General features: G+C 42.5%; 52 protein-coding genes, 2 tRNA genes and 1 pseudogene (1 of these 55 running past the window's edge). 4 read left to right on the forward strand and 51 right to left on the reverse strand.

The window, feature by feature from the left end:
- Nucleotides 1–122: 122 nt before the first annotated feature.
- The 7 genes from HMPREF9378_RS03715 to HMPREF9378_RS03685 form a co-directional block, all read right to left on the reverse strand.
- Nucleotides 123–1,049: an ATP-binding cassette domain-containing protein gene (locus HMPREF9378_RS03715; protein WP_002901220.1), complete on the reverse strand. Its 927-nt coding sequence runs from the start codon at nt 1,047–1,049 to the stop codon at nt 123–125.
- Between the two features lie 10 nt (nt 1,050–1,059).
- On the reverse strand, nt 1,060–2,127 hold the full coding sequence (locus HMPREF9378_RS03710) for an ABC transporter ATP-binding protein (protein ID WP_002902455.1): 1,068 nt from the start codon (nt 2,125–2,127) through the stop codon (nt 1,060–1,062).
- A gap of 8 nt (nt 2,128–2,135) precedes the next feature.
- Nucleotides 2,136–3,062, reverse strand: a complete 927-nt coding sequence (gene oppC / locus HMPREF9378_RS03705) for an oligopeptide ABC transporter permease OppC (protein WP_002898857.1) — start codon at nt 3,060–3,062, stop codon at nt 2,136–2,138.
- A complete protein-coding gene (locus tag HMPREF9378_RS03700) occupies nt 3,062–4,558 on the reverse strand; it encodes an ABC transporter permease (protein ID WP_002913957.1) in 1,497 nt (498 codons plus the stop codon). The genes oppC and HMPREF9378_RS03700 overlap by 1 nt, the downstream gene beginning before the upstream one ends.
- Nucleotides 4,559–4,622: 64 nt before the next feature.
- Nucleotides 4,623–6,608: a peptide ABC transporter substrate-binding protein gene (locus HMPREF9378_RS03695; RefSeq protein ID WP_002908884.1), complete on the reverse strand. Its 1,986-nt coding sequence runs from the start codon at nt 6,606–6,608 to the stop codon at nt 4,623–4,625.
- A gap of 232 nt (nt 6,609–6,840) precedes the next feature.
- Entirely contained in the window at nt 6,841–8,811 is a 1,971-nt protein-coding gene (locus tag HMPREF9378_RS03690; RefSeq protein ID WP_002913958.1) for a peptide ABC transporter substrate-binding protein, read from the reverse strand.
- A 175-nt stretch (nt 8,812–8,986) separates the two neighbouring features.
- Nucleotides 8,987–10,942, reverse strand: a complete 1,956-nt coding sequence (locus HMPREF9378_RS03685) for a peptide ABC transporter substrate-binding protein (protein WP_032908236.1) — start codon at nt 10,940–10,942, stop codon at nt 8,987–8,989.
- Between the two features lie 292 nt (nt 10,943–11,234).
- Here HMPREF9378_RS03685 and pbp3 point away from each other — a divergent pair, with 292 nt between their 5' ends.
- Nucleotides 11,235–12,503: a D-alanyl-D-alanine carboxypeptidase PBP3 gene (pbp3, locus tag HMPREF9378_RS03680; protein WP_002913960.1), complete on the forward strand. Its 1,269-nt coding sequence runs from the start codon at nt 11,235–11,237 to the stop codon at nt 12,501–12,503.
- Nucleotides 12,504–12,642: 139 nt separating this feature from the next.
- On the opposite strand, the gene sufB is transcribed toward pbp3, so the two are convergent.
- From sufB to HMPREF9378_RS03635, 9 genes are all read right to left on the reverse strand, one after another.
- Nucleotides 12,643–14,055 carry a Fe-S cluster assembly protein SufB gene (gene sufB / locus HMPREF9378_RS03675; RefSeq protein WP_002893631.1) on the reverse strand — a complete coding sequence of 471 codons (1,413 nt, stop codon included), beginning with the start codon at nt 14,053–14,055 and terminating at the stop codon, nt 12,643–12,645.
- A gap of 17 nt (nt 14,056–14,072) precedes the next feature.
- Nucleotides 14,073–14,510, reverse strand: a complete 438-nt coding sequence (sufU, locus tag HMPREF9378_RS03670; RefSeq protein ID WP_002902442.1) for a Fe-S cluster assembly sulfur transfer protein SufU — start codon at nt 14,508–14,510, stop codon at nt 14,073–14,075.
- Nucleotides 14,497–15,729 (reverse strand): cysteine desulfurase, encoded by a 1,233-nt coding sequence (locus HMPREF9378_RS03665; RefSeq protein ID WP_002902440.1) that lies wholly within the window; start codon nt 15,727–15,729, stop codon nt 14,497–14,499. The genes sufU and HMPREF9378_RS03665 overlap by 14 nt, the downstream gene beginning before the upstream one ends.
- Before the next feature lie 40 nt (nt 15,730–15,769).
- Entirely contained in the window at nt 15,770–17,032 is a 1,263-nt protein-coding gene (gene sufD / locus HMPREF9378_RS03660; RefSeq protein ID WP_002902438.1) for a Fe-S cluster assembly protein SufD, read from the reverse strand.
- Between the two features lie 41 nt (nt 17,033–17,073).
- On the reverse strand, nt 17,074–17,844 hold the full coding sequence (sufC, locus tag HMPREF9378_RS03655) for a Fe-S cluster assembly ATPase SufC (RefSeq protein ID WP_002893635.1): 771 nt from the start codon (nt 17,842–17,844) through the stop codon (nt 17,074–17,076).
- An 89-nt stretch (nt 17,845–17,933) separates the two neighbouring features.
- Entirely contained in the window at nt 17,934–19,100 is a 1,167-nt protein-coding gene (locus HMPREF9378_RS03650; RefSeq protein WP_002913961.1) for a glycosyltransferase family 4 protein, read from the reverse strand.
- A complete protein-coding gene (mecA, locus tag HMPREF9378_RS03645) occupies nt 19,091–19,843 on the reverse strand; it encodes an adaptor protein MecA (RefSeq protein WP_002913962.1) in 753 nt (250 codons plus the stop codon). Before mecA ends, HMPREF9378_RS03650 begins: the two co-directional genes overlap by 10 nt.
- A gap of 175 nt (nt 19,844–20,018) precedes the next feature.
- The gene (locus HMPREF9378_RS03640) at nt 20,019–20,861 is read right to left on the reverse strand and encodes an undecaprenyl-diphosphate phosphatase (RefSeq protein WP_002913963.1); all 843 of its coding nucleotides are present in this window, start codon (nt 20,859–20,861) and stop codon (nt 20,019–20,021) included.
- Nucleotides 20,862–21,000: 139 nt separating this feature from the next.
- Nucleotides 21,001–22,896 (reverse strand): DUF2207 domain-containing protein, encoded by a 1,896-nt coding sequence (locus HMPREF9378_RS03635; protein WP_002902427.1) that lies wholly within the window; start codon nt 22,894–22,896, stop codon nt 21,001–21,003.
- Nucleotides 22,897–23,027: 131 nt separating this feature from the next.
- Here HMPREF9378_RS03635 and HMPREF9378_RS03630 point away from each other — a divergent pair, with 131 nt between their 5' ends.
- Entirely contained in the window at nt 23,028–24,593 is a 1,566-nt protein-coding gene (locus tag HMPREF9378_RS03630) for an ABC transporter substrate-binding protein/permease (protein ID WP_002902426.1), read from the forward strand.
- The gene (locus tag HMPREF9378_RS03625; RefSeq protein ID WP_002893646.1) at nt 24,590–25,330 is read left to right on the forward strand and encodes an amino acid ABC transporter ATP-binding protein; all 741 of its coding nucleotides are present in this window, start codon (nt 24,590–24,592) and stop codon (nt 25,328–25,330) included. Before HMPREF9378_RS03630 ends, HMPREF9378_RS03625 begins: the two co-directional genes overlap by 4 nt.
- A gap of 95 nt (nt 25,331–25,425) precedes the next feature.
- Here HMPREF9378_RS03625 and HMPREF9378_RS03620 read toward each other — a convergent pair whose 3' ends face one another.
- The 16 genes from HMPREF9378_RS03620 to HMPREF9378_RS03545 all read right to left on the reverse strand — a co-directional run bounded on the left by HMPREF9378_RS03620 (nt 25,426) and on the right by HMPREF9378_RS03545 (nt 39,668).
- A complete protein-coding gene (locus HMPREF9378_RS03620; protein ID WP_002893653.1) occupies nt 25,426–25,641 on the reverse strand; it encodes a capsule biosynthesis transcriptional regulator in 216 nt (71 codons plus the stop codon).
- 108 nt (nt 25,642–25,749) lie between these two features.
- Nucleotides 25,750–26,682, reverse strand: a complete 933-nt coding sequence (locus tag HMPREF9378_RS03615; protein WP_002908065.1) for an SPFH domain-containing protein — start codon at nt 26,680–26,682, stop codon at nt 25,750–25,752.
- A gap of 56 nt (nt 26,683–26,738) precedes the next feature.
- Nucleotides 26,739–27,989: a threonine ammonia-lyase IlvA gene (ilvA, locus tag HMPREF9378_RS03610; protein ID WP_002902420.1), complete on the reverse strand. Its 1,251-nt coding sequence runs from the start codon at nt 27,987–27,989 to the stop codon at nt 26,739–26,741.
- A gap of 99 nt (nt 27,990–28,088) precedes the next feature.
- Nucleotides 28,089–29,111 carry a ketol-acid reductoisomerase gene (gene ilvC, locus HMPREF9378_RS03605; RefSeq protein WP_002902418.1) on the reverse strand — a complete coding sequence of 341 codons (1,023 nt, stop codon included), beginning with the start codon at nt 29,109–29,111 and terminating at the stop codon, nt 28,089–28,091.
- A gap of 64 nt (nt 29,112–29,175) precedes the next feature.
- The gene (gene ilvN, locus HMPREF9378_RS03600; protein WP_002898887.1) at nt 29,176–29,652 is read right to left on the reverse strand and encodes an acetolactate synthase small subunit; all 477 of its coding nucleotides are present in this window, start codon (nt 29,650–29,652) and stop codon (nt 29,176–29,178) included.
- Nucleotides 29,645–31,342 carry an acetolactate synthase large subunit gene (locus tag HMPREF9378_RS03595; protein ID WP_002913964.1) on the reverse strand — a complete coding sequence of 566 codons (1,698 nt, stop codon included), beginning with the start codon at nt 31,340–31,342 and terminating at the stop codon, nt 29,645–29,647. The genes ilvN and HMPREF9378_RS03595 overlap by 8 nt, the downstream gene beginning before the upstream one ends.
- A 262-nt stretch (nt 31,343–31,604) precedes the next feature.
- Complete coding sequence (locus tag HMPREF9378_RS03590) at nt 31,605–32,204, reverse strand: response regulator transcription factor (protein ID WP_002902412.1); 600 nt, start codon at nt 32,202–32,204, stop codon at nt 31,605–31,607.
- Nucleotides 32,201–33,301 (reverse strand): sensor histidine kinase, encoded by a 1,101-nt coding sequence (locus HMPREF9378_RS03585; protein ID WP_002902409.1) that lies wholly within the window; start codon nt 33,299–33,301, stop codon nt 32,201–32,203. Before HMPREF9378_RS03585 ends, HMPREF9378_RS03590 begins: the two co-directional genes overlap by 4 nt.
- A gap of 4 nt (nt 33,302–33,305) precedes the next feature.
- Nucleotides 33,306–34,040 (reverse strand): ABC transporter permease, encoded by a 735-nt coding sequence (locus HMPREF9378_RS03580; protein ID WP_002902406.1) that lies wholly within the window; start codon nt 34,038–34,040, stop codon nt 33,306–33,308.
- Between the two features lie 10 nt (nt 34,041–34,050).
- A complete protein-coding gene (locus HMPREF9378_RS03575) occupies nt 34,051–34,926 on the reverse strand; it encodes an ABC transporter ATP-binding protein (RefSeq protein ID WP_002913966.1) in 876 nt (291 codons plus the stop codon).
- Between the two features lie 418 nt (nt 34,927–35,344).
- Entirely contained in the window at nt 35,345–35,953 is a 609-nt protein-coding gene (locus HMPREF9378_RS03570) for an SP0191 family lipoprotein (RefSeq protein ID WP_002902401.1), read from the reverse strand.
- A gap of 109 nt (nt 35,954–36,062) precedes the next feature.
- Nucleotides 36,063–37,727, reverse strand: a complete 1,665-nt coding sequence (locus HMPREF9378_RS03565; RefSeq protein ID WP_002913968.1) for a DAK2 domain-containing protein — start codon at nt 37,725–37,727, stop codon at nt 36,063–36,065.
- A gap of 2 nt (nt 37,728–37,729) precedes the next feature.
- On the reverse strand, nt 37,730–38,095 hold the full coding sequence (locus HMPREF9378_RS03560; protein WP_002893676.1) for an Asp23/Gls24 family envelope stress response protein: 366 nt from the start codon (nt 38,093–38,095) through the stop codon (nt 37,730–37,732).
- 143 nt (nt 38,096–38,238) lie between these two features.
- Nucleotides 38,239–38,427 carry a 50S ribosomal protein L28 gene (gene rpmB, locus HMPREF9378_RS03555; protein WP_001140948.1) on the reverse strand — a complete coding sequence of 63 codons (189 nt, stop codon included), beginning with the start codon at nt 38,425–38,427 and terminating at the stop codon, nt 38,239–38,241.
- A 126-nt stretch (nt 38,428–38,553) separates the two neighbouring features.
- The gene (locus tag HMPREF9378_RS03550) at nt 38,554–39,216 is read right to left on the reverse strand and encodes a LiaF transmembrane domain-containing protein (RefSeq protein WP_002905297.1); all 663 of its coding nucleotides are present in this window, start codon (nt 39,214–39,216) and stop codon (nt 38,554–38,556) included.
- Between the two features lie 5 nt (nt 39,217–39,221).
- Nucleotides 39,222–39,668: a LytTR family DNA-binding domain-containing protein gene (locus HMPREF9378_RS03545; protein ID WP_023917202.1), complete on the reverse strand. Its 447-nt coding sequence runs from the start codon at nt 39,666–39,668 to the stop codon at nt 39,222–39,224.
- Nucleotides 39,669–39,940: 272 nt separating this feature from the next.
- Between HMPREF9378_RS03545 and HMPREF9378_RS03540 the strand changes: the two genes are divergently transcribed.
- Nucleotides 39,941–40,204, forward strand: a complete 264-nt coding sequence (locus HMPREF9378_RS03540; protein WP_002902394.1) for a SemiSWEET family transporter — start codon at nt 39,941–39,943, stop codon at nt 40,202–40,204.
- Between the two features lie 52 nt (nt 40,205–40,256).
- Here the strand turns inward: HMPREF9378_RS03540 and HMPREF9378_RS03535 are convergent.
- From HMPREF9378_RS03535 to HMPREF9378_RS03450, 19 genes and pseudogenes are all read right to left on the reverse strand, one after another.
- Nucleotides 40,257–40,329 (reverse strand) — tRNA-Thr (locus tag HMPREF9378_RS03535).
- Between the two features lie 51 nt (nt 40,330–40,380).
- On the reverse strand, nt 40,381–40,839 hold the full coding sequence (locus HMPREF9378_RS03530; protein WP_002902392.1) for a GNAT family N-acetyltransferase: 459 nt from the start codon (nt 40,837–40,839) through the stop codon (nt 40,381–40,383).
- 50 nt (nt 40,840–40,889) lie between these two features.
- Nucleotides 40,890–41,675 (reverse strand): ABC transporter permease, encoded by a 786-nt coding sequence (locus HMPREF9378_RS03525; protein ID WP_002905302.1) that lies wholly within the window; start codon nt 41,673–41,675, stop codon nt 40,890–40,892.
- 1 nt (nt 41,676) lies between these two features.
- Nucleotides 41,677–42,495 (reverse strand): ABC transporter permease, encoded by an 819-nt coding sequence (locus tag HMPREF9378_RS03520; protein ID WP_002913971.1) that lies wholly within the window; start codon nt 42,493–42,495, stop codon nt 41,677–41,679.
- Between the two features lies 1 nt (nt 42,496).
- Nucleotides 42,497–43,489, reverse strand: a complete 993-nt coding sequence (locus tag HMPREF9378_RS03515) for an ABC transporter ATP-binding protein (protein ID WP_002913973.1) — start codon at nt 43,487–43,489, stop codon at nt 42,497–42,499.
- Between the two features lie 302 nt (nt 43,490–43,791).
- Complete coding sequence (locus HMPREF9378_RS03510) at nt 43,792–44,709, reverse strand: metal ABC transporter solute-binding protein, Zn/Mn family (RefSeq protein ID WP_002913975.1); 918 nt, start codon at nt 44,707–44,709, stop codon at nt 43,792–43,794.
- A 20-nt stretch (nt 44,710–44,729) separates the two neighbouring features.
- Nucleotides 44,730–47,162 carry a pneumococcal-type histidine triad protein gene (locus HMPREF9378_RS03505; protein ID WP_002913976.1) on the reverse strand — a complete coding sequence of 811 codons (2,433 nt, stop codon included), beginning with the start codon at nt 47,160–47,162 and terminating at the stop codon, nt 44,730–44,732.
- A gap of 319 nt (nt 47,163–47,481) precedes the next feature.
- Nucleotides 47,482–48,363 carry a class II fructose-bisphosphate aldolase gene (locus HMPREF9378_RS03500; RefSeq protein WP_002893690.1) on the reverse strand — a complete coding sequence of 294 codons (882 nt, stop codon included), beginning with the start codon at nt 48,361–48,363 and terminating at the stop codon, nt 47,482–47,484.
- Nucleotides 48,364–48,540: 177 nt separating this feature from the next.
- A tRNA-Leu gene (locus HMPREF9378_RS03495) sits at nt 48,541–48,626 on the reverse strand.
- A 144-nt stretch (nt 48,627–48,770) separates the two neighbouring features.
- Nucleotides 48,771–49,181 (reverse strand): GyrI-like domain-containing protein, encoded by a 411-nt coding sequence (locus HMPREF9378_RS03490; RefSeq protein WP_002913977.1) that lies wholly within the window; start codon nt 49,179–49,181, stop codon nt 48,771–48,773.
- Between the two features lie 70 nt (nt 49,182–49,251).
- Complete coding sequence (locus HMPREF9378_RS03485) at nt 49,252–50,865, reverse strand: CTP synthase (protein ID WP_002913980.1); 1,614 nt, start codon at nt 50,863–50,865, stop codon at nt 49,252–49,254.
- A 198-nt stretch (nt 50,866–51,063) separates the two neighbouring features.
- A pseudogene (locus HMPREF9378_RS11920) lies at nt 51,064–51,150 on the reverse strand (B3/B4 domain-containing protein); the annotation flags it as partial.
- Nucleotides 51,151–51,190: 40 nt separating this feature from the next.
- Complete coding sequence (locus tag HMPREF9378_RS03480) at nt 51,191–52,897, reverse strand: FtsX-like permease family protein (RefSeq protein ID WP_002913984.1); 1,707 nt, start codon at nt 52,895–52,897, stop codon at nt 51,191–51,193.
- A 1-nt stretch (nt 52,898) separates the two neighbouring features.
- Nucleotides 52,899–53,600: an ABC transporter ATP-binding protein gene (locus HMPREF9378_RS03475; RefSeq protein WP_023917205.1), complete on the reverse strand. Its 702-nt coding sequence runs from the start codon at nt 53,598–53,600 to the stop codon at nt 52,899–52,901.
- A 195-nt stretch (nt 53,601–53,795) separates the two neighbouring features.
- On the reverse strand, nt 53,796–54,479 hold the full coding sequence (locus HMPREF9378_RS03470; RefSeq protein WP_002913989.1) for a B3/B4 domain-containing protein: 684 nt from the start codon (nt 54,477–54,479) through the stop codon (nt 53,796–53,798).
- A gap of 120 nt (nt 54,480–54,599) precedes the next feature.
- On the reverse strand, nt 54,600–55,190 hold the full coding sequence (rpoE, locus tag HMPREF9378_RS03465; RefSeq protein ID WP_002898937.1) for a DNA-directed RNA polymerase subunit delta: 591 nt from the start codon (nt 55,188–55,190) through the stop codon (nt 54,600–54,602).
- A 184-nt stretch (nt 55,191–55,374) separates the two neighbouring features.
- Nucleotides 55,375–56,658, reverse strand: a complete 1,284-nt coding sequence (gene tig / locus HMPREF9378_RS03460; RefSeq protein WP_002913990.1) for a trigger factor — start codon at nt 56,656–56,658, stop codon at nt 55,375–55,377.
- A 79-nt stretch (nt 56,659–56,737) separates the two neighbouring features.
- Complete coding sequence (locus HMPREF9378_RS03455; protein WP_023917207.1) at nt 56,738–57,301, reverse strand: TIGR01440 family protein; 564 nt, start codon at nt 57,299–57,301, stop codon at nt 56,738–56,740.
- A gap of 12 nt (nt 57,302–57,313) precedes the next feature.
- Nucleotides 57,314–57,671 carry the 3' portion of an ECF transporter S component gene (locus HMPREF9378_RS03450; RefSeq protein ID WP_002898943.1) on the reverse strand. The gene runs 125 nt beyond the window's last position, so the window shows 358 of its 483 coding nt (coding positions 126–483); its start codon lies beyond the right edge, outside the window; its stop codon occupies nt 57,314–57,316.

Here is a 57,671-nt window from a genome sequence, read left to right on the forward strand (position 1 = left end):
GAAAAAAATTTAAAAAATTATTATTTTTAAATTGGTGGATAGTTTTACATACCTTTGAGGCTGGTAATTGACCTACATTCTTTCTTTTAAAGGCGCAAAAAATGCCCTTTCGGACATTTTTTCTATTCTTGTTCTTGTTTATACTTTTCGAGTTCAGCTTTATTAGCCCAGACATAATGTCCTGGACGAATCTCTGCCATTTCTGGTTTATCAACTGAATAATCGTGCTGGTCAGGATCATAGACCTTCAACACTTTTTTACGCTCCAAGATTGGGTCTGGAATTGGAACAGCTGAGAGCAAAGATTGTGTATAAGGGTGGACAGGATGGTTGAACAGCTCCTCTGTCTCTGCCACTTCTACAATGACACCTTTGTAAATCACGGCGATACGATCAGAAATAAAACGAACTACCGAAAGGTCATGGGCAATAAACAGGTAGGTCAAGCCAAGCTCTTTTTGAAATTTTTTCAAAAGATTCAAAACCTGAGCCCGAACAGATACGTCCAAGGCAGAAATCGGCTCATCTGCAATTACGAAGTCTGGTTGCATGACCAGAGCACGAGCAATCCCAATCCGCTGACGCTGTCCACCAGAGAATTCGTGAGGATAGCGAGTTAAATGCTCAGCCAACAAACCAACTTCATTGATGATATTTTTGACTTTTCTTTGGCGGTCTTCTTCACTATCAAACAAATGGTAATTATAGAGCCCCTCAGATATGATATAGTCAACCGTTGCACGTTCATTCAGACTGGCAGCCGGATCTTGGAAAATCATCTGAATCTTGCGAATCAAGTCTGCTTCTTCTGCTTTTGACTTTTTACCATTAATCTTTTTGCCTTCGTAGAAGATATCACCTGCACTGGTATCATTAAGGCCGATAATAGCTCGACCAATAGTAGTCTTACCAGAGCCTGATTCTCCTACAAGAGAGAAAGTTTCCCCCTTGTTGATGAAGAAATTTGCGTTTTTTACTGCTACAAATTTCTTACTTCCTTCGCCGAAGGAAATTTCTAAATCTTTAATTTCAACTAATTTTTCAGTCATTTCCTTCCTCCTAAGCTTCTAATTGATTGAAGCCCATTTTCGAACGAATTTTTTCATGTAGGTTTTCGATAATCTCTGGTTTATCAACTTTAGGCGCATCTTCGTGCAGCAACCAAGTCTTAGCCCAATGAGTATCTGAGACCTTGAAAGCCGGTGCTTCTTCTTCAAAGTCAATTGACATGGCATAGTCAGAACGCAAAGCAAAGGCATCCCCTTTGATCGGTGAATAGAGAGACGGCGGAGTACCAGGAATCGAGTAGAGGGCACCATTCGCATCTGCCAACTGAGGTAAGCTGGATAGCAAACTCCATGTATAAGGATGTTTTGGCTCGTAGAAGATTTCTTCAACTGTACCGTATTCTACAATTTCACCGGCATACATGACCGCAACCTTATCTGCAATACTAGCCACAACACCAAGGTCGTGCGTAATAAAGATGGTTGTGAAATGATATTCTTGCTGCAAGGATTTGAGCAAGTCAATAATCTGCGCTTGAATCGTTACATCGAGGGCCGTTGTTGGCTCATCACAGATAAGAATATCAGGACGGCAAGCTAAGGCAATAGCAATAACAATCCGCTGACGCATACCACCTGAGTATTGGAAAGGATATTCTTCGAAACGTTTTTCCGCATCTGGAATTCCGACCTTGCTCATATAATCGATGGCCATTTTTTTAGCTTCTTTGGCTGATTTTCCTTGGTGCTTGATTATGACTTCTGTAATTTGGCTTCCAATCGTATTAATGGGATCCAAGCTCGTCATCGGATCTTGGAAGATAGTCGCAATTTTTGCACCGCGAATCGGCTCCCAATCCTTATTACTACGAAGAGTTGTCAAATCTTTGCCACGGTAGTCAATAGTTCCTTGAGCTACACGGCCGTTTTCTTCTAACATGCCAGTAAAAGTCTTAGTCAATACAGACTTTCCTGAGCCTGATTCACCAACAATAGCCAGTACTTCACCTTCAATCAAGTCCAGAGAGACTCCGCGAATGGCTGTTAAAACTCGGTCGCGGACATCAAATTCCACGACAATATCGCGAGCAGTCAATATTACATTTTCATTCTTTGTCATATTTACTCCTATCTATGTGTACGTGGATCGCTGGCGTCGGCTAAGTTTTGACCAACTACGAAGAAAGTAAGGGATACCAAAATCAGAGTTGTTAGTGGAATCCAAAAGAGGTAGGCATTGGTCGTCACGTTTTGTGAATAATCTGAAATCAAGCGTCCCAAACTTGGCACTGTTACAGGAAGCCCTAAGCCAAAGAAGGACAGAAAGGCTTCGTAAGAGATAAAGCTTGGCAGCATCTGTGAAGTGGTAGTCACGATAACAGATACCAACTGCGGCATAATGTTCTTCGTTACAATCTTGAGAGTTGGTGTACCAAGAGTACGAGAGGCAAGGTTGTACTCCAAATCCCGATAGCGCATAATCTGCACACGGATAGTGTAGGCAATACCGACCCAACCAGTAATCGTCATGGCAAAAATAAGATTCCAGAAACCAGCACCGATAGAGTAGGTCAAGACGATGACAATCAAGAGGGCTGGGATATTTGAAATGATATTGTAGATTTCCATCATGACACGGTCAACTGTTTTGGAAATTCCCCAGATACCGCCAATGATAACTCCGATAGCCAGATTAATAACCGTCGCAATAATCGAAATAAGAATAGAGTTACGGGCACCAAACCAAACACCGTCAAAGAGAGACTTACCATTACTGTCCGTTCCAAACCAGTATTGAGCACTTGGCTTGATATAACGCATGCTAAAGTCATTTACCTTGCTCACGTCATTAAAGTCGAAGTTTGAAAACATAGGATAAATGAAGCTCATGAGAATAATGGCAATCAGAATCCCCAGCATGGTAATGGTTGATTTCTTTTTCAGAAATTGACGCATGACTGATTTCCAGTAAGAATAGGCTGGAGCATCAATCGTTTCAGAGGCAAAATCGTCACGTTTGACAAATTGGAATTTGCTTTTATCAATTGTAGCCATTATTTACCTCCTTTTGATGTTAACTTAATACGTGGATCCAGTACTGTCATCAGAATGTCACCCAGCAAGAGAGCAAAGATAGACAGACATGTGAAGATGAATACAAGACCAACAACCATAGAGTTATTGGATGCCTTAACAGAATCAATCAGCATCTTACCCATACCAGGAAAGGCAAAGACAGTTTCTGTCAGAGTCGCACCTGCAATAACACCAACGATAGAAGCTGGGATACTAGATACCAGCGGCACCATAGCGTTTTTAAAGATGTGCTTGTTAGAAATTTCTTTTTCAGAGAGACCCTTAGCACGTGCAAAGCGGACAAAGTCCTGAGACTGCAGGTCAATCATATAACGACGAATCCAAACAGCTGTCCAAGGAGCACTCAAAAGCCCTAAAATAACAGCTGGAAGGACATAAGAACGCCAATCTCCTGCTCCCAAGATTGGGAAGGAGTCTGGAAGACCAACAGCAGACCCCGCCAAACGAACGATGTAGACCAAGGCGATGGTTGGCAGTGACATCATGAAGGTCAAACCTGCTGTGGAAATGCTATCAAACCATGTATTCTTAAGTCGAGCCATGTAGGAACCGAGCGGAATAGCAATCAGATAAGACAGAGCCACACCAATCAAACCAATAATGGCTGAGCTGGTAATCATGGATGGATTTTGATAGTTGCTTTGAGTCGCTGTATAGGCATCTCCCTTACCAAACTTAGCAATGTCCTGTGAATCGGCTTTGCTTGGCGTCTTGTAAGTACGAGAATAAATATTAACAGACGATGTCTTTTTACCTGTTGGGAATTGAACTTCAGAAGACTTAGTTTGCCCTTGTCCCTGTGTAATAACCTGCAGAACAGGGATATTAGCATAGGTTGGATAAGAATTACCTAAATTAAAGGTAATAAAGTTCTGGTGGACAAATGGGAACTGACCATTAAAGTACAGCAGATACTTATGCTTGGTACCAGAACCCACAAGAGACCAGCCAACAGAAGGATCATTTTCAAACCGGATATAACGCTCTAGGTTTGGATTTTCCTCATCTTGAATAACATTTGGATGGTCAATTTGAATCAAATTAGCATAGAACTCAAAGACACGCTCATAAACAGGCCCTTCACGTACAGCATAGAACTCACCACTTAGTGGGAATTTCTGCAATTTCCAGCCATTGCCAAGTTTATTAATATACTTCTGATAAATCTTCTTGTTTGCTTCTGTAGCTTCTGTTGTAACAGAGGAATCTTCCTTGCTGGCCTTCTCCTGCAGTTCCTTAGTATCATAATAGTCAATGTAACCCATCCGCTCAAAGATGGTGTTTTCATAGTTAGTCTTTTTATCTTTATTTGTCGCTATCTTATTATAGTTAGGATCCTGCTTGAAAATCAACCTTCTTGGCACCATAGTATAGATAATGGCATAAGTCAGGGTCGTCACCAAGAAAATCGACACAATTGAGCGTAAGATACGCATAAAAATATATTTTTTCATTTATCGTTTCCTTTAAATTCCAAAAGAACTTTCTCCTCTATTAGAGAAAGTTCTCTTAGCAAGCTTATTTCACGTGGTCTGCTAATTCTTCTTGAGCTTTTTTATTAGATTCCGCACGTTCTTTATTCCATTTTTCCTGAGCGCTATTATAATCTTTTGTCGTTACAGGCTCATCCTGCAATTTCATGTACTTATAACTTGCTGCTTCACGCGCCTTAGCACCAGACCAAGCAAACGGTGCTGAGAAAGGCACTACCTTAGTCAAGGTTGGACGGCCTGTTCTAGAAGTTACCGGAATCAACAAAGCACTATCAGTCAGCCAAGCCTGAGCAGCCGCATATTTTTCATAACGCTTGTTCAAATCTTGCTTTTCTGCACCCGCTTCGTCAACCAGCTTGGTATATTCATCCAAACCAACTTGTTTCGCTGCTGCATTATCTGTGCCATCAAATCCTAAGAAGGTCTTGGTGTTTTCACCACCAGGTTTGATAACATCAAGATAGGTAGATGGATCTTGATAGTCTGGAGACCAGCCGACATTATCTGAAATATCCCAGTCCTCTTCAGCAGCAGAAGGTGCAAATAAGGTAATGTTAGTCACTTCATCCTTAGACAACTGGTGAACATCAATCACAACATTATCTGTTCCCAAAGTCTTTTCGATAGACTGCTTGAGGGATTGAACACGCTGTACTTTAGAAGTAGCTGTTTGATCAACCGGAATGTCCAGATGGATTGGGAATTCTACTCCATCGGCTTTCAAAGCTTCTTTTGCTTTAGCAAATTCAGCCTTTGCTTTGTTCTCGTTATAGAGACCATCTTGGCCATCTGAGAAGTCCACATCTTTCCACTCGTCGCCATAAGTTACTACTTTTTCCTTAACTAAGTCACCGAAGGATTTGTCACCAGCTTGCACAAATGTAGGTGGGATGTAAAGGTTACGAAGAAGTTTGTCCGCTCCGTCCTTACCATTAATCTGAGATGCATAAGACTCACGATTGAAGGCAAAGGTCAAAGCCTGACGAAAGTCCTTGTTAAGTAAGGCTTTCTTAGTTGAATTCTTTTGAGCTTCTGATGTCTTAGCAGTATGGTTGTAAGACTGGCGATCAATGTTAGTACCTACTAAGAAAGTTGAGGCATCCTGAGGTGTATAGACGATATTATCTTTAAAGTCTTTTTCAACCTTTTCATAAGTCGCACTAGTTGGGAAGAGTCTGGCTGTTGTCAGAGCTCCTTGACTGAACTGATCAGCTAGTTTCCCTTGATCTTGTCCATCATAGAAAGAGAGTTTAACTGCATCTACGTGAACATTTTCTTTGTCCCAATAATTAGGATTCTTTTCAAACTGGATTTCAGATTTTGAAGTCAATGATTTAAGCAAGAAAGGTCCGTTGTAAAGCAAACTTGTTGGATCCGTTGCTTGAGCGAACTTATCGCCTTGGTTTTTCAAAAAGTCTTTGTTTACTGGGTAGAGAATTCCCATTGTAGTCTTAGAGTTCCAGAAGCTTTCTGGCTCATTAAGAGTATACTCAACGGTATGATCATCGACTGCTTTAATCCCTACTTCTGAGAAATCAATCTTCCCAGAAATATAGTCCTTAAGCCCTTTGACAGAATCCTGAACCAAGTAGATTGTTTCAGATTTATTGTCTGCCGCATACTTAAGACCTGTAACAAAGTCTTCTGCTGTCACATCTGCGTACTCTTCACCTTCGGAAGTATACCACTTAGCGTCTTTGCGAAGCTTATAAGTATAGGTTTTCCCATCTGGGGATACAGTCCATTCCTCTGCCATTGAAGGAACTAAGTTTCCATATTGGTCGTTTTCTAAAAGACCGTCAATGACATTGGCAGTCAAGTCTGTTGTAGCAGCTTTACTTGAAGTGAGATAGTTCAAGTTTTCAGGATCTGTCTCGTAGATATAATTAAAGGTGTTTGAAGAGTCTGAGCTGCCTGACTTTGTGTTTGGCTTAGAGCCAGAGCAAGCAGCAAGAAAGCCAGCTGCAAGAAGAGTGACTCCTGCTAGCGCAAGGACTTTGCTTTGTTTCATATGGGTTTCTCCATCTTTTAGATTTTTAGATTTAATTAAGATTATAGCATAGATAGTACTAAAAGTAAAATAAATTTTCAGAATATTAAGTTAGCTCACTAACACCCTAAGATGTTTATGCAATTGGTTTTCTCGGATGTTGATTATCTAGGACTAGACAAGCTCAACCTCGTCCATTTCGTCTTCAAAATCATCAAAAATCCCACTGTAGCTACAATGGGATTTTCTTGCTTTATTTGATATGTTCTGCGAGTTCTTTTTGAGCTTTTTTATTGGATTCTTCCTTTTCTTTTGCCCATTTTTCACGCGCTTTTTCATATTCTTTAGTCGTTATTGGTTTATCTTGGATTTCAACATATTTAAAGCTGTATTCACCCTTGTTTCCAGTCCAAGCAAATGGTCCTGAGAATGGAACAACCTTACGGACACTTGGTGTTGCACCAGATGACCATGCCGGCATCAACAGGGCACTGTCTGTCAGCCAAGCCTGAGCTGCAGCATATTTTTCGTAACGTTTGTTAATATCCTCGTTTTCTGAAGCAGCGTCTTCCAAGAGTTTATCATACTCTTCAAAGCCAGCCTCTTTAGCTGCTGCATTATCTGTTCCAGGGTCAAAACCAAAGTAGCTGTCAACATTCTCACCAGTCTTAGAGCCAGTGATTTCCAGATAAGAAGATGGATCGTTATAATCTGGACTCCAGCCAAGATTATTATTCAAATCCCAGTCTTCTTGGGATGCAGAGGTAGCAAAGTAGGTGATATTATTCAACTCATCATCTGTCATTTGCTGAATATCAATCACTACATTGTCAGAGCCAAGATTAGCTTCAATAGACTGCTTCAGTGACTGAACACTCTTAACGCCATTGGTATCTGCTGAGCTGACCGGAATATCCAGATGAATAGGGAATTCCACTCCTTCTGCCTGCAGCGCTTCCTTAGCTTTGGCAAATTCTGCCTTAGCTTTTTCTGGATTATAAAAGCCATCCTGAGCGTCGTCTAATTTGACTCCCTTCCACTCATCACCGTAACTAGCTAGATTTTCTTCTACAATGCTGCCGAACTCTTTCCCATTAGCTTGAACAAAGGTTGGCGGAACAAAGGTATTACGAAGCTGCTTGTCTGCTGCTTCTTCGCCATTGGTTTGTGCAGAATAGGCAGTCCGGTCAAAGGCAAAAAGCAGAGCCTGACGGAAATCTTTATTGAGCAGTGCTTTCTTAGTGGAAGACTTCTGTGCATCCGTTGTCTTAGAAGTATGCTCGTAAGACTGACGATCAATATTAGTTGTAACAAAGAAGGTTCCTGAACCTTGAGGAGTGTAGACGATATTATCGCCATACTGTTTCTTCACACTGGCAAAGTTGGAGCTATTTGGGAAAAGACGAGCAATGGTGTAGTTGCCATCAGAAAAGCCACGCACCAGAGATTCTGTATCTTGACCATCATAGTAAGAGAATTTGACTGTATCAATTTTTACCTTTTCCTTATCCCAATAGTTTGGGTTCTTCTCTAAGCTAATTTGAGATTTCGAAGTTATAGATTTCAAGATAAACGGACCGTTGTAGAGGACACTGGTCGGATCCGTTCCCTGAGCAAACTTGTCACCTTTTGATTTCAGAAATTCTTCGTTAATTGGGAAAAGAATTCCCATGGTTGTCTTAGAATTCCAGAAACTTTCTGGCTGATTCAAAGTGTATTGAACAGTAGAATCATCCACCGCCTTGACACCAACTTGGGAGAAGTCAGTTATTTTACCATTGACATAGTCGTCCAAGCCTTTAACAGATTTTTGAACGATATAGAGACCATCAGACTTGCTGTCAGCAGCATGCTTCAGACTGGTCACAAAGTCCTTAGCAGTCACATCTGCATACTCTTCACCATCAGAAGTATACCACTTCACTCCCTTACGAAGCTTATAAGTATAGGTCAGACCATCCTTTGAAACGGTCCAATCTTCCGCTAGAGAAGGCACTAAGTTACCATACTTATCGCTTTCTAGCAAACCATCCACTACATTAGCCATAATCTCATTGGTTGCCCGCTTATTGGACACAGTGTAATCCAGCGTATCTGGATCTGCCGTATAAACATAGCTATAGTTTTTCCCAGATGAATTGGAGCCACCAAACGAACATGCAGCCAAAACACCTGCAGAGAGAATGACAAGCCCAGCAGCTGCAGCTAACTTAGATGTTTTCATAAACTTCCTCCAGTTTTCATTAAGATTACTTTCATTATAGCACTTCTGCGACAGGATGTAAACGCTTCAATGTAATGGAGGCCGATATAAAAAAGAGAGAACAAAAATGTTCTCTCAACTTAACAACTTGATTCAAGACAGCTAATAAAGTGTCAAACTTTTGCTGTTCAGAATCTTATTTGATATGTTTTTCTAGCTCTTCTTGGGCTTTTTTATTGGATGCTTCCTTTTCTTTTTCCCATTTCTTAAGAGCAGCTTCGTAGTCTTTGGCCGTCACAATATCATTTTGGAGTTCCATGTTCTTAAAGACATAGACATCTCCTTTGATTCCGACATAAGAGTAAGACTTGGTAAATGGCACGACCTTTTGAACAACTGGTGAACCACCGCCAGAAACACCGGGAATAACAATGGAGCTATCTGTCAGCCAAGCCTGAGCTGCTGCGTATTTAGTATAACGAGCATTGGTATCTTGTTTTTCCTTATCAGCCTCATCCAATAACTCTTTGTATTCGTTCAAGCCAACTTTATTTGCAACATCAGCATTTTTCCCTTTTTCTAAACCAATATTATCTGTAGCGTCACCCGTTTCTGGGTTGAAAATATTCAGATAAGTTGATGGATCTTGGTAGTCTGCTGACCAACCAGACATGTTGAGGTCGTAGTCCTTCTGAGCTGCTGTTTCTGCAAAGTAGGCAGAGTTATCAAAGTCATCTGTAGACATTTGCTGAACATCAATGACGACATTGTCCTGACCGAGTGCTGCTTCAACAGACTGTTTGAAAGAGTTAGTCCGCTGCACTAAGACTTTGTCAGTCTGATCCACAGGGATATCGATATGAATCGGGAATTCAACACCTTCTGCTTGCAAGGCTTCCTTAGCCTTAGCAAACTCAGCCTTGGCCTTGTCAGCATTGTAGATGCTGTCTTGGGCATCTGTCAGTTTGACACCGCTCCACTCATCACCGTATGTAGGAAGTTTGCTCTCTACTACATCTGAAAAGTCTTTGCCATCAACCTGCACGAAGCTAGGAGGAACAAGTAAGCTACGGATGAGTTTAGTCGCCCCATCTTTACCATTCATCTGAGCTCCAAAAGATGTCCGGTCAAAGGCAAAGTTGATTGCCTGACGGAAGTCTTTATTTTGAATAGCAGCTGTAGTTGATGCCTTTTGAGCATCTGATGTCTTAGACGAATGATTATAAGTCTTACGATTCAGATTGAAAGCAAAATAGAAACTAGTTGAATTCTGCGGTGAGAAGATAATATTATCTTTGTATTGTTTTTCTACAGAAGCGTAGTTAGAACTTGTCGGATAAAGTCGCGCTTGAGAGTAGGCTCCATCTGAGAAGTTACGAATCAAAGCTTCTTGGTCAGAACCATCATAGTAAGTCAGCTTCACATTTTCAATCTTGACATTGTCCTTATCCCAGTAGTTCTGGTTTTTAGCATATTCAATGACAGACTTAGAAGTGAATGCTTTCAGAACATAAGGGCCATTATAAAGAATAGAGGAAGGTTTTACAGTACCAAAATCTTTGCCTTGTGACTTTAAGAAATCCTCATTGATTGGGAACAGAATCCCCATAGTAGTTTTAGAGTTCCAATAACTTTCTGGCTGGTTAAGAGTATACTCAACCGTATAGTCATCGACAGCCTTGACACCGACGGTTGAAAAGTCATTTGACTCACCCTTGACATAGGCATCCAAGCCTTTGATAGAGCTTTGGACAATTGGAAGAGCTTCTGATTTTTCATCTGCTGCATGCTTCAAACCAGTTACAAAGTCTTGAGCTTTAACCTCTGAGTATTCTTCACCGTCTGATGTATACCATTTAGCATCTTTGCGAAGCTTATAGGTATAGGTCAGACCGTCCTTTGAAACAGTCCAGTCTTCCGCAATAGATGGAACCAGATTGCCATATTCATCATTTTCTAAAAGGCCATCCACCAAGTTTGCAATAACATCAGAAGTAGTAGCTCGATTTGAATTGACATAGTCCAAAGTATCAGGGTCATTCGAATAGACATAAGAATAGGTATTGCTTGCGTTGGAATTTCCACAAGCAGCTAAGATTAGTGTTGACACGACTGTTAGTCCAGCAATGGCCAACCATTTTGATTTTTTCATGAGCATTCTCCTTCTCAATTTATATTGTATTATTATACAATATTTTTTTATAAAAACAAATGCTTTATGTAGAAAAATAATAATTTTCTATTTTTCAGCTTGTATATCTGTATTATTTCAAATATTTTTCTATTTTGTGAGTTTTTCCGAAAGATGCTTTTATAAAAAATCTCTTAAAGGAGATTGCTCTACTTTTCTCTACATTTATCTTGTAATCTTTTATTATCCTTGATTTATAAAAGAAAAGAGAATTTTATGATACAATGGTTATATCTTGTTTTAGGGGAAAGAAATGAAACGATTATTCCTATGTTTACTAGTTTTGGTCGGAATGACCGCCAGCAAGGTTGCAGCAGATGATTTCAACATTGCCGCTAAGAGTGCAATGGCTGTGGACGCTACTTCTGGAAAGATTCTCTACGAAAAAGATGCTAATACTCCAATCGAAGTCGGCTCCATCACCAATCTTTTGACCGTCTATCTGGTCTACGAAGCCATTGACAGAGGAGACTTGACTGCCGATACTTATGTTGATATTTCAGACTATGCTTACAATCTGACATCTAATCCAAATATCAGCAATGTCCCTTTGGAAGCCAAACGTTACAAAGTCAAGGACTTGATTGCCGCTTCCTTGATGTCCAGCTCCAACAGTGCCACGATTGCTTTGGCTGAGAAGGTTGGGGGCAGCGAAGAAAATTTCGTCCAAATGATGAAGGCTAAGCTTAAAGAATGGGGAATCAAAGATGCTACTATTGTGAACTCCACAGGGCTGAATACTCTTCTTCTAGAATACGCAACTGAAGAAACAGAGTATAGCGCCTCAGCTAGCACATTTAAAAAAAGCAAGGACACTGAAAATAAATTCAGTGCCTACGACTTGGCTGTTATCAGCCGGCATCTGATTATGGACTTCCCTCAAGTGACAGAGATCACTTCCAAGTCCACAGCCAAAATTGCGGGGACGAGTCTGGAAAATTATAACTTCATGCTGGAAAACCAGTCCAACTTCCGCTCAGGTGTAGACGGACTTAAAGCCGGCAGTTCGGATAAGGGAGGATCTTCCTTTGTTGCGACGACTACTGAAAATGGCATCCGCATGATTACTGTTGTGCTGGACGTTGATCAAACTGACGGCGACCCCTACGCACGCTTTGTAGCCACAGCATCTTTGATGAACTATGTTTCGCAAAACTTCACCCAGACGACCATTGTGGCTGAGGGGGAGGCCTACAATAAAAGCAAGTCAACCGTTATTGACGGCAAGCAAAAGACCGTTCCAGCCGTTGCCAGCAAGGATTTCACCATCATTGAGCGCATCGCCAATCAGGCTGAGCACAAGGTAGAATTTTCAACCAACGAAAAAGGCTTCCAAGCTCCGCTGAAAAAAAATACTGAACTTGGTACCCTGACCTATACCGACCCTGAACCGATCGGCCAAGGCTATCTAGAAAATAAAGCACCTTCTGTCACGATGGTGGCAGGTCAAGAGGTAGAAAAAAGTATCTTCTTCAAGGTCTGGTGGAATGACTTCGTCCGCTATGTCAACGAGAAATTATAAAGAAAAGCCGCGAATCAAATGATTCGCGGTTGTTTTGTATGTTTTCTAAATGTTGGACTAGAGCTAGCAAACATCTTTGAATATTAACTCACAATGCGTGTCTTCAAGCAGTGATTCAAAATTTCGCTTAGACGAAGCTTTACCCAACTGATCCTTCCATTTCGTAGCTGATCAAGCGGTTAAGCTCAACAGCATACTCCATAGGCAGTTCTTTGGTGAAAGGTTCGACAAAGCCCATGACAATCATTTCGGTGGCTTCGGATTCGGACAAGCCACGGCTCATGAGATAGTAGAGTTGTTCTTCTGAAATCTTAGAAACCTTAGCCTCATGCTCCAGAGCCACCTGAGAGTTATGAATTTCATTAAAGGGAATGGTATCTGACGCTGAAATATCGTCCATGATAATCGTATCGCACTCAATATGGCTGACGGATTTCTGTGAATTCTTTCCAAAGGTCACTTGACCGCGGTAATCCACCTTACCACCGCCCTTAGCAATAGACTTAGACACGATAGATGAGCTGGTATGAGGAGCATTGTGAATCATCTTAGCACCTGTATCTTGGTGCTGATTGGTATTGGCAAAGGCAATAGAAAGCATGGTTCCACGCGCTCCAGGTCCGTCCAGATAGACAGACGGATACTTCATAGTTGTTTTTGCACCAAGGTTCCCGTCAATCCACTCAACCGTCGCATCTTTCATGGCCCGCGCCCGCTTGGTCACGAGGTTGTAGACATTATCGGACCAGTTTTGAATAGTGGTGTAGCGCATATAGGCACCATCAAGGGCAAAAATTTCAACAATCGCAGCATGCAAGCTATTGCTGGAATAAGTCGGAGCTGTACATCCTTCAACATAATGGACGCTAGCGCCCTCATCGACGATGATCAAAGTCCGCTCAAACTGACCAGAATTTTCATTGTTAATCCGGAAATAAGTCTGCAAGGGAACATCTACCTTGACACCTTTTGGCACATAGATGAAGGTACCACCAGACCAGACGGCGGAGTTAAGAGCTGCTAGCTTATTATCTGTCGGAGGAACCAGCTTAGCAAAATACTGTTTGAAGAGCTCTGGGTATTCCTTAAGGGCTGAGTCGGTATCCGTAAAGACGATTCCTAGCTTTTGGAACTCTTCCTTCATATTGTGGTAGACCACTTCTGACTCATACTGGGCAGCCGCACCAGCCAGGTAGGCCCGCTCCGCTTCTGGAATCCCAATTTTCTCAAAGGTTTCCTTAATCTTCTCAGGCACTTCATCCCAGCTTCTAGCAGGCTTATCAGAGGCCTTTTGGTAATAAATCAAGTCATCAAAATTAATTTCCGACAAATCCGGCCCCCAAGTCTGCATCGGCATCTTTTTGAAAGCCTCGTAGGATTTGAGGCGGAAATCCAGCATCCATTCTGGTTCATCCTTGGCTGCAGAAAGCTCACGAATGACCGCTTCATTCAGCCCTTTCCCTGTTGAGAGGACAGGTTCAACATCGTCATGGAAACCAAACTTGTATTCACCGAGATCAATCGGTTTTGGTTCTACTCTTTCTTCTGACATAATTTCCTTTCACATTCTTACTTTTTATCTTCTTCAATTGCTCGCTTGAGGGCATTCCAACCCAAGGTCGCACACTTAATTCGCTGCGGGAATTTGGCAACACCTGCTAAAAAGGCGCCATCGCCCAATTCTTTCTGGCGACTGTCTTCCTGGCCCTGAACCATCTGCGAGAAAACTTCTGCTAATTCCAGCGCCTGCTCTTTTGTCTTGCCTAGAACCGCATCAGTCATCATGCTGGCCGAAGCCGTTGAGATGGTACAGCCGGAATTAACAAAGGCAATATCTTCAATCTGATTTTCAGCATTAAACTTCACAGACAAGCTGATAACATCACCACATGTCGGATTATTGAGAACTACCTGCTCCACATCTTCCAGTTTCCCATGATGATGGGGGTGAGCCGAGTGGTCGGTCACAACCGCCTTGTAAAGACTGTCTAACTTAGAAAGCGCCATTGAAAAACTCCTTTGTCTTTTCTAAAGCATCTACCAGCTTGTCACAATCTGCATATGTATTATAGATATAGAAGCTAGCCCGCACAGTCGCTGGCACCTGCAGATAGGTGAGCAAAGGCTGGGCACAATGGTGCCCCGCCCGAACAGCCACTCCTTCGTAGTCCAGAGCCGTCGCGACATCATGCGGATGAAGCCCCTCCAGATTAAAGGCAATCACACCTGATCGCTGGGCCAAATCCTGAGAGCCATAAATGGTCAAACCTTCCACTGCCTGCAGCTTAGGAAATACGTAGGCAATCAGGTCCTGCTCATGCTGGGCAATGGCATCCATACCCAAGTCTTCCAAATAATCAATAGCCGCCGCAAGACCGATTGCTCCTGCCATATTTGGAGTGCCGGCCTCAAACTTCCAAGGAAGCTCCTTCCAGGTCGCTTCCTGTTCATAGACGAAATCAATCATTTCGCCGCCGAACTCAACTGGCGACATCTGCTCTAGCAGCTCTTCCTTGCCATAGAGAACCCCGATACCAGTCGGCCCAGCCATCTTATGTCCCGAAAAGGCGAAAAAGTCCGCATCCAAATCCTGCACATCAATCTTCATGTGCGGAATGGATTGAGCTCCATCCACCACCAAAAGTGCTCCTCGCTGATGAACCAGTTGGGCAATCTCCTTGATGGGATTGATAACTCCAAGGACGTTAGAAGCATGAGCCAGAGAGACAAACTTGGTTCGCTCATTGAGTTTGGCACGGAAATCTTCCATATCCAGAGCACCGTCTTTGAGATAGACATAGACCAACTTGGCTCCAGTCTTCCTACAAGCTTCCTGCCAAGGAATGATATTGGAATGGTGCTCCATGATAGAAATCAGCACTTCATCACCAGGCTGCAACCTTTCAGTCGCAAACTGAGCCACCCAGTTAAGTCCCGTCGTGGTTCCTCGCGTAAAGAGGACTTCTCTACTAGAAGCCGCATTGATAAAAGAACAAACTCTTTCCCTGGCTGCTTCATAGGCTGCTGTCGCCCGCTCGGCTAGCGTATGCACACCGCGGTGGACATTGGCATTGTCTCTAAGATAGTAGTTTTCAATCGCTGCCAGCACCTGCTTGGGTTTCTGGGTTGTCGCCGCATTGTCCAAATAAACCAAAGGCTCATCATTGACAATTTGGTCCAAAATGGGAAAATCTTGCTTGATTGCTTCTGCATTAAACATGGACATGAAGACTCCTATCTACTTATACGGGACAAGGCCCAGCTTTTTATCTTTTTGCGAGAATAATATCGATATTTTCAATCATTTCATCACGAACTTCTTTAACAGGGATTTCCACAATCACTGAGCCCAAGAAGCCGCGCACGACCAAGCGTTCAGCCGTCGCCTTATCAAGACCCCGACTCATGAGATAATACATATCTTCTGGATCTACCTGACCGATAGAAGCTGCGTGACCAGCTGTCACATCGTTTTCATCAATCAAGAGGATTGGATTAGCATCTGAGCGCGCTTGATCAGACAGCATGAGAACTCGGCTTTCCTGCTGGGCATCTGCTCCCTTAGCCCCTTTGATAATATGTCCGATACCATTGAAGGTCAAGGTTCCTTTTTCTAGGATAACCCCGTGCTGCAGGATATTTCCAATAGAATTGCAGCCATAGTTAGTTACGCGGGTATCAATCCCTTGAACCTGCTTACCGCTTGAGAGAGCCACCACCTTCATATCCGCATGGCTCCCCTTGCCATAGAGGTCACTATCAAAGTCCGCTACGACATTGCCTTCGTTCATAACGCCGATAGCCCAGTCAATCATAGCATCATTATCCAGCTTACCACGGCGACTGATATAAGCCGTTACATTTTCGCCCAAACGATCAATAGCTGAAAACTTAATCTGAGCTCCAGCCTGAGCAATAACTTCGACAGTGATATTGGCTGTTACGGGAACAGAGCCCTCGCCGTAAGTTTCCAAGCGTTCCAAGTAGTTAACCTTGGAATGTTTGCCCGCGATAATCAAAATATGCTTGTTAAAAGGAACATCGCTTTCGCTGTCCTGATAAAAAATTCCTTCAATTGGCTGGTCAATCTCAACATTGTCCGGCACATAAAGAACTGCACCGCTGTTGAAATAGGCAGTGTGGTAAGCTGCCAATTTATCCTCGTCATACTTAACTGCGGACATAAAATGCTTCTCTACCAGCTCTGGTATCTCTTCCAAAGCTGTGTGGAAATCTGTGAAGATCACACCTTGCGCTGCCAAGTCAGCTGGCAATTGCTCCAGAACAGTATGAGTTCCCACTTGGACAAGCTTGAGATTGTCTTCTAGAGCTGTAAAGTCTGGAACACTTGTCAATGGCTCACTCTCTGAAATACGGCCGTCCCCCAGATTCCAGCGGTGAAATTTAACCCGCTCAATACGCGGCAATTCTAACTGGTCAATTTTATCAAAGGCCTGCTGGCGCAGTTGAAAGAGCCAGTCTGGCTCTGCATGTAGTTGTGAAAATTCTTGAATTAATTCTTTAGTCATGTCATTCTCCTATCTTTTATCAAAGTCAAAAGAATGTTTGACTAGGCTTCTTCGGTATAGGTGAAGCCCAACTCTTCAGCCAATTTAGCATAGCCTTCTTTCTCCAAGCGAACCGCCAATTCAGGACCACCAGAAAGAACGACTTTCCCATCCATCATGACATGAACTACATCTGGAGTGATATAGTTGAGCAGGCGTTGGTAGTGGGTGATAATCATAGCACCAAAGCCCTCACCGCGCATAGCATTAACCCCTTTGGACACAACCTTAAGAGCATCGATATCCAGTCCCGAGTCAATCTCATCCAAGAGCGCAAAAGTCGGCTCTAGCATGAGCAACTGCAGGATTTCGTTACGCTTCTTTTCACCACCGGAGAAACCTTCATTGAGGTAGCGCTCAGCCATTTCTTCTTTCATGTTGAGCAGTTCCATCTTTTCATCCAGCTTCATGATAAAGTCGCGGACAGAGATTTTTTCCTCATCTTCTTTGCCAGCATTCATAGCTGCTCGCAAAAATTCGGCATTAGTAATACCAGGAATTTCACTAGGGTACTGCATAGCAAGGAAGAGCCCCATGCGAGCACGCTCGTCTACTTCCAACTCCAAGATATTGACTCCATCAAAAAGCACCTCTCCTTGAGTCACTTCGTAGTTAGGATTGCCCATGATAGCTGCAGACAAGGTGGACTTCCCTGTTCCATTTGGCCCCATAATAGCTGCAACCTCTCCCGTTTTCAGAGTGAGATTCACCCCTTTGAGAATTTTTTTACCTTCGATTTCAACATGAAGATCTTTGATTTCTAAGACAGACATTTCTTTTTCCTTTCTTTGCTTAGCTGATTTACACACTTTAGTATACCAAAAAAAAGCCCAAAAGGCTTTTATTTTGTTTAGAGCTATTCTTATTTATTCCTCTTTTGACGCCATTTCCGCCGAACTTCCTCTCGGTAGGAGGAATTCCCAATAAAGCGGAGAATATTGAGCAAAGGAGTACGATTAGGCCCCAAAACTCCGACAAGCTCAGCAAAGAGCTCAACACCCAGAAGTAAACCAATCATCAAGAGCACGCCCCCAATTCGACTGGAAACATTCAACAAGAGAGAAATCATGGCAAAGACCAGCGAAATCCCGTAGATAACCAGTACTGTTCCTCGGTGAGTCAATCCCAAGGACAAGAGTCTGTGATGAAGATGGTGCTTGTCAGGCGTGTAGAATTTCTGACCAGACAGAGTACGGCGGATAATCGCCAGAAAAGTATCCGTAATCGGAACCCCTAGGATAATCATAGGAGTCACCACCGCAACAGCTGTCGCATTTTTCAGCCCTTGCAAGGACAAGACGGCAATCATAAAGCCGATGAAGAGAGCACCTGTATCACCAAGATAGACGATAGCTGGGTGGTAATTGTAAGGGAAAAAACCCGCAATTGACAAGACCAAGACGAAAATTGTCAGGGTCAAAAAGAGATTGTGCTGGGGCAAAAAGAAGTAAGAAACAATCCCCATCGTCACTAGCGAGATGATGGACACCCCACTCACCAGACCATCCAAACCGTCAATTAAATTAACCGCATTGGTGATGGAAATAATCCACACCACTGTCAAAATATAGGACAGCCAAGGCTCAAAATGCAGGAAAGGTCCGCCAAAAGGAAGCTTAAAATCATCCAATCGGAAATCCGTCAGCCACCAGATTAGGCTGGCTGCTAGAACAATCCCCCCCATTTTTAGCATGGGCGACAGCTCTTTGATATCATCGACCAGCCCTGTTAAAGCAATAATCAAACCACCTAGAACGACCGGCCAAACATAAGCAAAATAGGTCTGTCCAAAAAAATCTACAGCAACAATCTGCGGCATCAAGAGCAGAGTAGAGATAGAAAAGGCCGCTACAATCGCCAGCCCGCCACTGCTAGGCATAGGCTTTTTATTGATGCGGCGAGCATTGGGATAATCTACCGCACCAATCTTAAAGGCTAAGAGCCGAACCAAGGGCGTCAGAATCACCCCGATAAAAAAAGTTCCCAGCAATACCAAGATAAACTTTAACGGAAAAGTAATCATAGGCATTCAACCTTCTGCAGGCCGGAGACGGCATCTGTCACCAAAAGAAGATGTCCGTGCTCCTGCAGCACTGCCCGAGTGATATCTGAATCATCTGCGAATTCACGCATCTTAGCCAAAAGCCAAGCTGGATAGCGCTCTGGGAAGCCCTCAACATCTACTAAAATCGTCAAATAATAAGCTGAATCATACTTATAAAGTTCTGATAAGTCAATCTTATAATCCACCGTCTGGGCAAAAGCCGCAGCAGCCTTAATATCTTCAAAACGCAGGATATAGTAAATGTAACGCTCAGCATTTTCTGCCGACTGCTCAGCAGCCGCCTCCTGAGAAAGCTGTTCCCCTTCCTCAGCTTCTGCCGTTTCCAAAGATTGGACTGCTTCTATGTCTTCCTTACTCTTTTCAAAAATGCTCTTTTCCAGTGTCTTGAGGAATTCATCTGGAGACATATGAGACAGCTCATCCATGTCTGGCAGATCTGCCAAATCCTCAAAACTCAGATTCTTATCCAACTTAGACTTGGTAACAAACACATCCACCTTATCTGGCTTAGGCGTCACACGGAAGCTCAGCATACCGCTGTCCAAAAAATTATCCGGCATTTCCAACTCATCTAAGATGGTATAGAAAAACTCTTCCGTCTTTTCTTGGGGAACCAAGAAATCGGCCATTTCCATACCGCGCTCTTCCAAATCTTCCAGCTGAATCGTGATTTTTATGGTCGAATCACTAATCTGTTTCATTTCCATATCTCTACCTCATACACTTCTAGTCCTACTATTATACTAAAAAATCCCCCGTATTTCAAAAAATAGCTAGTATCGCTCTGAAAATGGAAGTTGCAAGAAAAAACTCTCAGAAAATTCTGAGAGCTTATTATTTCACTGCATGAGAGAGTCAGGGAAACATTAAAATCGCCCCCTTTTATCCCATCAAAGCTTTGATGACTGCATAAACCAGAAGCACGCCGCCTAGGCCAATCCGATATTTCCCAAAAATTGTAAAGTCATGCTTTTTGACGTAGTCTGTCAGGAAACGAATCACGACTAGACTAACACCGAAGGCAACCCCCATAGCAACCAAGAGCAAGAAGATTTGCCCAAATCCCAGACTGTTCCCATTCTTGATGAACTTGAGAATTTTCCAGCCACTAGCGCCAAACATAATGGGAATCCCTAGATAGAAAGTGAACTCTGTCACGACAGAACGGCTGACACCATTCAAGAGACCACCGACAATGGTAGCACCAGAACGGCTAGTCCCAGGAAAGAGAGCTAGAACCTGAAAGAGACCAATTTGCAAGGCAGTCTTGTAAGGAAGAGAAGCTAAATCTGTCACAGCAGGCTCCTCATGCTCGCGCCTTTCCAGATAGATAAAAGCAGCTCCATAGACAATCAGCATCACTGACACAGAGACCAGATTGTAGAAATGCGCTTCAAACCAATCATCCAAGAATAAGCCGATAACAGCAGCTGGCAAGGCTGCCACGACGACCTTGGCCCAAAGCTGCCAGGTCTTTTGAACCTGACGTGCTGATTTGCCTGGTTTAAAAGGGTTGAGCTTGTCAAAATAGATGACGACAACCGCCAAAATAGCTCCCAGCTGAATAACGACATTAAACATTTCCATAAAGGCTGGACTTTGATTCTTAAACTGGATAAAGTCTTGAATCAAAATCAGGTGACCTGTACTGGAAATCGGCAGCCATTCTGTGATTCCTTCGATGATACCGTAAATAATAGAGATAAAAATTTCAATGATAAACATAGAATACTCCTGAAACAAGGGTTTACTCAAGGAAAGTCATATATAAATTCCCAAAGAGTATTAGGTCTTATTATATCACAATTTCAAGGCTAGGAAAAGCCAGTACTAAGACTTTTCCGGATAGGCAAGGGCTTGTCTATTAGAAAGCTCCACCGCCTCCGCCGCCTCCGCCACCGGAGAACCCACCACCTGAACTTCCGCCAGATGAGACGGAGAAATTGCTGGCCGTGGTGGCTACATGGCCGTAGTTTGAGAAACTGTGCATGCTGCTATAGAAGGCATAGTGCAGGTTAGCCTGAACATAGCTGTCCATAGATGGATTTCCCAAGTGAATCTGACGCAGAGCCATGACACGGCTGACACGATCTGCATAGCCAAAGAGGGTCGCATAGACCAAGAGACGGTTCCAAAGGATAATGCCTTCGATTTCCGTCTTGTCCAGATGAGCAATATCTCGCAGCATATTTGAAAAACTTCGCCACAGATAGAAGTCATGCGCGCCTTCATCATTCAGGACGCCATCTCGCCAATAAAGCTGTGCCTTACTAGCAAAAATGCAAATCATAACAAGTCCCACCAATGCTAAGGGAATATATATCCAGATAAGACTTTCAAAAGCGGCCATATAGACAAACAAAACTCCAAGAGAGAACAGCAAAACAGCACTAGCTAGAATGATGGCAGTAATCAGCAATCTCTTTTCCTGAACTTTAAGAGGCCGGTAGTGGCCAAAGAGACCCAAACGCTTGCCCTCAGAGCGCACTTCTTTAGATAAGGAGCGCAGACTGTTAGTAAATAAGGACTTGATATTACTACCAATGTTACGGATATAGGACTCATCCGCAGAAGACTTGTGCTTATAAATATCTTCTGAAATTTGATAGGCTGAAAAGAGATCTTTCACACTGGCTTGGGATTGCTTGTTGAAAGCCATGCCCAGAAAACGTCTCTCAAAGTCCGCTAGCCCATCATAGGTCGCTATTTGCAGAACAGGATTTTCAGCATCTCCCTGCAGGAGGAGATTGCCCCTATCCAGCAAGTCTAACAGAGTCGCCTGAACCATGTTTTCAAAGTTCAGCGCTGCCTTGCCGCCCCTAGTCGGATCGACATCCTCCATGTCTACTGCGTAAATATTTTCCGCCAAGACAAGAGGAGCCAAGTCCTGAGGAGCCTCATATAGACGGGCATTCTTGGGATAAGACTGCTTAGGCTTAATCTTCTGGGTAAAGACAAAATAAAGGATGGCCGCTACAAGTATGGCACATAAGAGCAGCAAGGGCATATAAATTTCTCCTAGCTGCCGGTAAAAGACCGTCTTGCGGGCAATCTTTTCTTCTTGAGCTTTAAAGGTTGGCAAGTAGTCACTCTCGTCTTCATTCTGGGATACAAGAGAGACCGTTTGTCGATCCCAATAGCCGTGGAGCTCGACATTGTCACCCGATCCGATTCCATTGAGTTTGACCAGATAGTCGGTGCCATCCTTATCCACGAAAGGCTGAGTACCAAAGTAGCCACTATGAGCAAAGAGCTCGCTCTTATCTGGATTGCTCAAGCCAGAAACTGTCAAAACGACCTCTCCTATCCCCTGGTCCCAGTCACTGATAGGAGTCCAGTTGAGCTCAGCAATATCCCTGTGAAGAAAAAGGAGATTTCTCAGTTGCCAAGTCACAGTAACAACAACTCTGTCACCGTCGTTTCCGGAATTATAGATTTTGACTTCATAGCCATCTCCCAAGTCTTTGACTTGGGGGTTAATATCCATATCTGGCTCACCATTGGTCAGAACCGAGACCGTCGGATTCCCATCAATGGCAAAGCCATTGGGCATCTTTCCAGCAGATCCCAGCGAAACAATCTGACCATTATAGTCGTCATTAAACTTGTAGGTCACTTTCTCTGTGTAGGTGGCTGTATTGTCCTCACGCAAGACCAGATCGCCTTGATAAGATTCAATATCATAGTCAACAGCCGAGACAACCTGACCAAAACAAAGGCAGGAAAACAAAACCAACAGAAGATAAAAATATCGTTTCATACTCAACCTCTCTTTACAGATATTTTGTTCTATTATATCATTTTTATCAAGTAAGGGCTTACTAGGATTGAAAAGAACAGCAATTTTCGATAGAATAGGAAGAACTATTATTAGATAAGCAGGAGAAACCCATGAAGAAATTATTACTCACTTTATTTACAGCCCTCCTGGTCACCTTAGGAACGGTTCATGTTATTCAGGCCGATGACTACCTGAGAATCGGTATGGAAGCAGCCTACGCTCCCTTCAACTGGACTCAGGATGACGATTCCAATGGTGCTGTAAAAATCGAAGGCACCAACCAATATGCCAATGGATACGATGTGCAGATTGCCAAAAAAATCGCACAAGAGATGGGCAAGGAACCTCTAGTTGTCAAGACTTCCTGGAATGGCTTAATTCCTGCTCTGACCTCCGGCAAAATTGACATGATTATTGCAGGTATGAGCCCAACTGCCGAGCGGAAAAAGGAAATCGCCTTTTCCAACAGTTACTACACCAGCGAGCCAGTTCTCCTAGTTCGTAAAGATGGAAAATATGCATCCGCTAAGACGCTAGAAGACTTCAAAGACGCTAAAGTCACTTCCCAGCAAGGAGTTTATCTCTACAATCTCATTGACCAGCTGCCTGGCGCCAAAAAAGAAACAGCTATGGGCGATTTTGCTCAGATGCGTCAAGCCTTGGAATCTGGTGTTATTGATGGCTATATCTCTGAGCGGCCAGAAGCCTTGACTGCTGAGACTGCCAACTCCAACTTCAAAATGATTCAGTTTGAGAAAGGCTTTGAAGTTGGCGAAGAGGATGCTTCTATTGCCATTGGTATGCGCAAGGATGACAGTCGTATCGAGCAAGCTAATGCAGCAATCGCTAAGATTACTACTAATGATCAAGTCAAGCTGATGGATGAGATGATTCAGAAACAGCCTGTTGATACGGATAGTGAAACAACGAATGAATCATTCTTCAGTCAAGTGGCTAAGATCCTGGCTGAAAACTGGCCTCAATTCCTACGCGGAGCTGGTTTGACTCTACTCATTTCGATTACAGGGACCATCGCAGGTCTCATCATCGGACTGCTGATTGGCGTTTATCGGACGGCACCAGCTTCTAAGAATAAACTCCTAGCATCATTGCAAAAAATCTTCGGCTGGTTCTTAAATGTCTATATTGAGATTTTCCGCGGAACTCCAATGATTGTTCAGTCTATGGTTATCTATTACGGAACAGCCCAGGCTTTTGGAATTTCTATCGACCGGACTATCGCTGCCATTTTCATCGTCTCCATCAATACTGGAGCTTATATGAGCGAGATTGTCCGCGGTGGTATCTTTGCTGTTGATAAGGGGCAATTCGAGGCTGCAACAGCACTGGGTATGACCCATGGCCAGACCATGCGTAAGATTGTACTGCCTCAGGTTGTCCGCAATATTCTGCCCGCAACTGGTAACGAATTTGTCATCAACATCAAGGATACATCCGTGTTGAACGTTATCTCGGTAGTTGAGCTTTATTTCTCTGGAAATACTATCGCTACCCAGACCTACCAATACTTCCAAACCTTTACCATTATCGCTGCAATCTACTTTGTCCTGACATTCAGCGTGACACGCATCCTGCGCTATGTTGAAAAACGCTTCGACACAGACAACTACACGACAGGTGCCAATCAAATGCAGACAGGAGAAGTGAAATCATGACAGAAACCATTTTAGAAATTAAAAACCTCAAAAAGTCCTACGGTGAAAACCAAGTCCTCAAGGACATCTCCCTCACCGTTCATAAAGGAGAAGTAATTTCCATCATCGGCAGCTCTGGCAGTGGAAAGTCAACCTTCCTGCGATCCATTAACCTTCTGGAAACGCCAACTGGCGGACAAATTTTCTACCGCGGCAAGAATGTCCTGGACGAGAATTACGACTTGACCCATTACCGTGAAAAGCTGGGCATGGTCTTTCAGTCTTTCAATCTCTTCGAGAATCTTAATGTCCTAGAAAATACCATCGTCGCTCAGACAACTGTCCTGAAAAAAGAACGGTCAGAAGCCGAGAAAATTGCCAAAGAAAACCTCAACAAGGTTGGCATGGGCGAGCAATACTGGCAGGCCAAGCCTAAGCAACTCTCAGGCGGTCAGAAGCAGCGGGTCGCTATTGCCCGCGCCCTCTCCATGAATCCTGACGCCATCCTCTTTGATGAGCCAACTTCAGCCCTCGACCCTGAAATGGTTGGTGAAGTTCTGAAAATCATGAAAGAACTGGCTCAGGAAGGACTGACTATGATTGTCGTAACCCACGAGATGGAATTTGCCCGTGATGTTTCCAGCCGTGTTATCTTTATGGACAAGGGCGTCATTGCTGAAGCTGGCAGCCCGCAGGATATCTTCACCAATCCCAAAGAAGAAAGAACCAAAGAATTCCTGCAACGCTTCCTCAGCTAAATTACTTCTATTTTCAAAAGCAAAAAGGAATCTGGAACTAAGTCCAGATTCCTTTTTTGATTTAATGAGCAATATCAGTTGCACAATTTTGAAGTTTAGTCTTCAAATTTTTCATGGTTTTTGTCGTAGAAATCAATCAAGCCAAGAGCTGTTTCAAAAGAGATATTTTTCACTTTTGCACGTCCTTGAGCAAGAGCAATGATAGACATTTCACGTGCATTTGTTTCTTTACTAATACGGTAACCGGTGATCTTCTTATCACGTACCCAACTAACAACAGATTCTACTTTCTCGAAATTAGATTTAGCCATTTCTTACTCCTCTCTATTCTAGCTACATCAACTACTATAATTGTTTTTATACAGTTTGTCAACTTAAACAAACCAAATTCGAACAAATTAAATAATTCTGAATTTTCTTTACTTAGCTTTGAGGGCTGAAAGTATCTGAGTCCGAATACTTTCGACACCTTCTGGATTTGCTGGAAGGAAGATGGTATTATTACCCGAACTATCTGCAAAATTATTCAGCGTATCCAGGTACTGATTGGTCAAAAGAATAGACATAATCTGCTCTTCTGTCAACTCAATGTTGGCGCCCTTCAATTCCTTGATCGAATCTGCCAAACCATCCACAATGGCCTTCCGCTGCTCGGCAATACCAACCCCATGCAGGCGGTCTTTCTCAGCTTCCGCAGAAGCAGCTGTCACAATCTTAATCTTATCCGCTTCAGCCAATTCCTGAGCAGCCACGCGCTTACGCTGCGCCGCATTGATTTCGTTCATAGACTGTTTAACTTCAGCATCAGGCTCAACCTTGGTAATCAGAGTTTTGACAATGATATAACCATAGGTCGACATTTCTTCTGCCACTTGCTTTTGAACTTCTAGGGCAATTTCGTCCTTCTTTTCAAAGAGCTCGTCCAAGGTCAGTTTTGGAACGGAGGAACGAAGGGCATCTTCAATATAGGACTTAATTTGAGCTTCTGGCCGCATAAGTTTGTAATAAGCGTCAATTACGTTGTTCTCATTTACACGATACTGGGTCGCAACATTCATAGTTACAAAAACATTATCTTGTGTCTTGGTCTCAACGACAATCTCGCTCTGCAGCAAACGCAGCTGAACGCGAGCCGCTATCTTGTCAATCCCTAAAGGAAGACGGAAATTGATACCGCTGCTGCTGGTTTTGTGATAACGTCCAAAACGCTCAATGATTGCCACAGATTGCTGACGAACCACATAGACTGCACTAAGCAGCAAGAATATAAAGATTATGACCAATATGATAAAGAAAAATGGAATAAAAAACATGTTCAAGCCTCCTTGATTCACTATGGTATATTCTAACATATTTAATTTGCAGTTTCAAATAAAAGCATACAAATTAGGCTAAAATATATTTACAATTAGACAAGCATATTGTAGAGTGTTTCATTCCCGTTCAGATTGATAAAGGACGGATCAAACTGCTCAATACGGTTAATCAAAGAAGCATAATCATGCTTATCTGCCAGAGAAATACCAATCAAAACTGGTCCCGTTCCCTTACTCGCCCGCTTGATATATTCAAAACGAGTGATATCGTCATTAGGCCCTAAAATATCATTTACAAATTCCCTCAGGGCACCCGGACGCTGCGGGAAGTTGACCACGAAATAATGCTTGATACCATCATAAATAAGTGCCCGTTCTTCCATCTCTGGCATACGGTTGATGTCATTGTTTCCACCTGAGATAATGCAGCAGATAGTCTTCCCCTTGATATACTCGCTCAGCACTTCCAAAGCAGCAACACTTGCCGCACCAGCTGGCTCTGCGACAATCCCTTGCTTGGAGTATAGGTCAATAATGGTCTCTGAAATAAGCCCTTCATCTACACCGATAAGATTTTGAACATTCTTTTGTGTAACCTCATAGGTTGACTCACCAACCTTCTGTACTGCGATGCCGTCAGCAAATTTGTCGATTTCTTTAAGCTTGACCGGACCTCCAGCTTCAAAAGCTGCTTTCATACTGCGGGCACCGTTGGCTTCCACACCAATAACTTCGATATCTGGCTGACTTTCTTTGATATAGGTTGAGACTCCTGATATCAGGCCGCCGCCGCCAACTGGTACTAAAACTGCATCAAAATCGATAGCTTCTCTCTTGGCCTCATCTAAGATTTCATAGGCTACAGTCCCTTGACCAGCTTGGACATCATCATTATCAAAAGGATCGATAAAGGTGCGATTTTCAGCCTTAGTATAGTCAAGCGCAGCCTTGGCCGAAGCATCAAAGGTATCTCCGACCAATTTAATTTCCACAAATTCACCACCAAAGAAGCGGACCTGGCCAATCTTCTGCTGAGGAGTCGTGATGGGCATAAAAATAGTTGCTGGAATTTTCATTTCCTTACAAGTATAGGCCACTCCTTGGGCGTGATTTCCCGCAGAAGCACAGACAACCCCACGCTGACGTTCCTCTTCATTAAGTTGAGAAATGGCATAATAAGCCCCGCGGAGTTTAAAAGAGCGTACCCGCTGCATATTTTCCTTCTTCAGGTAAATCTTGGCATGGTACTTCTCCGACAAATAGTGGTCGTAGTCAAGCGGAGTATTGACAACCACATCTTTTAACACTTTATGAGCATGAGTGATATCTTTTGCTCTGAGCATATTTTTTCCTTCCCTGTCTCTCCAGTTTATTCTCTATCAAGCAAAACAAGGGGCTGGGAATTCGCATTCCAACCCCTAATGTCTTATCTGCTCTTTACCTTAATTGTAAATCTTGAAAGCATCGTCGTCGTTTTTACCAACGAATGGCATTGCTTTACGCAATTCTGCACCGACCTTCTCAATCTCCAGATTAGCAGCTTGCTCGCGGTAAGCAGTCAGTTTTGGACGACCAGCTTTATAGTCATCAACGAAGTCGTTCGCAAATTTACCGTTTTGGATATCAGCCAAGACCGCCTTCATGTTTTCTTTGACTTGCTCAGTAATCACGCGCGGACCAGATACATAGTCACCATATTCGGCTGTATTTGAGATAGATTGACGCATCTTCTTGAAGCCACCTTCATAGATCAAGTCAACGATCAGTTTCATTTCATGAAGAACTTCAAAGTAAGCCAATTCTGGGGCATAGCCTGCTTCTGTCAAGACTTCAAAACCTGCTTCGATAAGGGCAGTCAAACCACCACAAAGGACAGCTTGTTCACCAAAAAGATCTTCTTCAGTTTCTTCTTTGTAAGTTGTTTCAAGCAAACCAACACGAGCCGCACCAACACCTTTACACCAGTCCATTGCGATGTCTTTGGCATTTCCAGTAGCGTCTTGGTAGACTGCATACAGAGCTGGTACACCAAAACCTTCTTCGAAAGTACGGCGAACCAAGTGACCAGGGCCTTTCGGTGCACACATAAAGACATCTACATCGGCAGGAACTTTGATAAATTCAAAATGGATGTTAAAACCATGAGCAAATCCAACTGCGTTTCCAGCTTCCAAGTTTGGAGCGATTTCTGCTTCATAAAGATCTTGTTGGATTTCATCTGGAGCCAAAATCATGATAACATCAGCCAATTTAGCTGCTTCTGCTACTGTATAAGTATCAAAGCCGTCTTCTTTAGCCTTGTCAAATGACTTACCAGGACGAACACCGATAATCACATCGTGGCCTGTATCGCGCAAGTTTTGCGCATGAGCATGACCTTGTGATCCATAGCCGATTACGGCAATTTTCTTACCGTCAAGCGCTGCTACTTTTACATCTTTTTCGTATTCCATTGTTACTGCCATAAGTTTTACTCTCTTTTCTATTTTTATTGCCTGTTAGGCGGTTTTAACAAATTAAAGGTTTGATTTAATCTCGGGTAAAGCCTGTCGCTCCAGTCCGAGCAATATTTTTAATACCATATGGGCGAATGACTCGAAGTAGAGCCTCGCTCTTCTCCGCATCACCAGTCATCTGAACGGTAATGGAGCTAGGTGCTACATCCACAACTGTTGCCCGGAATGGCTGGATAATAGACAGAATCTCTGCTCGCTTATCAGCTGGAGCCGAGACCTTAACCAGAATCACTTCACGCTCCAAGTGAGGACGGTCTGTGATATCTCGAACCCGAATCACATCAATCTGACGATTGAGCTGCTTGATAATCTGCTCGACTTCTGCCAATGAAGCCACATCAATGATAATGGTGATACGGGATACTTCCGGATTTTCCGTCGTTCCGACTGAGATACTCTCAATATTAACCTGACGTCTGGAAAGGACGCCCGTGAAGCGGTTCAGAACACCCGAACGGTTTTGGAGTTTAGCTGTCAACATTCTACGCATGGAACTTCACCCCCAACATCTCATGATTGCTCTTGCCGGCCGGCACCATTGGAAGAACGTGCTCCTTACGAGAGATATCTACCTCAATAAACATCGGTACATCTTCTTTCAGCACTTCCAAATCCTGGACAATAGTCTCCGGATCGTCAAATTTATAGGATTTAACACCATAGGCCTGAGCCATGAGCTGGAAATCTGGCAAAGTTTCAAAGACAGACTCAGAGGTACGACCATCATAGAAAGCTTCCTGCCACTGGCGCACCATGCCTAGCGAATGATTGTTAAGCATGATGACCTTAATCGGAATCTTATAGATATTGAGAATAGCCATCTCTTGGTTTGTCATCTGATAGCCACCGTCTCCGACAAAAAGAACTACTTCCTTATCCGGATTAGCAATCTTAGCTCCAATCGCTGCAGGTACACCGAAGCCCATGGTTCCTAGACCGCCAGAAGTTACCAGTTGACGCTCGTTTTTATACGGATAATATTGGGCGGCCCACATCTGGTGCTGACCGACGTCTGTTACAACGATGGCATCACCCTTGGTCAGCTCACCCACGCGCTCAATGACAGCCTGGGGCTGTACGACACGTTCTTTCTTATCATACGAGCGAACCCGCTCCTTATCCTGGGTTACTTTTTCAATCCACTTGCTGGTATTATTATGCACCTGCTCTTCATTTAGCAGCATCTGCAGGGCTTTCTTAGCATCCCCTACGATAGGAATGTCTACGCTGATAATTTTTCCAATTTCCGCTGGGTCAATATCAATATGTGCTACTTTAGCGTTCTTGGCAAAGGTTTTCGGATTACCAGTCAGACGGTCATCAAAGCGGCAGCCGATACTAATCATAAAGTCAGCCTCAGTCATAGCAATATTGGCCGCAAAAGAACCGTGCATCCCACCCATACCTAAGAACAAAGGATGGTCTGTCGCAATGGTCCCTTGCCCCAACAAGGTAGTGACTACTGGATTCTGCCGCTCCGACAAAGCAACCAGCTCTGCTGCTGCCTCGGCATAACTAATACCGCCTCCTGAAAGAAGGACCGGCTTTTTAGCCTTAGAGATTTGTTTGATAATCTTCTTAATCTGCAATTCATTAGGCTCAATAGTCGGCTGATAGCTTGGTAAATGCAACTTGCTGTCATAGATAAAGTCCGTTTCCAGAGCTGAGACATCCTTAGGCAAATCAATAACGACCGGTCCAGGACGACCTGTCGTCGCAATGTGAATAGCTTCTGTAATAATACGCGGAATTTCTGCCGTCTCCCGAACCTGATAATTATACTTGGTTATAGGAGTCGTAATCCCAACAATATCCGCTTCCTGAAAAGCATCTTTACCGATTCCGGCCTTGGCTACCTGACCAGTAAAGACTAAAAGGGGGACACTATCACTCATGGCATCGGCAATACCGGTAATGGCATTGGTCGCTCCCGGACCGCTAGTCACGACTGCAACTCCGATTTTCCCAGTAGACTTAGCATAGCCTTCTGCTTCGTGAACACAGCCTTGCTCATGGCGGCCTAGAATATGACGGATGCCTTCAAAACTATAAATAGCATCATAAAGCGGCAGTACAGCGCCACCGGGATAGCCAAAAATCGTATCAACACCAAGATTTTTCAAGGTTTCCAAAACAAGCTCTGAACCTGTCTTAGAAGTTTCTAATTTGATTTTCTCCATTCTTCCCCTTTCATTTATTTACAATTTTCTAAAAATTCAAAAAGCTTTCTACTATGATAACATTTTTGAAAAAAATTGCAAGCCATGCAGAATGTTTTTCTACATTTTTTCTCTAAATCCGAATGTTTTTTTTCTAATAAAAGATAAAAAGCCAGAACTATATTTATAGTACTGACCTTTCATTAGAATTATTAGCTCTCAAATGTTCCGTTTATGGGAAAGCTCCCGCTCCTCATCTTTTCTAAAAAACTGATTCTACCAGCTATAACCAGCCTTGCTCTTGGCCAATTCGGACGGCTTCTGTTCGATTTTCAGCATCTAGCTTGGTCAAAATAGCAGACATATAGTTACGAACCGTTCCATTTGACAGGTAGAGTTTTTCAGCAATTTCTTTATTGGACAGGCCAGTCGCCGCAGCTTGCAGGACTAGCCTCTCCTGCTGAGAGAGAGGGTTCCTACTGGTCATTAGCACCTCCATCAATTCCGGCGAATATTCCTTTTGCCCATCTAGAACGGTATGGATGGTTTTCATCAAATCCGCAATGCTGCGCTCTTTGAGCACATAAGCATCTACATCCGCCTTAACAGCTCGCTCAAAGTAGCCCGGTCGCTTGAAGGTTGTGACGATGATGACCTTGATGTTGGGTCGATTGGCCTTAACCCATTCGAGAACATCTAGGCCGGTCTGGTGGGGCATTTCCACGTCCAAAATAGCTACATCAACAGTTTCTGAGCTAAGACAGTCAATAGCCTTCTGCCCATCTGCGGCCTGATAGACTTCTTCGACATCTGGCTGCAGCTGCAAGAGCTGAGCTAGAGCATCTCTCAGCATACTTTGATCTTCTGCTAACAAAAGTTTCATGCTTCCTTCCCTCCGTATGGCAACTCAATCCGAATCCATGTTGGATCTTGGCTGCTAAGAATCTCAAGCTTTCCTGATAAGGCAGACAGCCGCTCTCGAATACTATGCAACTCCCGTCCGGTCAGCTTCTGAAAACCACAACCATCATCCTGAATGTCTAAAATAAGCTTTTCGTTTTTCTTTACCAAAGAAAAATTACTCTTTTTAGCCTTGGCATGCTTGATAATATTGGTAGCAGCCTCCAGCAAAATCATACTAATCGTTGACTGCTGACTTGGTGGGATACTGGCAACATTGAACTGGTTATCTATCTTTACCTGAACGCCGCTCATCTCCAGCATGGCTCTAATGGTCACGAGTTCCTCATCCAGCGTCCGATTCTTTAGATCATTAATAATCCGCCGAACATCAGCCATTGATTTCTTACTAATCTCTTGCATTTCCTGCAGTTCTTTTGCTGCCTTGTCGTAAGCTTCCATATGCAAAAACTGCTGAGCCAGCTCCGCCTTAACACTGAGCATAGCAAAGGTGTGTCCTAGACTATCATGTAAGTCTCGGCCAATCCGATTGCGCTCATTTTCTGCCATAAAAAGATTCAGCTGGGCATTTTGCTTGACCTTTTCTTCCTTGATTCGCTCCGTCGTCTGAATCCGATGGAGACCAAAAGTCAAACCATCTGAAAAGAGAAAGGTTACAATAAAGAAGAGTAGCTCTGCTGGACCAACATGACCCAACAAGTAATTAGTCAGCAAAATAGCAGGCTGCAAGGCGACAAAGGTCAAAAAACGCCAAGATTTAAAAGAAATATCATCCAGCTCATAAATGAGCATATTTGATAAATAAAAGACGTACCAAGCAAACCCTCCATTTAACCAGACCGAACTATAATATATGTAAGCAACTAAGAACCACCAAGAAAGAAACTGGATAAGGCGACGGTTACTTAACAAGACCGCATAATAAGCCGCAACAAAAATAGCTGTCCACAGCAAGACGAAAAGCGGGTATTCCCCGCTAATCACTCCTGCCACTGGAAAGATGATAAAGACCAGCGCAATATGAAACATATAGTGGACATGTCTAATTTTTTCCCACATGCTTTTATTTTACCTCAATTCGCTTTTTGAGTTGTAGTACAAGAATGCTGACCAAAACCGTATAAATCAGAACAATCAAAGCGGCCTTGCCATTAAACTGATGGTGTTCTAGATAAGAAGACACAACCTGCATCAGTTGATAACTTGGCGTCAACTTACCGATTGGCTGGAGCCATTTTGGAAACATAGTCAGAGGGAACCATAGACCGCCCAGAACAGCCAGTGCCATATAGACGATATTGCCCACTACAGACATGAGCTGAGCACTTGGCAAGAGGCTGACCAATACACCCATGGCAATAAAGACCACACTTCCTACCAGAAGGATCACGGCAATAAGAAGCCAGTCTACCATTGGCAGATTAACCCCGCGAACAAAATGCCCAATCGAGAAGACTACGATGATAGAAAGCATAAAAGTCAACAGCGTACTGCAAAGTTTTGATATATAATATTTTACCATAGAAATCGGCGAGTGCTGAATCATTTTTTGCCAGTTATTATTTTTATCAGACTGCAAAGTGCTTGGAATGCTAAAGAAGGCACTAGACATGATACTAAAAAGAGTCATAGAGAAGAGGTAGCCTCGAAGCACACGCTCAGGCGTATCACTCCCAGACATCATTCCTGAGAAAATCAGGTAAAAGACGCTGGGCAGACCAATAGACAAGAGATAATAAGCAGCCTGCCGCTTCATTAAAATCAACTCAATCTTCATAAGACTTGCCATATTTTTCATGATTACTCTCCTATTCTTGTGTCGTTTCAAAAATACTATCCAAGAGGGTACGGTTACGTACTTCAATCTCTTCGATTGTACAGCCGTTTTCCTGAAGAACCTGCCAGACTTGACCAGCATCTCTAGTCGCAAAAGATAAAGCCTTTTGCTTGATTTCTATATCAGTCACATTATCCAGCTTTTCCAGCACAGACTGATAAGTCAGCGGCAAGGTAAAGTGTTTTTCCTGCTCCTCACTGCGCATGGCATAAGGCGTCGTGTCCCGAATCAACTCGCCCTTGTGCAGCACCAAAATCCGATCTGCCGTATGCTCGACTTCTTCGATATAGTGCGAAGAATAAACGATGGTCACTCCCTGCTGCTTGAGCTGATTAACAATTGCCCAGAAATGCTGACGAGTAGAGGTGTCCATAGCAGAAGTCGGTTCGTCCAAGAATAGAATCTTAGGACGGCCAATCAGACTCAGAACAAAAGAGAAGAGACGCTTTTGTCCACCAGACAGCTTGCTGGCCAACTGATTCTTTTGCTTGTCTGTAAATTGCAGCAAGTCATCAACTTCTTGATTGGACAAACTATTTGGATAAATAGCTTGGAAGAACGTCAAGAGTTCCTTGACCTTCAAATCCTCCACCACTGTATTTTCCTGTGGTAAAATCGCTACCGACTGCTTGAGATGATTGTCAGTCGGCTTTAGTCCCTGAATCCTTGCTTCACCTGCTGTCAGAAACTTATCGCCCAGCAAACAATCCATGAGAGTCGTTTTACCTGCTCCGTTGGGACCAATCAAGGCCACACAGTCACCTTGGGAGATTCCAAACGAAATATCCTTTAAAATCTCCTTACCATGAATGCTTTTAGAAAGCTTCTTTACTTCAATCAGTTCCATTTTACTCCTCCTTTGATTCAATAAAGCGCATGTGCATCTTTCCTTTATTTTTCCAAAGCCGGAAGAATAATAAAGACCAAATGCTTTTTGAATTCTTACAGCAATCTTTTATCATTTTGTTAACTATATTATAAGGCAAAGAAATTTTTCCTACTAGTTAATTTTGTCACCAGCTGACATGACAAATGTCACTATTCTGCTTTTAGAGCACAAAGCTAGCAAATATTGGAATAATCTGTTTATCTCCCTTCTGCATGAAGACACAAAAAAGCCGGTCCCCCTCGTTGAGAGGAGCCGACTAGTTGTATGTCTGTTGCAATTTAGATAGAAGCTGGAATTAAAGCAGCTTAATCTAAAAAATTTTTCAATAAACTAGCTACTCAATTTGTAAGATGAGGTGACCAACGCTTTTTAAACTTTAGCTCTGCACCTCTTCTTTGAGACCATTGAGCTTCAGACTCAGAATGAACATCTCAGGTGTAATATCCTTAATGTCCTTCAGTCCAAAACCTTGGAAGAAACTGTTCTTTTCCACCTCTTCGACATTGACCTTTTGCAAATCAATTTCAATCAAGGTCTGCAGTTTTTTATCCGCTGTAACTGAATAGTCAATATTAACACCTTCCAAACTCTTAGCTGCTACATAGTTTGAATCAGACTGCATTCCTTCACGAATGATAGTCGTCATTTCCTCTGGAGTCAAAGTAGCTGATGCCGCACTAGCTTCTTCTGGCAAGGAAGTAAGCAATTCCATCCGAAGATTCAAGATTTTCTTGCCCTGATAGGTAATTGTATCACGATGATGGATTTCTTCAATGTCTCCAACCAAGGTTTTAGAAACAATCTCTGTACTTTCAGAAGAAGAACTGGATGACTTGCTAGAGCTGGAGCTAGAGCTGGATTTAGTCCGCCTAGAAGAAGCTGCTGATTCAGAAGAATGTCTAGGACGATGCTTGCTGAAGCTAGGAAACACACAGCCCGTCAAGAGTACCGAAGCAGAAATAACAAGAATGAAAAATTTTTTCATAGTTCACCTTTTTTACTTTTTATTTGTTACAGTATAACATAATACCAGTTTCTTGTCTAAGTATTTTCTATAAAATAATAAAAGACAACCTTTCGATTGCCTTTTTATGCTATTCAACACTAAAAATATATGGATAAACCGGCTGACTGCCCTGATGAATTTCTACTTCGACATCCTCGAATTGTTCCATCAAATCTTGAGCAAGACTGCTAGCCAACTCTTCGCTGCCGTCTTCACCGATATAGATAGAGACAATCTCGCTGTCTTCATTGAGCATCTTGCTGAACGTTTCTTTCAAAGCCGTCAGCATATCTGGATTAGAAACAACAATCTTACCATCCACCATACCGAGGTTGTCATTTTCATGAATTTCCAAGCCATCAATCGTCGTATCACGAACCGCAGTCGTCACGCTGCCGCTGACTACTTCTGCCAAGGCTGCAGTCATACGCTCTTGGTTTTCCTCGATAGTCTTGCCGCCATCAAAAGCTAGGAGACTGGTCAAGCCTTGAGGGATCGTGCGAGTCTCAATAACAGCTGCAGGCTGTTCAATCACTTCTGCTGCTGATTGGGCTGCCATGAAGATGTTTTTATTATTTGGCAAGATAATAATATTACGAGCATTGACTTGCTCCACAGCTTTGATAAAGTCTTCCGTTGATGGGTTCATAGTTTGCCCGCCAGAGATGATGTAGTCAACTCCTTGAGCCTTAAAGATTTCAGCCAGACCATCACCAGCCACTACAGCAATAATCGCAAACTCTTTTTCTTGAGCCGGCTTAGCTGAGCGCTCTTCCTTTTCAACCTGGGCTTCGTGTTGGTTGCGCATATTGTCAACCTTGACCTTGACCAAACTACCGTACTTGAGACCTTCCTGCATAACCAATCCTGGATCTTCAGTATGGACATGGACTTTGACGATTTCATCATCGTTGACTACCAACAGGGAATCTCCCAAATCGTTTAGGTAGTTGCGGAACTCATCATAATCAAAATCTTTTACATAGGTTGGTCCTGTCTTAAGGGCCACCATGATTTCAGTACAATAGCCGAAAGTGATGTCTTCTGTCGCAACATGGCCAGCTACAGACTTATGATGCTCAGCATTAATCATCTCAGACATGGTCGCAGGTGTCGCCACGAAGTCCTCGGAAGCAATATATTCGCCTGTAAGAGCAGACAGGAAGCCTTCGTAGATAAAGACCAACCCTTGACCGCCAGAGTCCACAACACCGACTTCTTTCAGAACCGGCAGCATATCCGGTGTCTTAGCCAAAGCAGCCTTTGCTCCTTCAAGAGCTGCTTTCATAACTTCTACAGCATCATTAGTGACTTCAGCTTTCTTCTTGGCTCCGATAGCCGCACCGCGGGAAACAGTCAAAATCGTTCCCTCAACCGGCTTCATAACTGCCTTGTAAGCCACTTCTACACCAGACTGAAAGGCCAGAGCTAGATCTTCACCAGTCAGCTCTTCATGCTCTTTCACACTTTGAGAAAAACCGCGGAAAAGCTGGGAAGTGATAACTCCTGAGTTACCACGCGCGCGCATCAAAAGGCCTTTCGCAAAGATACCCGCCGCTTCGCCAACTGTTGAAGCAGACTTATCTGACACTTCCTTAGCACCATTTTCAATAGTCATACCCATGTTGGTACCTGTATCGCCATCTGGAACCGGGAAGACATTCAAAGAGTTCACATATTCAGCCTGTTTATTTAAGCGAGTAGATGCCGCCTGCACCATTTCTTGAAATAAACTAGTAGTAATATTTGCCACGATTATTCTCCTACGACTTTAATATTTTGGATATAAACATTCACTGCATGGGCAGTAATTCCGAGCTTGTTTTCCAAACTGAATTTAACACGCTCTTGGATGTTTTTGGAAACTTCGCTGATTTTGACTCCATAGCTTAACACAGTGTAGACATCAACTGCGATATCACCTTCATCAGTCGCTTTCACAACCACGCCCTTAGCATAGTTTTCTTTTCCTAAAAGGGCTTGAAAATTATCCTTGATTGCATTTTTACTGGCCATGCCAACTACACCAAAAATTTCAGTCGCTGCACCGCCGACGATTGTCGCAATCACATCATCAGTCAGCTCAATTTGACCATCTTTTGTATTAATTTTCACAGTCATAATTTGTACCTCAAAAGTATTTTATAGTTTATTCTACCATATTTTATACAGGGTGTAAAAGAGGAAGGGTCTAAATCAACTGTCTAGGCGGAAATTTACAAGCAAAAAAAGGACGGAAAATTTCCATCCTTTTTAAATAAAGATTAAACGCGTTCAACTTTACCTGATTTAAGGGCACGAGCTGAAGCCCAAACTTTTTTAGGTTTACCGTCAATCAAAACAGTAACTTTTTGAAGATTTGGTTTAACAGCGCGTTTTGTTTGGTTCATCGCGTGAGAGCGGTTGTTTCCTGATACAGTCTTACGACCAGTAAAGTAACATACTTTAGCCATTATCGTGTTTCCTCCTATTAGATCTAATATTACGGATGTGCTAGCACCACATACCTTCCTATATTACCAAAAAACTTGACGTTTGACAAGTACATTTGTCCAAAGTTTCGAAATTAATCCGTTTTCCTAAACATAGCTAATCTTCAAAGAGCCGAAAGCCACGTTTCCTTTGACATAGAGAGTTTTTCTCTTTTCATTGACATTGCGGGGATTGTAGACAGAGCCAAAGGCATTATCTACATCCAGCTCTACACGCCAGTCGCTGGGCACATAAAGCATCACACTGCCAAAAGACAGATCCACTTCAAAAGTTGCTGAGTCCCCTTCGATAGTCGCATTATCAAAATAAACCGATGCACTGCCAAAAGCACAGTCTAACTTTTCATAGGTGAAGTTATCTGAGTTGATATAGCGCGTGCCGCTGCCAAAAGCAATATCATCTTTTGAGGAAGAAGAGGCAGTTGAGAAGATACGCCCCTTAAAAATGCGCCGGGGCTTGAAAATCATATTGAGACCGATGCAAGCCAGAATACCACCCAAAACCAAGGTTCCTGTTGAAATAGCTAAAAAGTGGTAAACGGCATTGGCAATAATCAGCGCAATAACTGCCATGATCAGCCCAGTGCCAAAGTCTCTTTCTAAGAAATTTTCCAAGGCGAAATAGGCAAACATTGCAACTACTAGCATGGGCCAAATATTAAAATTGAAGGCAGGAATCCCAAAATTCCCCTGCAGCAGAACCCAAGCTGCCAAGACTAAAAAGCCGATTCCAAAAATTGTTTTTTTCATGAAAATTACCTCGTTTCGTTTAACTTTTCTTTTAAAATTTGATAGTAGTGTCGGGAAACGTGCACTTGTTTATGTGTGTCATAAAATTGGATAGTACTGGTTCCCGAAAATGATTTATCCAAAGCGTAAATAGCCTTGGCATTGGCAATAGTAGACTTTGAAATGCGACAGAAATATGCCGGAAGTCTCTCTTCTAATTCGTATAGCTTCAATTTGACTTCATAAGCATCATCCCTGCTATGAGCATAAATTTTGGTAGCATCCGTTTCAAAAAATAAAATATTCTTCAAATCGACAAAATATTCACTTGTATCCTTATAGAAAGCTATCGGTTGACGGTTGGCTTGTTCAAGAGCTGCTTGAATCCGAGCCACCTCTTCACCATATTGAGCCGTTCGGATAACGACTTCAGTTTCTGCCATATCTGTATCAAGCTCAATCCTAATCTTCATAGCCACTCCTTTCCTTGCTTCTGACTTCATTATAACAATTTTCAAAAAAGAAACAAGGCATTTTCAGTAAGTGGTTATTTTTGATAACTAAGTGGTAGCTTACCCTTCTCAAAAAATGTTAAGCAAATTTGATTTCTCATCCTAGACTCTCCAATAGATTCGTTTAGTATAAAAGCACGACTTACACATATTGAATATCTGTCTTATTTTATGATCAAACAAATTTGAAAACTTTTTTCCTTCTGATATAATAGTACCTCAGGAGGTACTATATGTCTAAACAAAAAATTAATCGCTTTGTCGGATCTATTGGAGCTTTTATTGGGATTCTTGTCTTTATTGCATATATTCCACAAATTATCGCTAACTTGCAAGGAGAAAAAGCTCAACCATTCCAACCACTATTCGCAGCAGTTTCTTGTTTAATTTGGGTAATCTATGGTTGGACCAAAGAACCTAAAAAAGACTGGATCCTTATCATTCCCAATGCGGCAGGAGTGATATTAGGCGGTCTAACTTTTCTTACTTCTTTATAAGAATTAGATAAACAAAACCAGCAACCCATGAAAAAGTTGCTGGTTTTCTTTCTGCCGATTGCAGGGATCGAACCTGTGACCTACGCGTTACGAGTGCGTTGCTCTACCAACTGAGCTAAATCGGCGTCTTTTCCCCTTTATTTTAGCATCTTGAGTTTTTTTGTCAAGTTAGAATTTCACAATTTCTTAACCCAAATCAAACAAGGGTTGCTTTTATCCCAAAGTTCAGGAAAAATTTCTAACTTTTTAAAGCCCTGAGCCTGATAAAAAGCGTTAGTTCTGTCATAGGTAGGATAATAACCTGGTGCTACCGTTTTTACTTGCAGATAGGATGCTTTTTGACGAGCAGATTTTTCTAAAACTTCTAGAAGTTGACTACCAATTCCCGCTCTATGATAGAATTTCTTAACAGCTAAGCAGTCAATCTCTGCACAATCTTCACTAGAATAAGATAAGCTTACAAAGCCAGCCAATTTACTCTCCTGATAAGCAACCCAAACTTGTAAATCCCTAGCTCCTTCAATGTAAGCTTGTGTACTTTCAGGTATTCCAAACCATTCTGGTAGATCCTTTAAAACTTCACTGACTGCTATCATCTTTTGTTTTTCTTCCTTCACTTCTTCAATCGCTACCATCTTTAAATCCTTTCATGTTTTAAGCTTTAGGACTAAACATATTTTCCATCTTACGAACCCGCACTTTCGTAGGCATCCAATCCCCTATCCCAGAGTTTGAGCGAAATGAAAAAGAAAACAAGGGAAATCAGAATCAAACCACCAATGTTAAAGAGCCCATTTTTGTCCTGCAAGAAATAGCTAGCAGGATAGTAGGCTGTAAAAGCAAAAGGAACGATAAAACTAATCAACCAACGAAGGAGCGAATTGTAAATGGAAATCGGGTACTTGGCAAAATCATTAAACATATAGAAAATGTAAATCATAGCACCTGACTGCTTGGTCCAAAAAGCGATACTGGCTGTCGCGATTTTCAAAGAAGTATAAATCAGGGTCGCAAAAGGAATGCAGACTAGGAAAAGCAAGAACTTGGGAATAGTCCAAGTAATGCTAGAGAACGTTGTCGCTAGTAAAATTCCACCGACCAAGAGCTCACCCAAGGCATCAATCTGAAAAGTCTCGACTAGGATGTGAAAGAGAGGATTGATAGGACGAGTCAGATACTTGTCAAACTCTCCCTTTCTCACCAATCGTTGCCCCAGTGCCCAGAGATTGTCAAAAAAGAGATGGTCCAGTCCCTTGGGAATCAAGGAAAAACCATAGATAAAGGCAATCTCTTGAAAGGTCCAGCCTTCTAGCGAGGGGATGTGTTGAAAGATGACATTGAGAAACAAGAGGTTCAAGCCTTGGGTCAGGAAGACACCTAAAACACCAACCACAAAATCAACCTTGTATTCCATGATTTGCTTGATGTACTGTCTGATAAAAATCAGATGCATGCGCTGATATTTTTTCATACTAACCTCCTTGAATGGTGATAAATGACTGGACTCTTTTCCAAATCAACTGAGACAAGCCCACCATCACTAAAAGCCAAAACAACTGCAGGAAAAGAGCCTGAAGAATCTGACTGGTATCGTATTTCCCAACAAGGATCATGACTGGAGTGTAAATCAAGGATGAAAAAGGCAAGAAGGACAGGATATCTGAAACTACCTTAGGAAAGAAAGCCAAAGGAATCAAGCTCCCCGACATAAAGGCAATCAGAGAATTCTTGAGCAGATTAGAGCCCCATAGATTTTTAAAAACAAAAGCTGAAAATCCAAAGCAGATATTAAAGAAAAAGTTAATCAGATAGGCTAGGGTTAAGCTAAAAAGATATAGTGCAGTTAAACCCAACACTTCTACAATGCCTTGCCCAGATAAGATTTTCATCAGAAAAATAACACTTAAAAATGGAAGTCCAACGCTGACAAAAATTAACCACTTGGAACCAAGCTCGGTGAAGAGATAAGAGGCCGCAAAGTGCACCGGTCTCAGCAAGCGCATGATAATGGATCCGTCCTTGACCTCCTCTCCAATCATAAAGGAAGAATCCGACTTGGTCAAAAGGTTAGTCACAAAACTCATGATGATGTAGAGGGTGATATCTGCCATACTGAAGCCCTGAATCAAAGACTCTTGCGACGAATCGAAGACTGCCTTCCAGAGATAAAAGGCCACAAAAGCTCCCATGACATCGCCAAGCCGATAGAGAAGAAAATTCACTCGATAGGTAATCAACTCCTGAATCCCTGCATTGATAAAGGGTTTATAACGTCTCCACAATTTGACCATCTTAGAGCTCCTTTCGGTAGAAGCGACGGATAATATCCTCAATATCCGTATCCACCATCTTCAAATCGCGAATCTTAAAATCAGACAGGGTTTGCTTGATAATATCTGCCGTCTGGTAGCGGGAACTATCGTATTGAATGTTGAGGCTATTTCCTTGTCTATCAATAGTCATATCAGGTAATCCTGCATAGTGAGAGACAAGATGACTTTGACCTGGTAACAGTTCAAAGGAAAGAGTCTTCATCTTGCCAAAGGTTTCCTTGAGCTGACTCACCGTTCCATCAAAAATCTCCTGCCCCTTGTCAATCATAAAAATCCGATTACAGAGTTGCTCAATATCACTCAGGTCATGAGTGGTCAAGAGAATAGTTGTTTCTTCCTCCTGATTGATTTGGGTAATGGCCCGACGAATATTATCCTTGACCAAAACGTCCAGCCCAATGGTCGGCTCATCTAAAAAGAGAACCTTGGGATTGTGGAGCAAGGAAGCCGCAATATCCGCCCGCATCCGTTGACCAAGTGAAAGAGTCCGCACGGGATCTTTGATAAATTCCTTCAAATCCAAGACTTCATTTAAAAAGTCCATACGCTTATGAAACAGCAAGTCTGGCACATCGTAAATCTCTTTCAAGACCGTGTAAGTCTCTTGCAGAGCCAAATCCCACCACAGCTGGGTGCGTTGCCCAAAGACTACTCCAATATCCTTGACATAGTCTTGGCGATTGTCCTGCGGAATCTTGCCGTTAATTCGACAAAAACCAGATGTCGGCTTCAAAATCCCTGTCAGCATTTTAATGGTTGTTGACTTCCCAGCACCATTAGCTCCGATAAAGCCTAAAATTTGGCCCTTGGGTACCTCAAAAGTCAAATCCTTGACCGCTTCAAAAGTCTGCTTTTCAGGATGAATAAAGGAGCGCAAAGCCCCCTTCAATCCTGGTTCCTTAACTGTCTTCACAAAATTCTTTTGAAGATGTTCTACTTCTATCATTGCCATATCTATCTCCGCTATCGTAAGGAATAGAAAATCGTATTTTCAAACACAAGTATTCTAAATCCTTACTTTCTACACCTTCTAACTTTTATTATTACAGAAGGCTTTATACCAACCTATTATAGTCCAACAAAAAATAGAATGCAAGCGTTTGCCTATAGATCATGAAATTGAAAATTTCTCTCTTAAAATAATACTTTTAATACAAACTTCTGGTTTAATAGTTTCCTTAAAACACCAAAAAAACCTACCCTTATGGGCAGGTTTCCGTTTTGTAGTCTTCAGCTAGATTAAGCATTAACTTCTCATTTCAATTCTTTAGCCAAGATACTCATGTTTTCTTCTAGATTCTCTAGGTAGTTTTTATCATTTTGGGGATCGGCTTCTAAAGGATTGAGAGTTTTCAGTCTGACTCCCGTTGACTTGACGAGCGTTTCTGCCACTTTCGACGATGCATTGCTTTCGGTAAAAATCGTTTTAACTTTATATGTTTTCACAAATTCTTGAATTTCAGTAAGCTGCCTTGCATTTGGCTCTTGTTCAGGAGAAATCCCTGCAATACCTAGCTGCTGCAAACCAAACCGCTTTGCTAAATACGAGAACGCAGTATGTTGAGTTACGAAAGTCTTTTGCTTAGCCTTTTCAAAGATTGGTTGGTATTTTTTGGTCAATTCTTGAGCTTTAGAAATGAATTTCTTAGCATTTTTTTGATATATTTCCTTGTGTTCTTTATCGAGTTCAGATAGCTTATCCGCAATAATCTGCGCTTCTTCACCAGCTTTTTCAGGATCTAGCCATGTATGAGGATCATAAAGAGTTTTTTCATCGATTCCTTGGCCAGCTTCCACGTCTTCCAAACCCGATACACGTTCCAGGGGCATTCCTTCGGAAGCTTCAAGTACTTTCACCTTAGATTTTTGCAAATTTGGATCCAAGCTCCCTGCCCACGACTCTAAGGTATGTGAATGATAGACAAAAACATCCGCATCATAGATAGCAGCTACATCATTAGCCGATGGTTCAAATGAATGGATCCCTGTACTAGATTGAATCATGCGAACATCATTCAAATCACCAGATACTTCTTTAACCATGGCATAAACCGGATAAAAACTGGTCACAATCTTCAAACCTTTAGCTTGTTGTTCTTCTTTCTGAGTACACGCTCCCAGCATCAAAGCTAGTATACTCAGCATTAGTAATACTGCAGTTCTTTTTTTCATACAATACTCCTTCACCTCAGCTAATCAGTTACTGCTGTACTTGACACAGAAGCTGAAGAAGCAGATTGCAGCAAGGCTAGCAATTTTTCTACTTCTGCCATGATGTTATTATTATCCATAGTCCCTAAATTAAGATTATTTCGCAATCCTGTTAAGGTCTCAGTTGCATTGGATTTCAAACTTGGATCCGTCGTCTTTTCAAGTAAGTCTTCCGCCTCTTGCAACTTAGCTTCTACTTTAGCAGTTTCAACTTGAGGTACTTCTGGCTCAGTTGGTGTTTCCTCTTCAACTTCTTCCTGAGGTTTCTCAGGGCTAACAGCATCCTCCTTGTCATCTTTTTTACCTAAAACATGATCACTTGCATTCCCCCATCCATCGCTAGACTGTGGTCGCTCATCTGGATGTTCAACATAATACTTGATAGTTGCAAATAAATCCTCTAATGTATAGCCATTAGGAGCTCGGTAAGTCTTATCATCGAACCAAGCAAATTTGATGTTGTGGTAGTGATCCTTATGAGGGATAATCAGATTACCATTTTTTACTGCTACAGTATGCTCAACATTGTAAGGCAGACGAACGAGTGGTATCCGTTTCTCTCCTTGAACACGTTCGTAGATAGCAGCCGCACTTTCTCCACTTGGATTGGCTTTGGAATCATCTGTTGGTGCAGGTGGAAGCAGACCTTTTTCTTTAGTATACGCCTGAGCAGCTGCTTTTTCTTTAGCTGAAAGACTATCTTTTCCTATCCAGTGACTGTGTCCCATATGAGGGGTTACATAAGCATCTCCTTCGTCACTGATAATATCCCGGGCATCAAAGATATATCCATCAGATGTCGTATATTTGTCAGCCAGCTGGGCTACTCGAACTTCGGTTTCAGTATACTCAATCTGTGAATTTGCTTTGCCGAGACGTTCTGGATGATTGATAGGCGCAAGAAATGCTAATAAGTCATCAATTAATTGCACCTTATCACTTGTTTCATCATTCAAACGCTTCACTAAATCATCCAAGGCTTGAAAATCTGACAAACGTCCCTTATTTTCTAGCAATTGCTGATGGGCCTGAGTCAGAAGACCATATACCTTATCATAAAACTCTTGATCTTTCGGTTCAACTGATTCTTTCTTAGCTTGCAGGACATTAGGTATGCTTTTCTGCTTCGCCAATTTATTTTCAATCGCTGTAATAATCTCTTTAGGCAAGTCTTTAGCTAAAAGATAGCGGGACACTCCTTTATCCTCTAGCACATAACCGTCAGCTATTTTCCTAACGACCTGCTGGATTAAATCCTTATCCAATGAATCCGCATGTTCCAAATTTAACTTTGGAGGAAGAATCGGTTTTAAAGCTGGTTGAGATGGAGTTAGTATCGGAGTTGGTATAGGTCTATAAGGTGTCAATCCTAACATAGGTTTATTAGGCTGACTTATAAGAGGAATTGTCCGAGCAATCTTTTCTTCCAATGCCGACATTTGTGTATAAGGAATAAAGTGATAATGATTACCATGCGGCACTGCTACTCCATTTTGTGTTCGACTAGTAATTTGTGCTGGATCAAAGATCAAGCCATCTGATTCAACATGACGCTGACTAAGTGGAAGATTATAAAGTTGCTGAAGGAGACCCTTAACATCTTCTCCTTGACTCGGTTGATAGTTGTTTAAAATTTGAGTAAAAGTAGGTTGTGTCTGTATCCAGCCACTGCTTCCATTATTATACGAACGGCTGACTACAGTACTAGCTACTTTTCCTCTACCTGATAGGTAAGCTTGAGCTGCAGCTAGCTCACTAGGCGACAAATCACTCTTTGGGATATAGTGAAAATGATCACCATGAGGTACAATATACGCATCTCCCGTATCCTCAATAATGTCTGAAGCATTAAAAACATAGCCATCATCTGTTGTATAACGGCCTTGAGCTCTAGCTGTTGCTACTTCATTGCTTATTTTCGTAACATTATGACCATGTTCCTGCTTTTGACGATTAATCTCTTCCTTACTGCGAATATTATCCGCGCGAGCTATATCTTTCAGATAAACATAATATTGGCCATTAACCTTGATAACATATCCACCCTTGACTTCATTGACAATATCCTCAGTCCTAAGTTGATAGTTGGGATCTTTCATCAAAAGATCTTCGCTGAAAATAGCATCATATGGAACTTTCCCATTATAATAATGATAGTGATCACCATGAGAAGTAACATAACCCTGATCAGTAATCTTGATAACAATCTGCTCCGCGTTAATCCCTTCTTTTTTGCTTACTTCGTCAGGCGTTAACTCCTCAGACTTTTGAACAGCTTGCTTACCATCAATATAGCTAACACGATTGGATTTTTTAATCGAACTGTTTGCCTGATAATAACCTAACTGATGAGCAAAAAGACCCACAATAGCAATGACAACAATTCCTATTAAGTATTTCTTATTTTTTTCCATTGAATATCACTTTCTTTTTTGATTACATAGAATTCGCTAAAACCTATCACAATTTACAATTAACTCATAATATACCCCCAAAGAAATCATCTAAATATTTTTTTCTATAAAATATAGCAGAAACTCAATTTTTAACAACTTATTAAATTCTTTAACTAGTTAATTAACTGGTTAATATTTTACTCCTCATCATCTAGTCTGTCAAGATTTTTTTATTAGATTGTAAGAAAAATATTATTTATTCTTTACTTGTCCAATTATCATAATACAAAAAACCCACCCTTACGGGCAGGTTTCTATTTTGTATGGTTAAGCTAGATTAAGCTTTACCTTCTGAACCGAATACGTCGATACGTTCTTCAACTGATGCTTGGATAGCTTTTACACCATCAGCCAAGAATTTACGTGGGTCGAAGAGTTTCTTCTTGTCGTATTCTGCTTCGTTTGCTTCGTAGTCACGAGCAAATTTACGAGTTGCGTTAGCGAATGCGATTTGGCATTCAGTGTTAACGTTAACTTTGGCAACACCAAGTTTAATAGCTGCTTGGATTTGGTCATCAGGAATACCTGAACCACCGTGCAATACGATTGGGAAGCCTGGAAGAGCTTCTGTCAATTTCTTCAAGTGGTCAAGGTCAAGACCTTCCCAGTTTGCTGGGTATGGACCGTGGATGTTACCGATACCAGCTGCCAAGAAGTCGATTCCAGTTTCAACCATTGCTTTAGCGTCTTCGATTGGAGCCAATTCACCTTTACCGATGATACCGTCTTCTTCACCACCGATAGTACCAACTTCAGCTTCTACTGAGATACCTTTAGCGTGTGCTTTTTCAACAACATCTTTAGCCAATTTAAGGTTTTCTTCTACTGGAAGGTGTGAACCATCAAACATGATAGAAGTGTAACCAACTTCGATACACTCAAGTGCATCTTCGTAGTGACCATGGTCCAAGTGAATCGCAACTGGTACAGTGATGCCCATTGATTCTACAAGGTTAGCGATCAAGTTACGAGCAACTTTGTAGCCACCCATGTATTTAGCAGCACCCATTGAAGTTTGGATAAGCACTGGTGCTTTCTTAGCTTCTGCCGCACGCAGGATAGCTTGAGTCCACTCAAGGTTGTTTGTGTTGAATCCACCAACTGCGTAACCATTGTCACGAGCTGCTTGGACAAATTTTTCTGCTGAAACGATTGCCATTCTTATCAGGCCTCCTCTTATTTTTTGTGGTTAAACCACTTACATTGTTTATTTTATCACTTTTTCACTAAAATTGCTAGTTTTTCCTGAAATTTTAAAGAATTACAGGGAGACACTCAGCCTCTTTAAGCGTCTCTAGTGGAAAAAGAAAAAGCTGACCAAAGCCAGCTTACTTGATGCGGAGAGAGGGACTTGAACCCTCACGACCTAAAGCGGTCACAGGATCCTTAGTCCTGCGCGTCTGCCAATTCCGCCATCCCCGCGATTGAGTACCTTACTAGTATAACAGGACAGCTAAGGCTTGTCAAGAAAATTTTTGACTTTATTTCAAAAAATCAACTTTCTACTCAATCAGCAAATTTAGGAAATCTAAGCGAAAATGAAGCTAAGGAAGGAACACCGAAAACTCAAGGTTGCTGAGTCGCAATAAAGACAGCCACCGTTTGGTCGGGATCGTATTTTTCAAAGTCAATAGTGTAGTCCCGATGAAGCTCACCTGTTTCTTCTGCCTGCCAAATCCTCTGCCAAGCATGAAGAATCGCTTGCGTATCTTCCTTATCCGCTTCAAATACTTGATAGGTCTGCTCGGATGTATCAAAATCATAGACGTCCCCATCTGTCAAACGACAGATAGAGAGGCTGTAGTCTCCTTTGTAATCACTAGCATAGTCATGATAGACAGCATAAACCGGTTCCCCTTGGGCAAAAGCTTCTTTCACCGCTTCCTCTTGTTCCTGCCAGAGAGCCTGGATTTTTTCTATACAATGCTCATCTTGAAAATTATTAGTACGAATACTAGCTAAAATGTTTAGAAACATCTTCTTCCCTCCTTTTGTTTTTTATTATAACATTTCTCTAAAAAAGTCGCTTAGGTCAGACAAAGCAAGTCTATCTATCCGAGCTCTTTTCTACCGCTGCTGTGACAAAGGCTGTATAAAGACCTTCAGGTCGGTTCGGTCGGCTAGAAAGCTCTGGGTGATACTGACAGGCTACGAAGAATTTATTTTCTGGGATTTCCACTATTTCGACCAAGCGATTGTCTGGTGAAACTCCTGAAAATACAAATCCAGCTGCCTCAAACTGCTCGCGGAAAGCATTGTTAAACTCATAACGATGACGGTGACGGCGCTGCACGACTTCTTGATAGTCGTAAGCCGCTGCTGCCTTAGAGCCACTCTTAAGTTTAGAAGGATAGAGCCCCAATCTCAGCGTTCCACCCAAGTCTTCGACATCAATCTGATCACGCATGAGGTCAATAATCGGATACGGTGTGTCTGGATTGAGCTCCGCTGAGTTGGCATCCGCCAATCCTAGGACATGACGGGCGAATTCGACACAGGTTAACTGCATGCCCAAACAAATCCCCAACATAGGCACATCCTGCTCACGCGCATAGCGGATTGCCTGAATCTTCCCCTCAGTTCCTCTCTGACCAAAGCCGCCCGGAACAATAATCCCATCCGCACTTCCAAGAAGCTCTGCTGCATTTTCAGCAGTTACCTGATTCGCATCGATCCAGTTAATCTTAACTTCCGCATCATTGGCATAGCCGGCATGCTTGAGCGCTTCGACAACTGAAATATAGGCATCTGGCAACTCGACATACTTGCCGACCAGAGCAATTCGGACCTGACTTTTCAGATTCATCACTTTTTCTACCATAGCTGACCACTCTGTCATATCTGCCGCCGGCGTATCCAGCTTCAGATGGTCACAGACGATCTGGTCCATCTTTTGCGCCTGCAAATTGAGAGGAATTTGGTAGAGATGCTCCACATCTAGTGACTCAATGACCGCCTCAGGCGCTACATCGCAGAATTGAGCCAGTTTATTTTTGATGTTTTGCCCAGCTGGCTCTTCTGTGCGGATGACCAGCATATTAGGCTGAATCCCCAGACCGCGCAACTCTTTGACAGAATGCTGAGTCGGCTTGGTCTTCATTTCTCCGGCTGCCTTGAGATAGGGCAGGAGGGTCGTATGGATATACATGACATTATCTGCACCGACGTCCGCCTTCATCTGGCGCAAAGCTTCTAAGAAAGGAAGAGACTCGATATCCCCCACTGTGCCACCGACCTCTGTGATAATCACATCCGAGTCCGTCGTCCGTGCAGCCCGCTTGATCTTGTCCTTGAGAGCATCTGTAATATGCGGAATGACTTGGACCGTCGCCCCCAGATACTCGCCTTTACGCTCCTTGCGTAGGACTTCGCTATAGATCTTACCAGTGGTGACATTGGAGTATTTATTGAGATTAATGTCAATAAAACGCTCATAGTGCCCCAGATCCAGATCCGTCTCGGCTCCATCATCTGTGACAAACACTTCCCCATGCTGGTAAGGGCTCATGGTGCCGGGATCAATGTTGATATAAGGGTCAAATTTCTGAATCGTAACCTTGAGGCCTCGATTCTTCAAAAGGCGGCCCAAGCTAGCTGCCACAATCCCTTTTCCGATAGAAGAAACCACACCACCGGTGACAAAAATATATTTAGTTGACATACGTGCTCCTTTTCATAAAACAATTCGTTCCAGCAAGCATCACAGTTGCTGAAATCTTATCTAGAGGAGGATTTTCCATAATCTGTCTGAAAAAGAAAAATAGCTCCCTGAAAACAGGAAGCTCTGACCTCTAAAAGAGGTGCCCGAACAGTATAATATCGCAAACCTAAAAAAATGTCAAATGTTTTCATTCGGTTTTCATTCATTCTCACCAATACTGATGACATGTGTTTCAAATTCTACATCGGGCATGCACTCTGCTAAATCGTGTCGGATTCCTTTCAAGATTTCCGACTTCTTATCTTAAAAATCTTCATGCTGTTTCTCACCATTCTGATAAGAATTCTGCCTGCCGATTATCATCCCTGATTTTTTTAACCTTTTGAATAAATAAAAATCTGATGATAAAACATAGGGCATTCAAGATAACAAACATATAAACAAAGGTCATCCAGTTGAGCTGGAATGGCATATAGTCACCTGTCTGAAGAGAAGTCATAATCTGGATATTCCTTGCAGCATAGATGGCCACAGGCAGAGTGAGCAAGAAAAGTAGATTGCTGATCACAATGTAGGGGTTAAGCAGGATACGATAAACCTCTCTCTCCTCATATCCTAGTAAATCAAACATCAATAGAGTCTTCATATTACCATTCAAGCCAATAAACACTGCTAGGTAAATCAATAAACATCCCGTTATGACACCGATACTTTGGTTGATAATAGCACTTGCTTTGTTGGCGGTCTGACTTCTTTGTACAGCTGATAATTTTTCCTCTAGGGAGCGAACTTTTCCTTCACCTTTTTCTTGAGGCTTATTGGTCAATCTACCATTAAAAATATCATTAGTCTCATCTACCATGACGGATGCTTGGTCTTTGGGAATATATATTGTCTTTAAATCAGCATTCTCCGCAAATCCAGCTATCTTTATCTGATGTTGCTTTCCCTTTACTCTTAGCTCTAGAGTATCCCCAACTTTAAGACCATAATTCTCTCGCAATTCAGGATTTACAAAGACACCTTGTGTGGGATCTAGAATTTCTCCCTTACTGTCAATGAGCTGAAACAAGTCATTTTGGTTGGTAAATGCAAGGGCATGATAAGCTATAGCTTCGCCTTTTATCATTAGCTCAACATCGTATCTCAGATAGGTTACAGAATCTGAAGCTGACCCAGCCTCCTCCTTTCGGTAGTTATCATAGCTGATATCATAAGAATAGTTCCGGCCTTCCTTCTGAGATTCAAGGATTTTAGAGGAGCTAAAAGTAAGAGACAGGCTTAAGACGAACATGATGCTAAACGTAACGATAGCAATCAACAGGAGACCTAAGGTGCTAAAATGATTTAGAGTTAGCTTAAATTTGAATTTATGCTTCATCGGCAGCTTTTGAATCAGCTTCTCCATCAAACCAGGACGGATGCTTTTTCCGTCAGTCTGTTTCATCATTAGAGCAAGGTCTGTCTTTCTCACCGTCAGTCCTGCCAGATAAGTAACAGCTCCTAAGAAAAGACTTAGGAAGAGGGTTCCCGTCATAACCGACTGCAGAGAAAGTCCTTTACTCAATCCTTGCACGAGATAGGTCTGGCTATTCGCAGAAAGGAGGATATCGGAAGCCCAGAAGCCCAAGACTAAGCCAAGCAAGGAACTGATTAAGGATAACCCGCAGATTAATAGCGCATAGCTTGCCAGCACACTGGAGAAAGAAAAGCCAAGGGACATCAGCTGGGCTAGCTGCACTCGATTTCTTTGGAGCGTCCCTCTGATGAATAAGAACAAAATGAGGGAGAATATGGCTACCATAGCGACAGTAATGTTTCTGATTAAGAGTTGATTACTTTTCAAAGCTGTGAAATAATTAGCCTCATTGCCTGATAATTGCTCTCCACCTAAACGAAGTAAATTGGCATCAATCGCGAAATGAACGAAGAAGTACATAAAGGAAGTGAAGATTATAATCAGAGATAGAATGGACACCATTGTCCTCTTAGCAAAAAAGTCTCTGGATAGATATTTAAACAGCAACCCCATATTAAATCTCCCAACTCATTTGATCCGGCGACAACTTCTCCATATTCATGTCGTCCCTAACAATACGGCCATCTTCCAAGAGCAGTATTCGGTCTGCTGTTCTGGCAATTTCTCGATTATGTGTCGTAAAAAGGATACTGGTTCCGTAGTTTTGCTTGATAACATGCAATAAAACAATAATGTTCTTACTATTTTCGCTGTCCAGAGCGCCAGTCGCCTCATCACAAAACAAAATAGTTGGTTTCTTGATCACAGCTCTGGCAATGCAGACCCTCTGCTGCTCACCGCCCGACAGCTGATGAGGATATTTGTTCAAAAACTTCTCAATTCCCAATAGCAAAGCCAATTCTTCTAAGTCTGCTGCCTCTGCGGCATACTTGCTGCCCAGTTGAATGTTCTCCTCCACTGTCAGATTAGGAATTAGCATATAGTGCTGAAAGACCAAACCAATGTCTTCTCTCCTAAACTTAGCCACTGCCGATTTGCTCAGCTGACCTATCTCCTTTCCTTTGTATAAGACCTGTCCAGAACTTGGTTTCAGTAGAGAAGATAGGATATTAAGCATCGTTGACTTTCCTGAGCCGCTGTGACCCAAGATTGCTACAAACTGCCCCTGATCAATTTTTAGATCCGTATTCTGCAGGACATACTCATCCTCATATTTTTTGCTGATTGATTTAGCTTCTAATAGTGTTTCTGTCATCGCACGCTCCTTTTCTTTTTTTATTATACCATTTTTTATTGAGTAATGTCTCCTATTTTCAGAAAAGCAAACTGTGCTCATTTCTCATTATTTCAACCACGACTCTGACAAAAGAAATCAAAAGCATGCAAAAAAGCTCCCTAAAAACAGGAAGCTGCTAGTCAGTGAAAATCAAAATTGGAAAGCCTATTCCAGTTAATTTTCCTCAATACTGATGACATGTGTTTCAAATTCTAAATCAGGCATGCACTCTGCTAAATCGTGTCGGATTCGTTCCAAGGCTGCCAGACGCATTTCGACAGAGGTATTGGCATTCCCCTGAATGATGAAAATGGCATCCTTGGTCTCCTCATCAAACTTATAATACTCGCTGTCACGAACATCCAGCCAAGCCAAAATGCCTTTCGCATCCCGATAAACATAGTCCGTCTTGGCAACATGCTTCTCCTTGGACAAAATAGGCAGAAAAACATCTTCCTTTTGGCTTACGGTGAATTCTACCTGACCTTCAATCTTATCAAAATCATGCCCACCAATAGCCAGTAAAGAATGCAGGGCTTCAACGTTATAAATATCAATAATGCTATTAATATGAGGGAGCGAGCCTCGATGCTGGATATTGCGAATCAGAGCAGGAACCGTCGGAGGATTTTTCTTGACACTGCGACCCACGCGCTGGAGTATTTCTATATAACCTTGAACCACTGGCGACTCAAGCACCTCATCCAAGTCGCAAGCCAGAGCCCAGCCTTCCATTTCCTTTTTCTTTTTTAGAAATGAGGAAGACAGTTCTGCATGAGGATTGACATTCTTGGCAATCCCGATAACGACACTTTTTATGCCTAGTTCATCCAGACTCTTATCAATAACAAATTTCATAACAGCCTTCCTCCATCTTTTCTTTATTAAATTTTATTAGTATTCTACACCTTCCGGACTTATATTTCAAGGAATATTAAAAGAAACAAAGGATTTCGTCCCTTGTTTCTTTTGGTTGATTTATTCTTCCTCTTCGGTCTCCGTGTCTTCGTCAGAGTAGTCGTCATCTTCTTCGTTAAGTTCGACTTCTTCACCTAGATCATCTGGAGCGATTTCGTTGATTTCAGCATCATAAGCTTCCACTTCATTCTTCTCATCGTCTGGATTTTCCTCATCGTATGAGAGAGCAGGATCTGCTTCGTAGCCGTCCTCATCTTCTGGATCGTCATCGCTGTAGTCAATGGCATCCTCGTCGCCATCCATAAAGGCATTGACGCGCTTCTTCTTGCGTTTCTTAGGTGCGTCGTCCTCATCAGTCTCTTCCAAAGCAATGATTTCTTCATCCACTTCGTCGATAGCATACCATGAACGCAGGCCCCATTTATTATCCCCCAGCGGAATAAAGCTGCCGTCTACATTGAGTTCTGTGTAGAATAAAGGCAGAGCATCACGAATCTCACTGTTTGATTTTTCCAGATAGTTTTGAATTTCATTGACCAGATCATTAAAATACATCTCATGGTCGCGGCCGCGGGCTTCCAAAATGGCACGCGCCACTTCAATCATAGAAAGCTCACTTTTTTCCTGTCCAGCAAATACTTCTAATTCCAAAGTTGATCTCCTTTAAGATTAAGTAAAGGCTTGTCGCCCTCTTGCAATTTTTCGCTACTTTCTATTGTACGATAAATTTCTATTTTCGTCAAAAGAAAATCCAGGAAAAATCACGGAACAAGTACAAAAGAAACTAGTGCATTTATACACTAGTTTCAAATGATATCGTTTTGAATGATGAAGCTTATTTCACTTTCGCAGTGCTAGTAATCACTTCGACAGCTTTCTTGATAGCAATGTCGTGTTTCAGCATATCTTCTGACAGCAATTGACGAACACGGTCTACTTCCATGTTGTAGTCTGTAGCCAATGAAGTTACTTCTGCTTCGATTTCTTCTGCGCTAGCTTCAAAACCTTCTGCCTTAGCAACTGCTTCTACGACAAGGTTTGTCTTAGTGCGTGACTCAGCATCTGCTTCGTATTGCTTGTGCAGGTCTTCCTGAGTAGTGCCAGTGATTTGGAAGTACATGTCAGGTGAGATTCCTTGGCGTTGCATGTTGCCCAAGAATTCATTAACAGCACGGTGCACTTCTTCGTGGATCATTTCTGCTGGCAAGTCAACGATTTCCGAGTTTGCTACTGCTTGATCAATAGCTGCTGCTTCTACCGCATCCTTATAAGCTGTTTCCTTAGCTTCTGACAATTCTTTGCGGTACTTTTCTTTCAGCTCGTCAAGAGTTTCCACTTCTTCGTCGATATCTTTTGCAAGTTCATCGTCCAATGCTGGAACTTCTTTTTCTTTAACTTCGTGAATAGTTGTCACAAACTTAGCTTCCTTGCCTGCCAAGTCTTCTGCTTGGTAGTCTTCTGGGAAGGTTACGACAACATCCACTGTTTCACCTGCACTGTGGCCAACCAACTGCTCTTCAAATCCTGGGATGAATTGACCGCTACCCAGTCCAAGTGAGAAGTTGTCACCCTTGCCGCCGTCAAATTCAACGCCGTCAACAGATCCAACAAAGTCAATCACAACTGTATCACCATCAGCTGCTGGACCTTCTTTGAGAACCAACTCAGCCAAGTTGTTGCGCTCACGCTCAATGCGCTCATCTACTTCAGCGTCAGTCACTTCTTTAGTAGCTTCAACAGTTACTTCCAAGTCTTTGTAAGCACCCAGCTTAACTTCTGGCTTAGTGACTACTTCAGCTTTGATGACCCAGTCTTGGCCTTTTTCCATAGACTCGACATCAAACTGAGGCTGAGCAACTACTTCGATACCCGCTTCTTTGACAGCCGCTTCGTATGCTTCTGGAAGAAGAGCGTTCAAAGCATCTTGGTAAAGGGCTTCTTCACCAAAACGTTGGTTGAAGATAGCACGTGGAAGGTGACCTTTACGGAAACCTGGTACAGCAATATCTTTTTTTACTGACTTAAATACACGGTCCAAGGCAGGCTTGATTTTCTCTTGACTGATGCTAAAAGTCAAAAGACCGCGATTTGTTTCTTTGTTTTCAAATGATACAGACATTCTGTCATTTCTCCTTAAAATTTATTGAATACAACCCATTATAGCATAATTAGAGTTTTTTTCAAAATTATTTTTCCTTTTATCCCTTCCTGATCTTATCCTCAGTATAGGCCGCTCTGGCGCCGCCAATTAGCTTGGGACGGCTGGCTAAAGCCGTGACATGGGCAGCTCCCAATTCCTTGAGAATCGGTCGGATAGGAATCTGCACATGCTTGACATGCATGCCGATAGCAGTATCGCCAATATCCAGCCCCGCCTGAGCGACAATAAACTCTACCTCGACAGGATCTTTCATGTATTGGAAAGCCGCTAGCTGACCACTGCCTCCAGCATGAAGAGTAGGCAGAACATTGACTATCTCCAAATCCTTCTTGTCAGCCAAGGCTCTTTCGACTACGAGGGCGCGATTGAGATGCTCACATCCCTGAACTGCTAGAAAGATACCCTTCTCTTCTAAGATATCCAGTATGGTTTTGACAATAACCTGTCCGACTTCCAGACTGGAATTCTGACCGATATGACCTCCGACAACCTCACTGGAGGATAGACCCAGAACAAAAATATCTCCTTCAACCAAGGCAGCCTTATCCAAAACATCTAGAACAATCTGACGAGTTTCTGCTCCAATCTTAGCTAAGTCCATTTCCCACCTCACTTATTTCACTGTGACTGTCTTTTTCAAACTCTCCGGGAAAGCTTTGTAGAGGGCAAAACCGACTGCTAAACCAAATGCATTCTGCATAAAATTACTTAAGATTTCGGCTAGGGCAGCCCCGACACCATTCATGATACTACCAAAGAGGGCATAGCCACCGACCATAGCCACTGCGGCCAAGACCAGGCCAAGGTAGCGTTTCTTGCCCTCAAAGCCAGCAAAGAATCCCTGAAGTCCGTGGCAAATCAGACTGAAAATCATCCACTGGGGATAGCCGGCAATCATATCAATCAAAAAGCCTGAAAGGCCTCCGACAATAGCCGCTTCCTTGCGGCCAAAGTAGAAGGCTGTAAAATAA

This window comes from Streptococcus sanguinis SK1 = NCTC 7863, assembly GCF_000194945.1.
GTDB classification, from domain to species: Bacteria; Bacillota; Bacilli; order Lactobacillales; family Streptococcaceae; genus Streptococcus; species Streptococcus sanguinis.

Bases quoted from the DNA above. Each gene is read 5' to 3' on its own strand.
- HMPREF9378_RS03715 (WP_002901220.1), bottom strand. From the start codon at position 1,049: ATGACTGAAAAATTAGTTGAAATTAAAGATTTAGAAATTTCCTTCGGC.
- HMPREF9378_RS03710 (WP_002902455.1), bottom strand. From the start codon at position 2,127: ATGACAAAGAATGAAAATGTAATATTGACTGCTCGCGATATTGTCGTG.
- oppC (WP_002898857.1), bottom strand. From the start codon at position 3,062: ATGGCTACAATTGATAAAAGCAAATTCCAATTTGTCAAACGTGACGAT.
- HMPREF9378_RS03700 (WP_002913957.1), bottom strand. From the start codon at position 4,558: ATGAAAAAATATATTTTTATGCGTATCTTACGCTCAATTGTGTCGATT.
- HMPREF9378_RS03695 (WP_002908884.1), bottom strand. From the start codon at position 6,608: ATGAAACAAAGCAAAGTCCTTGCGCTAGCAGGAGTCACTCTTCTTGCA.
- HMPREF9378_RS03690 (WP_002913958.1), bottom strand. From the start codon at position 8,811: ATGAAAACATCTAAGTTAGCTGCAGCTGCTGGGCTTGTCATTCTCTCT.
- HMPREF9378_RS03685 (WP_032908236.1), bottom strand. From the start codon at position 10,942: ATGAAAAAATCAAAATGGTTGGCCATTGCTGGACTAACAGTCGTGTCA.
- pbp3 (WP_002913960.1), top strand. From the start codon at position 11,235: ATGAAACGATTATTCCTATGTTTACTAGTTTTGGTCGGAATGACCGCC.
- sufB (WP_002893631.1), bottom strand. From the start codon at position 14,055: ATGTCAGAAGAAAGAGTAGAACCAAAACCGATTGATCTCGGTGAATAC.
- sufU (WP_002902442.1), bottom strand. From the start codon at position 14,510: ATGGCGCTTTCTAAGTTAGACAGTCTTTACAAGGCGGTTGTGACCGAC.
- HMPREF9378_RS03665 (WP_002902440.1), bottom strand. From the start codon at position 15,729: ATGTCCATGTTTAATGCAGAAGCAATCAAGCAAGATTTTCCCATTTTG.
- sufD (WP_002902438.1), bottom strand. From the start codon at position 17,032: ATGACTAAAGAATTAATTCAAGAATTTTCACAACTACATGCAGAGCCA.
- sufC (WP_002893635.1), bottom strand. From the start codon at position 17,844: ATGTCTGTCTTAGAAATCAAAGATCTTCATGTTGAAATCGAAGGTAAA.
- HMPREF9378_RS03650 (WP_002913961.1), bottom strand. From the start codon at position 19,100: ATGCCTATGATTACTTTTCCGTTAAAGTTTATCTTGGTATTGCTGGGA.
- mecA (WP_002913962.1), bottom strand. From the start codon at position 19,843: ATGGAAATGAAACAGATTAGTGATTCGACCATAAAAATCACGATTCAG.
- HMPREF9378_RS03640 (WP_002913963.1), bottom strand. From the start codon at position 20,861: ATGTTTATCATTGAAATTTTTATCTCTATTATTTACGGTATCATCGAA.
- HMPREF9378_RS03635 (WP_002902427.1), bottom strand. From the start codon at position 22,896: ATGAAACGATATTTTTATCTTCTGTTGGTTTTGTTTTCCTGCCTTTGT.
- HMPREF9378_RS03630 (WP_002902426.1), top strand. From the start codon at position 23,028: ATGAAGAAATTATTACTCACTTTATTTACAGCCCTCCTGGTCACCTTA.
- HMPREF9378_RS03625 (WP_002893646.1), top strand. From the start codon at position 24,590: ATGACAGAAACCATTTTAGAAATTAAAAACCTCAAAAAGTCCTACGGT.
- HMPREF9378_RS03620 (WP_002893653.1), bottom strand. From the start codon at position 25,641: ATGGCTAAATCTAATTTCGAGAAAGTAGAATCTGTTGTTAGTTGGGTA.
- HMPREF9378_RS03615 (WP_002908065.1), bottom strand. From the start codon at position 26,682: ATGTTAGAATATACCATAGTGAATCAAGGAGGCTTGAACATGTTTTTT.
- ilvA (WP_002902420.1), bottom strand. From the start codon at position 27,989: ATGCTCAGAGCAAAAGATATCACTCATGCTCATAAAGTGTTAAAAGAT.
- ilvC (WP_002902418.1), bottom strand. From the start codon at position 29,111: ATGGCAGTAACAATGGAATACGAAAAAGATGTAAAAGTAGCAGCGCTT.
- ilvN (WP_002898887.1), bottom strand. From the start codon at position 29,652: ATGCGTAGAATGTTGACAGCTAAACTCCAAAACCGTTCGGGTGTTCTG.
- HMPREF9378_RS03595 (WP_002913964.1), bottom strand. From the start codon at position 31,342: ATGGAGAAAATCAAATTAGAAACTTCTAAGACAGGTTCAGAGCTTGTT.
- HMPREF9378_RS03590 (WP_002902412.1), bottom strand. From the start codon at position 32,204: ATGAAACTTTTGTTAGCAGAAGATCAAAGTATGCTGAGAGATGCTCTA.
- HMPREF9378_RS03585 (WP_002902409.1), bottom strand. From the start codon at position 33,301: ATGTGGGAAAAAATTAGACATGTCCACTATATGTTTCATATTGCGCTG.
- HMPREF9378_RS03580 (WP_002902406.1), bottom strand. From the start codon at position 34,040: ATGAAAAATATGGCAAGTCTTATGAAGATTGAGTTGATTTTAATGAAG.
- HMPREF9378_RS03575 (WP_002913966.1), bottom strand. From the start codon at position 34,926: ATGGAACTGATTGAAGTAAAGAAGCTTTCTAAAAGCATTCATGGTAAG.
- HMPREF9378_RS03570 (WP_002902401.1), bottom strand. From the start codon at position 35,953: ATGAAAAAATTTTTCATTCTTGTTATTTCTGCTTCGGTACTCTTGACG.
- HMPREF9378_RS03560 (WP_002893676.1), bottom strand. From the start codon at position 38,095: ATGACTGTGAAAATTAATACAAAAGATGGTCAAATTGAGCTGACTGAT.
- rpmB (WP_001140948.1), bottom strand. From the start codon at position 38,427: ATGGCTAAAGTATGTTACTTTACTGGTCGTAAGACTGTATCAGGAAAC.
- HMPREF9378_RS03550 (WP_002905297.1), bottom strand. From the start codon at position 39,216: ATGAAAAAAACAATTTTTGGAATCGGCTTTTTAGTCTTGGCAGCTTGG.
- HMPREF9378_RS03545 (WP_023917202.1), bottom strand. From the start codon at position 39,668: ATGAAGATTAGGATTGAGCTTGATACAGATATGGCAGAAACTGAAGTC.
- HMPREF9378_RS03540 (WP_002902394.1), top strand. From the start codon at position 39,941: ATGTCTAAACAAAAAATTAATCGCTTTGTCGGATCTATTGGAGCTTTT.
- HMPREF9378_RS03530 (WP_002902392.1), bottom strand. From the start codon at position 40,839: ATGGTAGCGATTGAAGAAGTGAAGGAAGAAAAACAAAAGATGATAGCA.
- HMPREF9378_RS03525 (WP_002905302.1), bottom strand. From the start codon at position 41,675: ATGAAAAAATATCAGCGCATGCATCTGATTTTTATCAGACAGTACATC.
- HMPREF9378_RS03520 (WP_002913971.1), bottom strand. From the start codon at position 42,495: ATGGTCAAATTGTGGAGACGTTATAAACCCTTTATCAATGCAGGGATT.
- HMPREF9378_RS03515 (WP_002913973.1), bottom strand. From the start codon at position 43,489: ATGGCAATGATAGAAGTAGAACATCTTCAAAAGAATTTTGTGAAGACA.
- HMPREF9378_RS03510 (WP_002913975.1), bottom strand. From the start codon at position 44,709: ATGAAAAAAAGAACTGCAGTATTACTAATGCTGAGTATACTAGCTTTG.
- HMPREF9378_RS03505 (WP_002913976.1), bottom strand. From the start codon at position 47,162: ATGGAAAAAAATAAGAAATACTTAATAGGAATTGTTGTCATTGCTATT.
- HMPREF9378_RS03500 (WP_002893690.1), bottom strand. From the start codon at position 48,363: ATGGCAATCGTTTCAGCAGAAAAATTTGTCCAAGCAGCTCGTGACAAT.
- HMPREF9378_RS03490 (WP_002913977.1), bottom strand. From the start codon at position 49,181: ATGTTTCTAAACATTTTAGCTAGTATTCGTACTAATAATTTTCAAGAT.
- HMPREF9378_RS03485 (WP_002913980.1), bottom strand. From the start codon at position 50,865: ATGTCAACTAAATATATTTTTGTCACCGGTGGTGTGGTTTCTTCTATC.
- HMPREF9378_RS03480 (WP_002913984.1), bottom strand. From the start codon at position 52,897: ATGGGGTTGCTGTTTAAATATCTATCCAGAGACTTTTTTGCTAAGAGG.
- HMPREF9378_RS03475 (WP_023917205.1), bottom strand. From the start codon at position 53,600: ATGACAGAAACACTATTAGAAGCTAAATCAATCAGCAAAAAATATGAG.
- HMPREF9378_RS03470 (WP_002913989.1), bottom strand. From the start codon at position 54,479: ATGAAATTTGTTATTGATAAGAGTCTGGATGAACTAGGCATAAAAAGT.
- tig (WP_002913990.1), bottom strand. From the start codon at position 56,658: ATGTCTGTATCATTTGAAAACAAAGAAACAAATCGCGGTCTTTTGACT.
- HMPREF9378_RS03455 (WP_023917207.1), bottom strand. From the start codon at position 57,301: ATGGACTTAGCTAAGATTGGAGCAGAAACTCGTCAGATTGTTCTAGAT.